Source organism: Polaromonas sp. YR568, from assembly GCF_943369415.1.
Taxonomy (GTDB): domain Bacteria; phylum Pseudomonadota; class Gammaproteobacteria; order Burkholderiales; family Burkholderiaceae_C; genus Polaromonas.
The window spans coordinates 1-57,671 of sequence record NZ_CALRNF020000012.1 but is presented as its reverse complement, the minus strand read 5'-3'; the positions used below and the strand labels follow the sequence as shown (position 1 = coordinate 57,671).

General features: G+C 61.8%; 44 protein-coding genes (1 of these 44 running past the window's edge). 25 read left to right on the top strand and 19 right to left on the bottom strand.

Annotated features, from left to right (window positions below):
* The 4 genes from ACLV74_RS09840 to ACLV74_RS09825 form a co-directional block, all read left to right on the top strand.
* Positions 1–1,269, top strand: partial view of a CHASE2 domain-containing protein gene (locus ACLV74_RS09840; protein ID WP_411879213.1) — the 3' portion only. The gene continues 981 nt to the left of window position 1, outside the view; only the last 1,269 of its 2,250 coding nucleotides appear in the window; the start codon falls outside the window, past its left edge; its stop codon occupies positions 1,267–1,269.
* 36 nt (positions 1,270–1,305) lie between these two features.
* Positions 1,306–2,097, top strand: coding sequence for a 3',5'-cyclic-nucleotide phosphodiesterase (locus ACLV74_RS09835; RefSeq protein ID WP_411879212.1), 792 nt, complete (start codon positions 1,306–1,308; stop codon positions 2,095–2,097).
* Positions 2,094–4,499 (top strand): GspE/PulE family protein, encoded by a 2,406-nt coding sequence (locus ACLV74_RS09830; RefSeq protein WP_411879211.1) that lies wholly within the window; start codon positions 2,094–2,096, stop codon positions 4,497–4,499. The genes ACLV74_RS09835 and ACLV74_RS09830 overlap by 4 nt, the downstream gene beginning before the upstream one ends.
* Positions 4,500–4,579: 80 nt before the next feature.
* Positions 4,580–5,284: a hypothetical protein gene (locus ACLV74_RS09825; protein WP_411879210.1), complete on the top strand. Its 705-nt coding sequence runs from the start codon at positions 4,580–4,582 to the stop codon at positions 5,282–5,284.
* 1 nt (position 5,285) lies between these two features.
* On the opposite strand, the gene ACLV74_RS09820 is transcribed toward ACLV74_RS09825, so the two are convergent.
* Together ACLV74_RS09820 and ACLV74_RS09815 are read right to left on the bottom strand one after the other, a co-directional pair.
* On the bottom strand, positions 5,286–7,784 hold the full coding sequence (locus ACLV74_RS09820) for a tetratricopeptide repeat protein (RefSeq protein ID WP_411879209.1): 2,499 nt from the start codon (positions 7,782–7,784) through the stop codon (positions 5,286–5,288).
* 9 nt (positions 7,785–7,793) lie between these two features.
* Positions 7,794–10,526 carry a tetratricopeptide repeat protein gene (locus ACLV74_RS09815; RefSeq protein WP_411879208.1) on the bottom strand — a complete coding sequence of 911 codons (2,733 nt, stop codon included), beginning with the start codon at positions 10,524–10,526 and terminating at the stop codon, positions 7,794–7,796.
* Positions 10,527–10,667: 141 nt separating this feature from the next.
* On the opposite strand from ACLV74_RS09815, the gene ACLV74_RS09810 reads away from it, so the two are divergent.
* The 8 genes from ACLV74_RS09810 to ACLV74_RS09775 all read left to right on the top strand — a co-directional run bounded on the left by ACLV74_RS09810 (position 10,668) and on the right by ACLV74_RS09775 (position 19,306).
* Positions 10,668–10,967, top strand: coding sequence for a hypothetical protein (locus tag ACLV74_RS09810; protein ID WP_411879207.1), 300 nt, complete (start codon positions 10,668–10,670; stop codon positions 10,965–10,967).
* Between the two features lie 204 nt (positions 10,968–11,171).
* Positions 11,172–11,633, top strand: coding sequence for a pilin (locus ACLV74_RS09805; protein WP_411879206.1), 462 nt, complete (start codon positions 11,172–11,174; stop codon positions 11,631–11,633).
* An 86-nt stretch (positions 11,634–11,719) separates the two neighbouring features.
* Positions 11,720–13,615: a pilus assembly protein PilF gene (locus ACLV74_RS09800; RefSeq protein WP_411879205.1), complete on the top strand. Its 1,896-nt coding sequence runs from the start codon at positions 11,720–11,722 to the stop codon at positions 13,613–13,615.
* Positions 13,616–13,652: 37 nt separating this feature from the next.
* Positions 13,653–14,540: a glycosyltransferase family 2 protein gene (locus ACLV74_RS09795; protein WP_411879204.1), complete on the top strand. Its 888-nt coding sequence runs from the start codon at positions 13,653–13,655 to the stop codon at positions 14,538–14,540.
* Between the two features lie 59 nt (positions 14,541–14,599).
* Entirely contained in the window at positions 14,600–16,156 is a 1,557-nt protein-coding gene (locus ACLV74_RS09790; protein ID WP_411879203.1) for a hypothetical protein, read from the top strand.
* Positions 16,157–16,229: 73 nt separating this feature from the next.
* Positions 16,230–17,441 carry a glycosyltransferase family 4 protein gene (locus ACLV74_RS09785; protein ID WP_411879202.1) on the top strand — a complete coding sequence of 404 codons (1,212 nt, stop codon included), beginning with the start codon at positions 16,230–16,232 and terminating at the stop codon, positions 17,439–17,441.
* 67 nt (positions 17,442–17,508) lie between these two features.
* Positions 17,509–18,255 carry a class I SAM-dependent methyltransferase gene (locus ACLV74_RS09780; protein ID WP_411879201.1) on the top strand — a complete coding sequence of 249 codons (747 nt, stop codon included), beginning with the start codon at positions 17,509–17,511 and terminating at the stop codon, positions 18,253–18,255.
* A gap of 4 nt (positions 18,256–18,259) precedes the next feature.
* On the top strand, positions 18,260–19,306 hold the full coding sequence (locus tag ACLV74_RS09775) for a glycosyltransferase family 2 protein (RefSeq protein WP_411879200.1): 1,047 nt from the start codon (positions 18,260–18,262) through the stop codon (positions 19,304–19,306).
* Between the two features lie 60 nt (positions 19,307–19,366).
* On the opposite strand, the gene ACLV74_RS09770 is transcribed toward ACLV74_RS09775, so the two are convergent.
* From ACLV74_RS09770 to ACLV74_RS09760, 3 genes are read right to left on the bottom strand one after another with little or no spacing between them, the layout of a single operon-like run.
* Positions 19,367–22,516 (bottom strand): glycosyltransferase, encoded by a 3,150-nt coding sequence (locus tag ACLV74_RS09770; protein WP_411879199.1) that lies wholly within the window; start codon positions 22,514–22,516, stop codon positions 19,367–19,369.
* A gap of 1 nt (position 22,517) precedes the next feature.
* Positions 22,518–23,861 carry an ABC transporter ATP-binding protein gene (locus ACLV74_RS09765; RefSeq protein WP_411879198.1) on the bottom strand — a complete coding sequence of 448 codons (1,344 nt, stop codon included), beginning with the start codon at positions 23,859–23,861 and terminating at the stop codon, positions 22,518–22,520.
* Positions 23,851–24,660 (bottom strand): ABC transporter permease, encoded by an 810-nt coding sequence (locus tag ACLV74_RS09760; RefSeq protein WP_411879197.1) that lies wholly within the window; start codon positions 24,658–24,660, stop codon positions 23,851–23,853. Before ACLV74_RS09760 ends, ACLV74_RS09765 begins: the two co-directional genes overlap by 11 nt.
* Before the next feature lie 324 nt (positions 24,661–24,984).
* Between ACLV74_RS09760 and galE the strand changes: the two genes are divergently transcribed.
* Together galE and ACLV74_RS09750 are read left to right on the top strand one after the other, a co-directional pair.
* Positions 24,985–26,040, top strand: coding sequence for a UDP-glucose 4-epimerase GalE (galE, locus tag ACLV74_RS09755; protein ID WP_411879196.1), 1,056 nt, complete (start codon positions 24,985–24,987; stop codon positions 26,038–26,040).
* Positions 26,033–27,589 carry a PglL family O-oligosaccharyltransferase gene (locus ACLV74_RS09750; RefSeq protein WP_411879195.1) on the top strand — a complete coding sequence of 519 codons (1,557 nt, stop codon included), beginning with the start codon at positions 26,033–26,035 and terminating at the stop codon, positions 27,587–27,589. Before galE ends, ACLV74_RS09750 begins: the two co-directional genes overlap by 8 nt.
* A gap of 6 nt (positions 27,590–27,595) precedes the next feature.
* Here the strand turns inward: ACLV74_RS09750 and moaC are convergent, their stop codons facing one another.
* The gene (moaC, locus tag ACLV74_RS09745; protein ID WP_411879194.1) at positions 27,596–28,081 is read right to left on the bottom strand and encodes a cyclic pyranopterin monophosphate synthase MoaC; all 486 of its coding nucleotides are present in this window, start codon (positions 28,079–28,081) and stop codon (positions 27,596–27,598) included.
* A 41-nt stretch (positions 28,082–28,122) separates the two neighbouring features.
* Here moaC and tfpZ point away from each other — a divergent pair, with 41 nt between their 5' ends.
* Positions 28,123–28,902, top strand: a complete 780-nt coding sequence (gene tfpZ / locus ACLV74_RS09740) for a TfpX/TfpZ family type IV pilin accessory protein (RefSeq protein WP_411879193.1) — start codon at positions 28,123–28,125, stop codon at positions 28,900–28,902.
* A gap of 61 nt (positions 28,903–28,963) precedes the next feature.
* Positions 28,964–30,517, top strand: coding sequence for a M48 family metalloprotease (locus ACLV74_RS09735; RefSeq protein WP_411879192.1), 1,554 nt, complete (start codon positions 28,964–28,966; stop codon positions 30,515–30,517).
* Here the strand turns inward: ACLV74_RS09735 and ACLV74_RS09730 are convergent.
* The 3 genes from ACLV74_RS09730 to ACLV74_RS09720 form a co-directional block, all read right to left on the bottom strand.
* A complete protein-coding gene (locus ACLV74_RS09730; RefSeq protein WP_411879191.1) occupies positions 30,473–30,826 on the bottom strand; it encodes a phage holin family protein in 354 nt (117 codons plus the stop codon). The two genes, ACLV74_RS09735 and ACLV74_RS09730, sit on opposite strands and share 45 nt — an antisense overlap.
* A 75-nt stretch (positions 30,827–30,901) precedes the next feature.
* A complete protein-coding gene (locus ACLV74_RS09725) occupies positions 30,902–31,351 on the bottom strand; it encodes a hypothetical protein (RefSeq protein WP_411879190.1) in 450 nt (149 codons plus the stop codon).
* Positions 31,352–31,438: 87 nt separating this feature from the next.
* On the bottom strand, positions 31,439–32,167 hold the full coding sequence (locus tag ACLV74_RS09720; RefSeq protein WP_411879189.1) for a TerC family protein: 729 nt from the start codon (positions 32,165–32,167) through the stop codon (positions 31,439–31,441).
* Positions 32,168–32,670: 503 nt separating this feature from the next.
* On the opposite strand from ACLV74_RS09720, the gene ACLV74_RS09715 reads away from it, so the two are divergent.
* Positions 32,671–33,114, top strand: coding sequence for a DUF3717 domain-containing protein (locus ACLV74_RS09715; RefSeq protein ID WP_411879188.1), 444 nt, complete (start codon positions 32,671–32,673; stop codon positions 33,112–33,114).
* Positions 33,115–33,126: 12 nt separating this feature from the next.
* Positions 33,127–33,450, top strand: coding sequence for a DUF2007 domain-containing protein (locus ACLV74_RS09710; RefSeq protein ID WP_411879187.1), 324 nt, complete (start codon positions 33,127–33,129; stop codon positions 33,448–33,450).
* Here the strand turns inward: ACLV74_RS09710 and purB are convergent.
* Positions 33,447–34,838, bottom strand: a complete 1,392-nt coding sequence (gene purB / locus ACLV74_RS09705) for an adenylosuccinate lyase (RefSeq protein ID WP_411879186.1) — start codon at positions 34,836–34,838, stop codon at positions 33,447–33,449. The two genes, ACLV74_RS09710 and purB, sit on opposite strands and share 4 nt — an antisense overlap.
* 138 nt (positions 34,839–34,976) lie before the next feature.
* Here purB and ACLV74_RS09700 point away from each other — a divergent pair, with 138 nt between their 5' ends.
* On the top strand, positions 34,977–35,594 hold the full coding sequence (locus tag ACLV74_RS09700; RefSeq protein WP_411879185.1) for a glutathione S-transferase N-terminal domain-containing protein: 618 nt from the start codon (positions 34,977–34,979) through the stop codon (positions 35,592–35,594).
* A 429-nt stretch (positions 35,595–36,023) separates the two neighbouring features.
* Here the strand turns inward: ACLV74_RS09700 and ACLV74_RS09695 are convergent, their stop codons facing one another.
* Positions 36,024–36,620 (bottom strand): glutathione peroxidase, encoded by a 597-nt coding sequence (locus ACLV74_RS09695; RefSeq protein ID WP_411879184.1) that lies wholly within the window; start codon positions 36,618–36,620, stop codon positions 36,024–36,026.
* A 327-nt stretch (positions 36,621–36,947) separates the two neighbouring features.
* On the opposite strand from ACLV74_RS09695, the gene ACLV74_RS09690 reads away from it, so the two are divergent.
* From ACLV74_RS09690 to rfaE2, 3 genes are read left to right on the top strand one after another with little or no spacing between them, the layout of a single operon-like run.
* Positions 36,948–37,820 carry a ferritin-like domain-containing protein gene (locus tag ACLV74_RS09690; RefSeq protein ID WP_411879183.1) on the top strand — a complete coding sequence of 291 codons (873 nt, stop codon included), beginning with the start codon at positions 36,948–36,950 and terminating at the stop codon, positions 37,818–37,820.
* Positions 37,820–38,170, top strand: coding sequence for a Rid family hydrolase (locus tag ACLV74_RS09685; RefSeq protein WP_411879182.1), 351 nt, complete (start codon positions 37,820–37,822; stop codon positions 38,168–38,170). The genes ACLV74_RS09690 and ACLV74_RS09685 overlap by 1 nt, the downstream gene beginning before the upstream one ends.
* Before the next feature lie 9 nt (positions 38,171–38,179).
* Positions 38,180–38,686: a D-glycero-beta-D-manno-heptose 1-phosphate adenylyltransferase gene (gene rfaE2, locus ACLV74_RS09680; RefSeq protein WP_411879181.1), complete on the top strand. Its 507-nt coding sequence runs from the start codon at positions 38,180–38,182 to the stop codon at positions 38,684–38,686.
* A gap of 1 nt (position 38,687) precedes the next feature.
* On the opposite strand, the gene ACLV74_RS09675 is transcribed toward rfaE2, so the two are convergent.
* From ACLV74_RS09675 to glnE, 8 genes are all read right to left on the bottom strand, one after another.
* Positions 38,688–39,932 carry a beta-ketoacyl-[acyl-carrier-protein] synthase family protein gene (locus tag ACLV74_RS09675; protein ID WP_411879180.1) on the bottom strand — a complete coding sequence of 415 codons (1,245 nt, stop codon included), beginning with the start codon at positions 39,930–39,932 and terminating at the stop codon, positions 38,688–38,690.
* A 27-nt stretch (positions 39,933–39,959) separates the two neighbouring features.
* A complete protein-coding gene (locus ACLV74_RS09670) occupies positions 39,960–40,199 on the bottom strand; it encodes an acyl carrier protein (RefSeq protein WP_411879179.1) in 240 nt (79 codons plus the stop codon).
* 115 nt (positions 40,200–40,314) lie between these two features.
* Entirely contained in the window at positions 40,315–41,361 is a 1,047-nt protein-coding gene (locus ACLV74_RS09665) for an SDR family oxidoreductase (RefSeq protein WP_411879178.1), read from the bottom strand.
* Positions 41,362–41,502: 141 nt separating this feature from the next.
* Entirely contained in the window at positions 41,503–44,625 is a 3,123-nt protein-coding gene (locus ACLV74_RS09660) for an efflux RND transporter permease subunit (RefSeq protein ID WP_411879177.1), read from the bottom strand.
* Between the two features lie 10 nt (positions 44,626–44,635).
* Positions 44,636–45,790 carry an efflux RND transporter periplasmic adaptor subunit gene (locus ACLV74_RS09655; protein ID WP_411879176.1) on the bottom strand — a complete coding sequence of 385 codons (1,155 nt, stop codon included), beginning with the start codon at positions 45,788–45,790 and terminating at the stop codon, positions 44,636–44,638.
* Between the two features lie 56 nt (positions 45,791–45,846).
* Entirely contained in the window at positions 45,847–47,376 is a 1,530-nt protein-coding gene (locus tag ACLV74_RS09650; RefSeq protein WP_411879175.1) for an efflux transporter outer membrane subunit, read from the bottom strand.
* A complete protein-coding gene (locus ACLV74_RS09645; RefSeq protein WP_411879174.1) occupies positions 47,363–48,121 on the bottom strand; it encodes a CerR family C-terminal domain-containing protein in 759 nt (252 codons plus the stop codon). Before ACLV74_RS09645 ends, ACLV74_RS09650 begins: the two co-directional genes overlap by 14 nt.
* 54 nt (positions 48,122–48,175) lie before the next feature.
* Positions 48,176–50,944 carry a bifunctional [glutamate--ammonia ligase]-adenylyl-L-tyrosine phosphorylase/[glutamate--ammonia-ligase] adenylyltransferase gene (gene glnE / locus ACLV74_RS09640; protein WP_411879173.1) on the bottom strand — a complete coding sequence of 923 codons (2,769 nt, stop codon included), beginning with the start codon at positions 50,942–50,944 and terminating at the stop codon, positions 48,176–48,178.
* Between the two features lie 73 nt (positions 50,945–51,017).
* Between glnE and ACLV74_RS09635 the strand changes: the two genes are divergently transcribed.
* The 3 genes from ACLV74_RS09635 to ACLV74_RS09625 all read left to right on the top strand — a co-directional run.
* Positions 51,018–55,229 (top strand): YhdP family protein, encoded by a 4,212-nt coding sequence (locus tag ACLV74_RS09635; RefSeq protein ID WP_411879172.1) that lies wholly within the window; start codon positions 51,018–51,020, stop codon positions 55,227–55,229.
* Between the two features lie 2 nt (positions 55,230–55,231).
* Positions 55,232–56,038 (top strand): carbon-nitrogen hydrolase family protein, encoded by an 807-nt coding sequence (locus tag ACLV74_RS09630; protein WP_411879171.1) that lies wholly within the window; start codon positions 55,232–55,234, stop codon positions 56,036–56,038.
* Between the two features lie 13 nt (positions 56,039–56,051).
* Positions 56,052–57,671, top strand: a 1,620-nt coding sequence (locus ACLV74_RS09625; RefSeq protein WP_411879170.1) for a PAS domain S-box protein, incomplete at its 3' end; no start/stop codon positions are given.

Here is a 57,671-nt window from a genome sequence, read left to right as displayed (position 1 = left end):
GACAAGATCGTCCTGGTCGGCACCACGGCGCCGGGGTTGCTCGATTTACGGGTCACGCCGGTCGGTGAGACCTATCCCGGCGTGGAAACCCACGCCAACGTGATCTCCGGCTTCCTGGACGGCAAGGTCTTCGTCAAGCCCGATTACGCCGTCGGGTTCGAGATCGTCATCCTGCTGCTGTCCGGTCTCACGCTCGCCTTCGCGTTGCCGCTGTTGTCGGCTTCGCGCGCGGTGCTGGTCAGCCTGGCGGTGATTGCCGCCATTGCCGGGCTCAATTTCTGGCTGTATGCCGGTTACGGCCTGGTGCTGCCGCTGGCCAGCGCCCTGGTCATGGCGCTGACGGCCTTCGCGCTGAACATGAGTTACGGGTATTTTGTTGAAAGCCGTTCCAAGCGCGAGCTGGCCAACCTGTTCGGCACCTATGTGCCGCCCGAGTTGGTGGACGAGATGGTGAAAGACCCCGACAGCTACAGCATGAAGGCGACTACCAAGGAGCTGACCGTCATGTTCTGCGACATGCGCGGCTTCACCAAGATGTCGGAGACCATGGAGCCGACCCAGCTTCAGGCGCTGCTCAACAGCGTCTTCAACCGGCTGACGGACCTGATACGCGGCAACCGCGGCACCATCGACAAATACATGGGCGACTGCGTCATGGCATTCTGGGGCGCACCCGTCGATACGCCCGACCACGCCGCGCTGGCCGTGAAAACGGCGCTTGAGATGTCCAACGCCATCCTCAAGATCAATGAAGAACACAAGGCCAAGGGTTTACCCGAGATCGGCATCGGCATAGGCCTGAACACAGGCACCATGTGCGTAGGGGACATGGGGTCGGACATCCGCCGCAGTTACACCGTGATTGGCGATGCCGTGAACCTGGGCTCGCGCCTGGAGGGCCTGTCCAAGACCTACGGCGTCGACATCGTGGTCAGCGAGTCCACCCGAAAGCTGGCCGGCGACTTTGCATGGCAGGAACTGGACAAAGTCCGCGTGAAGGGCAAAGATCAGGCTGTCGCCATTTTTTGGCCCCTGGCACTGGCGGAGCGGATCGACAAGGACAATGCCCTGGAACTGAAAACCTGGGGCATGGCCCTGAAATCCTACCGTGCCCAGGACTGGGACCAATGCGACGTGCAACTGCTCAATTTACAGCGGGGAAATGGCAAAAAGTTCCTTTACCGGCTGTATGCGGAGCGTGTAGCCTCCATGAGGCTGTTGCCGTTTGATCCGGAGTGGGATGGCGCGACCAATTTTGAGACCAAATAATATAAAAGACCAACCCAGGGCCAACCGGAAAACCTCATGAAAGTACGTGTACTCGGCTGCTCGGGAGCCATCGCCAAGGACTGCCGGACCACGTCTTTTCTGCTCGACCATGATTTGCTGGTCGACGCCGGCACGGGTGTCGGCGACCTCTCGCTCGATGAGATGGCCGGCATCGACCACGTGCTGCTGACGCATTCGCACCTGGACCACGTCGCAGCGCTGCCGCTCATGGTGGACGCCATCGCGGCGCGGCGGACGACGCCGATACAGATTCATGCCCTGCAAGGCACCATCGATGCGCTCAAGGCGCACATCTTCAACAACACCATCTGGCCGGATTTCTCCAGGATTCCCACGCCCGCGGCGCCGTTCATCAGCTTTCATCCGCTTGAGGTAGGGCAGACCTTGCTGCTGGCGGGAAAGCACGTGGAGGTATTGCCGGCCGTGCACACCGTGCCGGCCGTGGGATATGCCGTGGCCACCGGCAAAGGCTGCTGGGTGTTCACCGGCGACACCGAACAGAACCCCGCCCTGTGGGCCCGCATCAACCAGATGAACGTGGCCATGCTGGTCATAGAAACCGCTTTCAGCAACCGCGAGCGCGACCTGGCCAAGCGCAGCCTGCACCTGTCGCCCCACGCCCTTGCCAATGAGCTCGACTGCATAGAGCGCGGAAAGAATTACCCGATTTACATCACACACACCAAGCCTGCCGAGACCGATCTCATCATGGCCGAGATACAGCGTTTTGACCAAACCCGCCCGTTTGGCCCCAACGTTTCGCACGATATCCGGTGGTTGCGGGCGGGCCAGGAGTTTGAACTATGAGCGCCGTATTGCAACGAGATCCCCAGGACGAGTTTTTTGACTCGCAGATGCTGCCGCCGCAGGAGCGCGGCGTTACCTTCGAGGCGCTGTACTTCCGGCAGCTGCAGCTGGTCACCAACCGCATCCATGAAACCGAAAACATCGACCAGATCATGCTGGAGGCGAGCCAGGACATCTGCAAACTCTTCAACGCCGACCGCTTGACCCTGTACGCGGTCAACGAGGACCGCACGTCCATTGTGTCCAAGGTCAAGACGGGCCTGAACACCAGTCGCGACCTGAAGCTGCCGGTCAGCGCGCAAAGCATCGCCGGCTACGTGGCCATGTCCCGCCAGATGGTCAACATCGCCGACGTCTACGACGAAGAGGCCCTCAAGAAAATCCACCCGGCACTGAGCTTCCTCCAGGAGGTCGACAAGCGCTCCGGCTACCGGACCAAGCAGATGCTGGTGGCGCCCGTCATGGACGGAGACACGCTGTACGGCGTCCTGCAGGTCATCAACAACCGAAGCGACCAGCCTTTTGGAAAACTTGAGGAGGACGGCGCGCGCCAGCTGTGCCAGACGCTGGGCATCGCGATACGCCAGCGCATGCAGAGGGCGGAGGACGGCCAGCGCCGCAAGGCCACCAAGTACGACGGGCTGGTCACTGAGGGCGTGCTGTCTCAGGACGAGCTGCGGCAGTGCATCCAGCGCGCGCGCGAGGAAGGCAAGTCGGTCGAGCACATGCTGATGGCCGGCTACCATATCCGCCCCGCCCAGATCGGGCAGTCGCTGGCCAAATTCTTCGGCGTGGGCTACGAGCCCTTCAATGCCGGCCGGATACGCTCCGAGATGCTGCACGGCCCGCTCAAGCGGGAATTCATCGGGCAACAAGGCTGGATACCGCTGGAAGAAACCACCGACGGCCTGGTGATCATGTGCATGGACCCGGAAGCCGTGCGCGGCTCGCGCGTCGTTCCGCAGGTGTTTCCGCGCATCACCAAATTTGCCTACCGCGCCACCACCCAGACCGAGTTCGACGAGACGCTGAGCCAGTTGTTCGGCACCGGCGCCGACAACAGCTCCATCGACCAGCTGCTGGCCGACATGGACTCGCCGCTGGAAGGCGACGCCATCGACGACAGTTCGCTGGAATCCGCGGCCGCCGACAACGAGCTGGTCAAGTTCGTCAACAAGGTCATCATCGACGCCTACAACCAGAAGGTCTCGGACATCCACATAGAGCCCATGCCCGGCAAGGCCAAGACCGGCATCCGCTTTCGCATTGACGGCACCTTGCAGCCCTATATCGAGGTGCCGGCGCAGTTCCGCCAGGCCATGATCACCCGGCTCAAGATCATGTGCGACCTGGATATTTCCGAAAAGCGCAAGCCGCAGGACGGCAAGATCAAGTTCAAGAAATACGGACCGCTGGACATCGAGCTGCGCGTGGCCACGATTCCCTCCGCGGGCGGCGTGGAAGACGTGGTCATGCGTATCCTGGCCGCCGGCGAGCCGATTCCACTCGAAAAGCTCGGCCTCACGGCCAACAACAAGGAGCGGCTGGAAAAAACCATCTCCAAGCCCTACGGCCTCTTCTATGTGTGCGGCCCCACGGGCTCCGGCAAGACCACGACGCTGCACTCCATCCTGAAATTCCTCAACACGCCGGACACCAAAATCTGGACAGCCGAGGATCCGGTCGAAATCACCCAAAAAGGCCTGCGCCAGGTGCAGATCAACCGCAAGGCCGGCATCGACTTCGCGCTGGTCATGCGCGCCTTCCTGCGAGCCGACCCGGACATCATCATGGTCGGCGAGTCGCGCGACAAGGAAACCGTGGCCATGGGCGTCGAGGCCTCGCTCACGGGCCACATGGTGTTTTCAACCCTGCACACCAACTCCGCGCCCGAGTCCATCACCCGTCTGCTGGACATGGGCATGGACCCCTTCAACTTCGCCGACGCGTTGCTGGGCATCCTGGCGCAACGCTTGGCCAAAAAGCTGTGTGACTGCAAGGAAGCTCACATCTTGAGCTCGCAGGAAATCAAGGATTTCATCAAGGAATACTCCGAAGAGCTGCGGCACACCGACGCCTGGAAAGCCGATGAGGGGGGCGAGTCGCAAAAGCTGTTTGAAGACTGGATGGAGCGCTACGGCAAGGACGGCAAGCTCACCGTGTACCGCGCCGTGGGCTGCGACAAATGCGGCAAGACCGGCTACAAGGGCCGGATCGGCCTGCATGAACTCATGATTGCCGACGACGCCGCGAAAAAGCTGATCCAGGAACGCGCCCGCGTGGCCGAGTTGTTTGCCAGCGCGGTCAGCAGCGGCATGCACACGCTGAAGATGGACGGCATGGAGAAGGTGCTGATGGGGCTGACGGACCTGAAGATGGTTCGTTCGGTTTGCATCAAGTGATGGAGATGGGCGCGGCGTTTAAGCCTGTGTTGCCGACGCCCGCCCTGCGGTTATTCAATGAAAACGGAGTTCACTGGTAAATGTTGCTTTTACTCCTCAAAAACATTCTTTCGGCGCCGAAGGCGGATCGGCGCACCGAAATAAGCGCTCTCGACAGCAGTCCCGTGGAACGGAAAGCCGACGTCAAGAGCGTCCTGAACGTGGGGGGCAGCAAACAAATACCGATTCCGAGCCACTTCGTGGGCTGGAAGCACGACCTGCTGGACATCGATCCCCGGGGTGGACCAGAGCTTGTTTGTGACGCACGCGAATTAAGAACGTTAACGGGAGGCGTCTACGATGCCGTGTACTGTTCGCATAACCTCGAGCATTATTACCGTCATGAAGGCTTGAATGTCGTCCGCGGCTTTCATCACATGTTGAACGAAACGGGATTTGCCGAAATTCGCGTTCCGGATATTGCACAGGTCATGAAGGCCTTGCGCGAGCGGGAACTGGATTTGGACGATATTTTGTATCAAAGCCCCGCGGGACCCATTTCGGCGCATGACGTGGTCTATGGTCTGCAAACTGAAATACAGGAGAGCGGCCAGGATTTTTTCGCGCATAAAACCGGGTTCACTCCCCAATCGTTGCGGAAAATCCTGATGGATGGCGGATTTCCGGTGGTGTATGTCAGCACGAGTCAGAGTGTCCTCGCCGTTCACGCGCTGGCGTTTAAGGTCTCGCCTACCGTCGAGCAGTACGCCTTGCTTGAGTACACCTGGAACCTGAAGTCGGCGTAGTTCAAATCAGCGGCTGTGCGGGCGGGTTCTGGGAAGGCCGGCGCGCCTGCGCAGCACACCAGGTGCGCCACATATCACGCAAGGCAGTTTCGAAGTGGCTTGCGAAGCGTGAGGCGTCAAAGATCGCTGAGGCCAACACTTGCTGGCGCAGGCCGCTTCGTAACGCCGCCAAGGCCTGCAAATCATTGGCATGCGCTACCGCGCGAGCAACATAGTCCTGCAGATCAGCGGCCACCCATTCGGACAAACCGGCATTCATCAACAGGCCGACGCCCTGGCGTGCCAGGAAGCGTTCGCCGGCCAGCGTTAAAGCCGGAACACCCATCCATAAGCCCTCCACTGTGGTGGTCCCGCCCGGGAAGGGGAACGGGTCGAGGGCGATATCCACCCGCTGGTAAGCCGACAGATAACTTGCCCTGGGAACGTATCCTTCAAACATCAGCCGGTCGGGAGCGACGCCGTAGGCGGCGAAGCGCTCACAGGTGCTTTGCTGCACCGACGCTTCCCCGAACTGCTGGTACTTCAGAAACAGGCGGCTACCCGGAACCGCATGGAGCACGCGTGACCATAGCGCAACCACGGCGTCGTTCATTTTGCTGAGGTTGTTGAAACTTCCGAAAGTCACATACCCATTTGCGAGCGCCGGCAGAGGGCCAACGTCCACATCGGAGGCCGGCGGCGTAAAGCACAGCCGGGTTTCGGGCAGGCGCCAGATTTTCTCGCTGAAGTGGGCTTCCTGGTCGGGTGCAAGGGTCCAGGGGTCGGCGATGAGGTAATCGATGGCGGTAACCCCCGTCGTGGCGAAATACCCCAGCCAGGTCGCCTGCACGGGAGCCGGTTTGCGGGCAAACACCGGCAAGCGGTTGTACGCTGTGTGTCCGGAAAGGTCAATCAGGATATCGATGCCATCATCCCGGATGCGCCGGGCGAAGGCATCGTCCGAGAGTTGCTGTACGGCAAGCCAGCCCTTGCAAAGGGCCTGCAGGCGCCGGCTTGTTGCGTCGTCGTCGCTGTGATTGGAATAAGCGAACAGCTCGATCCGCCCGGAGGCCTGAGAAGAGAGGGCCGCCATCACGCCCTCCAGGAAATAGCCCACCGGATGGTCGCGCAGATCGCCGGAAACAAAACCTACACGCAGGCGCCGTTCGGCGTCGGGCGGATTCAGCCACTCCGTACAGCAGGGCGCCAGCCGCGCGGCCATCTCGCCAAAGCGCCGGGCGTCCGCAAGCGACACTGCGGCAGGCTGGTCCGCCAAATAGTTATGAATGAACAGCAGGTTATTGTGCGCCAGGGCACAGTCCGGATCCAGTTCAAGCGCACGTCGCACGCTGGTGAGCGCCGATTCAAATTGGCCCAGATCCTTCAATGCGTTGGTCAAGCCGACATGGGTGTCCGCATTGTCCGGCCGTATGCTGAGCGCGCGCCGGAAGCTCGCGATGGCGGCCTGGGGCTGGTCCATCATTGCCAGTGTGATGCCAACGTTAAGGTGCCCATCCGCGTTGCCCGGCTCACTTTTTATCGCCCGCTGGAAATGTTCCAGCGCCTTCTCATACTGTCCAAGTTGACCCAATACGGAACCCAGGCTGTTATGCGCCGGCGCATAGCCGGCCCGGATATCCAGGGCCCTCTGATGACACGCTGTTGCCTGCTCAAGTTGCCCCCGCTCCTGAAAAACCAGGCCGAGGTTGTGATGCGTTTCAACCGAAGCAGGGTTGATCTTGAGTGCGTGGCTATAGCAGGCGATGGCCTCGTCAAGATCGCCGAGTTCTTTGAGCGTACTTCCGAGGTTGCTGTACGCTTCCATCAAGCCGGGATCGATCCCCACCGCGCGCCGATAGCTGGAAATGGCCTCGTCGAAACGCCCCAAACCGTGCAGGGCAATCCCCCGGCTGTGATGAGCCTGCGCGTCATCGGGGTTGAGGGCCAGAGCGGTATCAATGCTGGCGATTGCCTCCTCGGTCTGTCCTGATTCCATCATCACGCGGCCCAGCGTGCGATGCAGATCCGCGGAGTCTGGCCTGCTTTCCGCGGCGCGCTTATAGCTGTTGGTCGCCTCGCGAGACTCTCCCAGCTGACTGAGTGCCATGCCGAGGCTGACGTGCGCGTCGGTGAAGTCGGGTTTCAAGGCAATGGCCCTTCGGCAGGCGGCCATTGCTTCGCGGGGGTTTCCCAATTGCAGGTGGGCACTACCTATGTTGTAGTGCGCTGCGGCTGAATCTGGTTTGTATTTCACAGCCTGCTCATAGGCGGCCAGTGCGCCCGCCGCGTCGCCCTTGTCCAACAATATGTTGCCTCGGTTGAAGTGAGCGCGCGCGAGTTCAGGCTTCAAGTGAATAGCTTCCTCATAACGCGTCAAGGCTTCTTCCTGTTGCCCTCTGTCCTCAAGCGTCATTCCTTCCTCAAGAAGGCGCTCTGCCTCGCTCGTGTCTGCCGCTGCCGCACTTTCGATGGGTCTGGCGGGCCCGGCTGGTGCTTTCAGAAAACGATCAAACAGTCCCATCTGTTTTTTCTAACCCGGCGATGGAGTGCGGTGATGCCGGGCACACCATTTTTGCCACATTTCATGCAGGGCGGTCTCGAAACGCCGTGCAAAGCGAGATGCATCAAAGACAGGCGAATCCAGCACCTGCTGTCGCAAACCGCGCCGTAGCGAAGCCAGACGCTGCAGATCCCCGGCATGCGATACCGCGCGCGCCAGGTAATCGCGAGTGTCGGTAGCGATCCATTCGGGCAGGCCTGCATTCATCAGCAGGCCGAAGCCCTGACGCGACAGAAAACGCTCACCGGCCAAGGTCAACACAGGAATGCCCATCCACAAAGCCTCCGCAGTGGTAGTTCCGCCTGGAAACGGGAAAGGATCAAGGGCGATATCTACACGCTGATACGTCGCTAGATAGCTTGACCTGGAAGCGTAACTTTCAAAAATCAGTCGCTCAGGCTTGATGCCGTGGGCCGCGAAGCGATCACGCGTGTTTTGCCGTACGGACGCTTCCCCGAGTTGCTGGTATTTGAGGAACAGGCGGCTGTCCGGCACCGCATTCAAAACCTGCGCCCACAACGTCACCACGGCATCATTCATTTTGCTCAGGTTGTTGAAGCTGCCAAACGTCACGTAGCCGTTGGCCAGCGCCGGCAAAGGACCGACCGCCACATCTTCGGCAGGCGCCGTAAAACAAAGACGGGTTTCAGGCAGGCGCCATATCTGCTCGCTGAAATTGACTTCCTGATCCGGTGGAAGCGTCCAAGGGTCGGCGATGAAGTAGTCGATGGCGGCCACGCCGGTCGTGGCGAAATAGCCAAGCCAGCTTACCTGGATGGGCGCCGGTTTCCAGGCAAACATCGTCAGCCGGTTGTGCGCCGTATGCCCGGACAGGTCTATCAGGATGTCAATGCCATCTTCCGTGATGCGCTGCGCCAAAGCCTCGTCGGAAAGCCCGACCACCGAATGCCAGCTTTTACAGCAAGCGCGCAGCCGCGCGCTTGTCTCATCGTCACAGGTAAAAGTGGGATAAGCAAACAACTCAAGCCTGCCCCCAGGGCGGGATGCCAGTGCCTTCAGCACGCCCTCCAGAAAAAAACCGACCGGATGGCCGCTGAGGTCGCCTGACACAAAGCCCACCCGCAGCACCCGCTCGGGATCGGGTGGGTTTTGCCATTTTGTACGAGGCTGCGCCAGCCGCTCGGCGACTTCACCAAACCGCTTCGCGTCCGCCAGCAACTGCCCGGCGGGCAGGTCGGCCACGTAGTTATGGATGAACAGCAGGTTGTTGTGCGCCAGAACACTATCCGGGTCGATTGTCAGTGCCTGATGCAGGGTTTTCGATGCCTCGGCAAGGCGACCGATATCTTTCAGAACGCCGCCAAGGTTCGAGTAAGCGTTGGCGTAATCCCCTTTGGTCCTGATGGCGCGCTCAAAGCTTTCGATGGATTCGGTGAGCCTGTTGGTGCGACTGAAAATTACGCCGAGATTGTTATGGGCCTCCGCAAGCTGTGGATCGATCTCCAGCGCACGGCGACAACTTGCCTCGGCTTGGTCGAGTTTGCCGAGACTCTTCAACACGCTGCCGTGGTTGGAGTGGGCGATTGCGGAGTCGGGATTAATGTCCAGGGCCCGTTGATAGCTTTGTGCGGCGGCTTCGTCTTGCCCAAGGGCCTGCAATACACTGCCTATGTTGATGTGGGCAGCCGCAAACCCTGGTCGAAGGGACAAAGCCTTTTGAAAGTAGAGTAGCGCAGCGTCCATTTGATGACGCTTTCTCATAGTGAGGCCCAGGCTGTTGTGGGCTTCCGCTGAGCCGGGTTCAATCTCAAGCGTGCGGCGCAGGCACTGTTCGGCCGGGTCAAGTTGTCCAAGCTCCAGCAGGGCAACGCCCTGGTTCAGGCTGGCCTCCGGGTTGTCGGGCTCGATGTCCAATGCGCGGCGATAGCTGGCGACGGCATCGCTGTGCTGGCCCTGGTCTCCTTGGCTGTTGCCGAGTTGAACCCAGGTCGCCGCATTGTCTGGCGCGATTTGCGCCGCCCGGCGGTAGTGGGTGATCGCCTCCTCCATCTTCCCAAGAGCCTGCAAAGCGCTGCCCAGGTTCGTATGGGTGGCTGCATTGTTGGGATCCGCCTCCAGGGCGCGCTGAAAATAGGATGCTGCCTGGTCAGCCTGCTTTTCTGCAAGCAATATGACGCCAAGGTTGTTGCAAGCCGCTATGTGATCGGGCTTTATCGCGAGGGCTTGACGGTAGAACTCCTTTGCTCGATCAGGCTGTTCGAGATCCTGCTCGGCAAGGCCTTGGTTAAAACGGGTCTCGGCATAACCGGACTCAACCTCAAGCGCCACTTCAAGTGCGGCATGGGCATCCGCAAAATCCGGCTTCAGTGCGACCGCCTGCCGGTAGGCCACAACGGCGGCCTCTGGCGCCCCGAGGCGCAGACAGGCATTGCCCATGTTGAAATGCGCTGCGGCCGAATCCGGTTTGTACAGGATAGCCTCCTCGTAAGCCTCGAGCGCGCTCTGCGCATCGCCGCGGTCCAGCAAGATGTTGCCGCGGTTGAAGTGGGCCCGTGCGAGCGTCGGCATCAAATCAATGGCCGATTGATAACAACTCAAGGCTTCGTCCAGCTCACCCTGCTGTTCAAGCTGCAACCCTTTTTCCAGCCAGTGTTCGGCATTCCGGCCAGCATCCAATGCCACGTCACCGGCAAGGCTCACGGCACCACTTTTGCGCTGTGTCAATCGATCAAAAAGTCCCATTGCTCATTTACTCTGTAAGGCCGCTGAAGCCGGCTGGGGATGAGATGCATCAAGCGCCAACTGTGCGGCCCCTTTGATTGATGGGAACAAAACCTTGCTGATTCTATAATCGCCGCACGAGCAACACTATCAGGGATCTATATGGCACTGGCTTGGTTTGACGCCGGCGAGGCGAAAAAATTTGGCGTATCTCTTGCGCAATTTTTCCTAGAAAGAATCCCAAAGGCATCGCAAAAAGGGGACAAGGAATTTGCCAAAAAAGTGGACTACATCCTCGAAAAGATGGTAGTGCAGATTGTTCAATTCAAAGCGCAACATACACTGAATACCTATAAGAAAGCCCAGCTTGGAAACGTTTTCAAATGGGCGCTTCTTGATGCCGGAATTTCGGCGGATTACGCCGACGAGATGACAACCTGGCTGATGCAGAAAATTGGATAAGCCGCCGGCAACCCTTCACACGAGACGGTGCGACAAAAATGTCAGATCAACCCCCGGTCTTGACAAAAATCGGCGTTGGTAATCGCAATTTTTGCCTTTTTTCGGTAAAAAGCAAAGATCCAGAGGCTCGCGCAGCGCTGGCATGAAAACTGCAGAACTCTGATGCCTTTTCAGTTTTATTGTTCTTCATTAAGGAGTTTTTTCATGAAGCGTTCTATCCAGCAGGGTTTCACCCTGATCGAATTGATGATCGTTGTCGCGATCATCGGTATTTTGGCTGCCGTGGCTTTGCCCGCTTATCAGGACTACATGGTTCGCGCCAAAATGTCCGAAGTCATCTTGGCTGGTTCCGCCGGCCGTACGGCTGTCTCGGAAACCTATTCACAGAAAAACACCATGTCGTTGTCGCGCGACTCGATGGGCATACAGGACCAAGTCACCAAGTATGTGGCTTCCGTTACCTACTCCGGCACCGACACCAGCGGTGACATCATTGTGACCACCAAGACTGATGCCGGCTTGCCAGCGCTTGCTTCGGGCAAGACCGTTATCTTGCGCGGTGAAGCGCAAACGGGTACCGGCCAAGTGCTGTGGAAGTGCGGCAAGGGCACCTCAACCGCCGGCGTGGACACCAAGTACCTGCCAAGCTCTTGCAAAGATTTCTGATCGATTGAGCTGTCAAAAAAGCCCCTTGGCCTTTCGCCAAGGGGCTTTTTCTTTTTCCTCTCATCCTTCCCTTCATTCTTCTGCTTATGCGGATATCGCACCTCTTCACGCTGGCTGGATTTTTTGCCAGTGCCGTTCTCCTTGCCGTCTATTGGCCGGGCTTGCATGGAGGCTTTTTTTTCGACGATGGGCCCAGCATCCTTCTCGCGCAAGGCGTTCGCCTGGAAAACCTGTCGCTCGAATCGATTCATCAAGCGCTCGTGAGTGGCGGTGCCGGCCCTTCCGGGCGGCCGGTGGCCCAGCTGAGCTTTGCGCTCAATTATTATTTCAGCGGTTTTGACCCTTTTGCCTTCAAGGCGACCAATCTCGCGATTCACTTTGCTTGTGGCGTCATCGTGTTTGCCCTGGCGCTTCGTTTGCTCATGGCGACTGCGCCCGCCGCGAAGCGTCAAGATGCCTTGATCGCCTCCAGCGCAGTGGCTGCGTTGTGGTTGTTGCAGCCCATACAGCTTCTGCCGGTTCTGCACGTTGTGCAACGCATGACGAGTTTGTCGGCGTTCTTTCTTCTTGCCGCGCTGTTGCTTCATGTTTTCGGGCGGGAACGCGGCGACCGGACAGGCGTTGCCTGGATTCTGATGGCCTGGGGAATCTTGTGGCCTTTGTCTTTTTTCAGCAAGGAGACGGGGGTACTTTTCCCCCTCTTCGCACTTGCCTGGGAAGTGATCTTGCACAGAGCCTCGATTGGCAAGCTGGACCGCTTTGCCCGCGGCCTTGTTGCTTTGGTGAGCCTAGTTCTGATTGCGGGTGCCGTATATGTGCTTCTTGGCGGCGCTCGATGGTTGTGGGCGGGCTACGATCTTCGCGCGTTCTCGCTTATGGAACGCGTACTGTCGGAGGCTCGAATACTCTGGTTCTATCTCGGCCTGATGATTGCGCCGCGCATTGCCGCGTTTGGGCTGTATCACGACGACATTGCTATTTCCACCGGCCTGCTCTCTCCGTGGACAACCTTGCCCGCGTTGCTCGGGCTCGCCGGCCTGGTCTGGCTTGCCTGGCGGCTGAGAAAAAGCGCGCCGCTCGCGGCCTTCGGCATCGCCTGGTTCCTGATCGGCCACGCCCTGGAGTCCACCGTGTTGCCGCTGGAACTCGCCCACGAGCACCGGAACTACCTTCCCCTTCTTGGCGTCTTGCTGGCAGCAGGTTGGGCGCTGGCGCGCGCGCTGGAGGACGGGCGGTACCGGCCGGTGGGGATTGCACTTGCGGGCACTGTCCTGGTCTATACCTGTTTTGTCACCGGACTGCGCGCCAACCAGTTTGGCGAGGATTTGCGGCGCACCCAGATCGAGGCGCAACATCATCCGGCATCGGCGCAGGCTCGGCACGAGGCGGGGATTGCACTGGCGAACCTGCCGCAGGCGGCCGCCCCGGACTCGCGAATTTACGCCCTTGCCCGCAATCACTATGAAGCGGCCGGTGAAGTCGACCCGGATTTCAAAATGAGCCTGCTCGGATTGATCCAGCTGGACTGCAAGGCAAAAAAGACACTGGACCGAGCCGCATTCGACGAGTTGTCTCGTCGTTTGCATCAAGCACGCTTCGCGCCGGGCGACAGAAGCGTGCTGTACAGTCTCAAGTTAATGGCCATTGAAGGAACGGCATGCATGAGCAGGCCGGAAGTGGACGGTTTGTTCACCTCCGCTATTGCCAACCCCGGTGTCTCCCCTTATGTGCAGGCTATCCTGCATTCTTGGCATGCCGACTATTTGTGGCTGCACGAACGCGATCTGGCGGCCGCCCGGCGCGCGCTGGAACAATCGCTCGCGCTGAGCCCAGGCAATCCCAGCAATCGCCTCAAGTGGGCACAACTGGTATTGATTTCAGGGGAGCGAGAGCAGGCGATGCGTTTGCTGCGTGACCTGCAAGGCGAGAATCTTTCGGCGGACGAACGCCAGACGCTCAACGAATTGCTCGCTGCAAAATAACATAATGCGGCACTGACGCGAATTGCCAAAGGGTTCCATGATCCACACAGCCAAAGTTTCTATCGTGATTCCCGCCAGGAACGAGGCGGAAAACCTGCGCGGCGTCCTGCCTCGTCTCGTGACCCTTCTGCCTGAAGCGGAGATACTGGTTGTCGACGATGGCTCCAGCGACGACACGGCTGCCATGTGTACCGAATCAAAGGTCAAGCACCTGAGGCATCCCTATCCCAAAGGCAATGGCGCGGCCATCAAGACCGGGGCCCGCGCCGCGCAAGGCGAAGTGATCGTTTTTATGGATGGCGACGGCCAGCACAAACCCGAAGATGTTCCGGTCCTGCTTGAGAAATTCCACGAGGGCTACGATATGGTTGTGGGCGCGCGTCAGAGGGGCTCGCAGGCAGGTCTTCACCGCGCTGCGGCCAACGACATCTTCAGCCGTTTCGCCAGTTGGATGGTGATGCAGCCGATTGCCGATCTGACTTCCGGGTTCAGGGTGGTTCGCGCTTCCAAGTTCAGGCAGTTCCTTTACCTGCTGCCAAACGGGTTTTCGTATCCGACAACGATCACCATGAGTTTTTTCCGCGCCGGGTATAGCGTGGCTTATGTGCCTATTCACTCACCCCGCAGGGCTAACGGCGCCAGCCATATTCATCCCTTGCGCGACGGTGTGCGCTTTCTGTTGATCATCATCAAGATAGGCACACTCTTTTCGCCGCAAAAGCTTTTCCTGCCCATCAGTGGAGGGTTTTTCCTGACGGGCCTTGCCTACTATCTGTATACCTACCTGACCGCTGGTCGATTCACCAATATGAGCGCGTTGTTATTCATCTCCGCGGTGTTCACTTTTTTGATCGGTATCGTTTCCGAGCAGATCTCGGCCTTGCATTACAAGAACATTGATACCAGCGACCGCTCAGACGAATAGCGTGGCGCAAGACAAAAGGCTTCCTGCCGTCCGCATATTGAGGAAAGCCCATCTCCATCATGATTTTTAACTCCATGCGTTTCTCCAATTTTCGCAACATGTTGCCGATGGGGCTGGCAATGCTCGCGGTGGGAATGGCATTGGGGTTGATGCAGTACGCAACGGGTGGGCGGGTCGCTTACACGATGGATTCTTTGACGTACCGGGACGCGGCGCACCACTTCGTGGCCGGCCACCCGATGCAGGCGACCAACGTGCTAGCTCAGACGCCAGAATTGCAACCCCTGCTGAACTGGCCGCCCGCTTATCCGGCGCTGTGGGCGTCCGGCCTGAGTCTTACAGGTGGCGTGATCGACGAGGTGCCTTCCCTGTTGAACCCGGCGCTCCTGGTGATCACCACCCTGGCCATGTTCTGGATCTGCTGGAAGGCGACCGGCAATCCCGTGGTCGCCGCTGCCATTGCAGCCGTGAACGCTTTCACCCCGACTCACATGATTGTCTACGGCCATGCGTGGAGCGAGACGCTGTTCATTCCCTTGCTGCTGCTGGCGTATGCCTCCTTCTGGAAATACCGGATATCCGGGGAAAAATTCATCTGGCTTGCGATCGCGGCCCTCCTGACGGGAAGCGCCAACTGGGTGCGGTACGTGGGCGCGGTCTTTCTGCCCATACTCGGCTTTTCGGTCCTTGCTGCGTCGAACTCGGCCTTGGGCAAGAGAATTTCCCATGCAACCGGGGCGATGCTGCTGGGCGCGGCGTTGGTCCTTCCCTTGTGGCTTCGCAACTGGCAACTGGCCGGGAACATATCAGGATCGGCTCGCGGGGGTGCCCCGAAGGTTGACCGGTGGTTTGAAGACCTGACGGCTATCGTTGATCTGTTCGAGCACTGCTTTTTCGCTTTCAGCATGGTGCTGAGGGCAAACCTTGAAATCCCGATACTCGTCGCGGTTGCCTTTGTGGCCTATCGGGCATTTCGCAGCAACGGCGTGCAATGGCGGCGCCTTCCGCAAGCCTGGCTGCCAATGGTCTGGATGGCGGGGTATCTGCTATTCCTCCTTTACGCCAGGAAAATCCAGACAACGGTCGACCTGGATTTGCGCATGGTGGCCGTGGTGTTTCCCTTTTTGCTTGTCGCGATGGCTCCCGCGATCAACGCCGCATTTTCGGATCGCTTCCTGGACACCCGAAAAATACTGGCTGTTTTGCTGTTGGCTCTGCTGGTCTATTCCGGCCTTGACCAGGCGTACGTGATCCGCAACAACTATGCATCGGACGGGATACCTCGCTGGCGGACCAACTTCGGCCTTGGTTACCGCGATTTGCGAGACACTTCACCGACAAGCCGTGCGCTGGTGGAAAATCTTCAGGGCGTAGATTCGTCCACGTTGATATTGACGGACTACAGGGCAATTCATCTGCGATACCTTACAGGGAAAAAAGTCTATGCGCCTAACGGAAATAATTGTGGCGCCTGGGCGGACGTTCCGGCTGGCGGCGTATTGTTCATTGGCGCCACTGAACCTCCGCTCTGGGCAATCGACTGTCTGAAGGGCTCATCACAATGGCGGCTGCAACGCGCCACCGGGCGGGCCGCACCGTCGACGCATGTGGATTGACGGTTCTGGCTCGCGTGACGTCGAGATAAACCAGACGGCACAATGCTGCGCGTCAGAAAGAATTGCGAAAACAATGGCCATTAAGAAGCGTGTATTGGTTTTAACCTCTACCTTTCCGCGCTGGCAAGGTGACAGCGAGCCGCCATTCGTTTTTGAGTTATGCCGCAGGCTCGCAGATAAGTTCGATATCCTTGTTCTTGCGCCTCATGCTGAGGGCGCGAAACGAGCCGAAAAAATGGCCGGCATTGAGGTTCTCCGTTTTCGCTATTTTTTTTCGCGCTGGGAGAAACTGGCTTATCAGGGGGGCATTCTGGCGAATTTGAAGCAGAGTCGCTGGCGCCTTTGTTTGCTGCCCTTCCTTTTTGTCGCGCAAATTGCCGCCCTGTGCCGGATTCTTCATCGCCAGCGGATTGATTTGATTCATGTGCATTGGTTGATCCCGCAAGGGCTCAGCGTGGCGATTGCCGGCCTGGTGACGGCGAACGTGCCGCCCATGGTCTGCACGTCGCACGGCGGTGACCTGCTGGGCTTGAACGGCTGGCTGCTGACGGCAATAAAGCGTTGGGTCATTCGCCGCTCTTCGCGGCTCACCGTTGTTAGCAATGCCATGACGGCTTGTGCGCTGTCGCTGGGCGCAAGGCCTGGGCAATTGCAGACAATTTCCATGGGCGTTGATGCACAAACGCTGTTTGTGCCGGATCCCGCCATGGTGCGCGCGGACAACGAGTTGTTGTTTGTGGGGCGCCTGGTCGAAAAAAAAGGAATCGCATTCTTGCTGGATGCAATGCCGGAAATCATTCGCCGGCACCCCGGTGCATGCCTTCGCATTGTCGGTAACGGACCTCTGAGCGATGTGCTCAAGCAACAGGTTCACCGTCTCGGCATCGGGCATGCCGTCACTTTCATGCCCGCCTTGCCAAACAAGGACCTTCCCGCGCTCTATCAGCGAGCGACGGTTTTTGTGGCGCCCTCCATCGTCACGGACCAGGGTGACCAAGAGGGGCTGGGCCTGGTGTTGGTTGAAGCCTTGGCCTGTGAGTGCCCGGTGGTGGCGTCTGACCTGCCGGCGATACGGGATGTCGTCATTCATGGCGAGACCGGCATGACGGCCGCCCAGAAGAATCCGATTGCCATCGCCGAAGCCGTGGTCGGGATATTGGCGGATGCCGGTTTGCGACGGCGAACGGCGCATAGTGGCAGGCAACACGTCTTGCGGCATTTCGACTGGGAAAGTGTTGCCGCCCGCTATGGCCGTCTTTTTGATACGCTGGACAATACCGCATGACAATGGCTTGCAACCGTGCCTTGAAAAAGCCTCGTCTCTCCACGCCTTGTTCCTCACGCTATCACTCATGAAAACAACCCTTCAAACAGCCATTGGAAAATTCAGGCAAGACCCGATCGGGTTTCTTCGTCGGGCTTTCTACAAGACATTGGTGGCGCCTATGAAATACCGCACAAAGGATGGCTACGACGCCGCACGCTACTGGGGCGACAGGTTTGCACGGTACGGTACGTCCTTGAAAGGTGTTGGAGACGAGGGCTTGTCTGAGCAGAATAACCGCGCCATGTATGAAAAGGCGTCGACCGCTTTTCTCGACTTGTGCCGGCAGGAAGGTATCAATATTGCAGGTGCTCGAGTGTTGGAAATCGGCTGTGGCAACGGCTTTTATACCGGGCTGCTCAAGGAGCAAGGTGCCAGCAACTACCTGGGCCTTGATATCACCGACGCCTTGTTTCCCACGCTGGCCGAGCGCTTTCCCGACTTCCGTTTCATTCGCCGGGATATCACGGCCGACACGTTGGAGGGAGAGTTCGACCTGATTCTGATGATCGACGTGATCGAACACATTGTCAGCGAAGAGAAGCTGGATTTCGCCATACACAATGTGCAGCGCTGCCTTGCTGCTAACGGTCGGTTCATAGTGGCGCCGGTTACCGCTCAAGGGCGGCACTCACTCTTTTATGTGAGATTCTGGACGGTTGAAGATATCAAGAAGCGGCTTTCAGTGTGTCAGTTCGGCGAGCCGAAGCCGTTCAGGGACGATAGTCTTTTGATAGCAAGAAAACCGCCAGGGCAACTTTCGAACGCAGGCTAGGGCAATGGCGTCCGAAAAAAAAGGATCAAGCTTGGAAGTGGATATACCCATTTGTTCGATCTGCATCGCCAACTACAACGGCATGGAAGTGATCGACGACTGCCTACGGTCAGTAGTTGAGCAGCATGGCCATCTTTCCCTGGAGATATTGGTTCATGACGATGCCTCCAACGACGGTTCGGCGGACCATATTCGCCGCCACTATCCGCAGGTGAAACTGATTGTCAGTGATAGCAACGTCGGATTCTGTATTGCCAACAATCGGATGGCAGCCGCCGCAAAGGGAGAATACCTGTTGCTGCTTAACAACGATGCGGTGCTATACGCAGACGCGTTGATAAGCTTGACAGCCGAAGCCAAAAGGCTGGGACAAGCGGCTGTTCTCAGTCTTCCTCAACATGACGCCAAGAGTCTGAATCTGGTTGATCGGGGGTGCTTGCTAGATCCCTTTTTTAACCCAGTTCCTAACTTAGACCCGATGCGTACCGATGTGGCAATGGTGATTGGTGCTTGTCTTTGGATTCCAAAAGGATTGTGGAATGAGCTCGGAGGCTTCCCGGAATGGTTTGGTTCTGTGGCTGAGGATATGCATTTGTGTTGCCAGGCACGACTGGCAGGCTACCCGGTCCGAGTCCTGGCGAGTTCTGGCTATCGACACCACCAAGGAAAAAGTTTTGGAGGAAATCGCCTGCAAGAAGGGCAAATGCTCACGACGTACAGGCGACGCGCTTTCTCCGAGAGGAATAAAACTTACGCACTTGTAATGGTGTCCCCTCCTCTTCAGTTGGCTCTTGTGCTGCCCATTCATCTCCTGTTGATTTCGCTTGAGGGGGCGGTAGTTGCTCTTTTGAAAACCGACATGAATATTTGGCGGCTGATCTATGGGCCAATTTTCCCGTCGCTATGGCGAGAACGCCGAAAGATCATTGGTTGCCGAGCTGAAATTCAACGAAGACGTGTCATTACGTTAAGAGATTGGTGCCGTGGCTTTGTCGCTTTCCCGCGAAAGCTGACAATGCTTGTGAAGTACGGTATTCCACAAATTCGATAAGAAGACCCCCGACAAAGCCCGAGTGGGCTTCTCTTTGCAGACTTAACTGAAATACCGGCCTTATTTTCCAGGTGAAGCCTTGATCGCCAGACAGGCCGCATAGACGGCCTCGTATTTTTCCACCATTCTTCCGGCGTCGAATTTTCTGGCCCCGACGGGCACCCGTTGCTTCAATGAGTTCCAATATTGATCTGGTGCATTAGCCAACCGTACGATGGTCTCCCCCAGTTTTTCGATGGAAATATTCCAGTCGTCCAGTTCGAATAGTTCACCAGCTAAACCCTCTTTTGTCCACAGCATCTCCGATACCTCGCCAATGTTGCTGGCCAGAACAGGTCTTCCCGAATGCAGGCAGTCGATAACAACTAGTGGGTAACTTTCACCTCTGAAACGCGATGGTAAGAATCCCATATCAGCTGAGGCGAAGTAGTCGCGCGTATTGCTTCGGAATCCGAGGAAATGGATGAAGTCATGTTTGGCGTATGGCCTCAAACGCTCGAGTTCTGGCCCATCTCCAACCAAAAGAAGATGGACCGGCCGTGCCGATCGCTCATTCGCCAACACTACTGATTGAATGGCCTCTTCCCAGCCTTTTTCGCGAATTGCACGCGATACCAAGCAAAGTAAGAAATCATTTTCGCCTACACAAAGACTATCGCGGGAAACGGGTTTGACGGGGCCCGAAGGTAAAGCATTATCGATTCTTTGGAAGTGTTTTCTCTCGCGAAACTGCGGAGGGAATGAGGACGCATTTTTCTCGGCGGTATAGACGAAGCCGTCGATACGTGCCTCGAGCTTCGGAAGTACCTTTGCAAACTGCGCAGGGGGCATAAGTTCGTACATCCCATGCATTGAAATCACATGGCGAATGTCGGGAAACTTGCTTAGTTGAGTTGCCAGCATTAAATCAATAGACGCGTGATGTGAGTGCACGAGTTCGATGCCCATATCAAAAAAGAAGGCGCCTGCCAAATCGACTCGATCTGCTTCAAGCAGCGGAATCGAAGTCGAAATCATGTTTCGGATTCCGACTTCGGTTTTTTCGAAGTTGCCGTTGAAAAAAGTCACGCCATAACCTGCGGCTGTCAGCAGGTTCGCGAGGCTAATAGGGAAGGTCTCCCCTCCTCCGGCGATTAAGGCATAGGCCGCCATTACGATATTGGGTTTTCGTGTTTTTGCGCAGGCCAAAATCGACTCGGACGCGTAGAGCGAGGCAAAATCGCGGGGGCGAAAGTCGCCACGTTTGTTACGCCAGTGTTGATAAAGTTGGTTTTCCTGCCTCTTGAAATCCGCTGGCTCCAACTTAAACAGCTGGGCTAAATGTTTTCCCACTGCTTCGTGTTCGCGGTAATAGCCATCTTCGGCCTGAAAGTTTGTGGACGTGTTCAGAGGATGTTGGCGGTAGTGGTTGGTGGCCTTTGGGCTGTATGCCACCAATCCTCCTCGTATGACGGAGAGATAAAACATCCAATCCCCGCAGACACGCATTTTCAGCCAGTTTGGGTCGGCCAGCAGCGCTAGGCTTCCCGGATGGCGAAACAATGCACCACTTGCATTCGGCACTATATTCTTCACTACCCATGCGGAGTTCACGATTGCATGGGCCGAAGTGATAAAGGGACGTTTCCAGATATCCAACCCCAAATCTGACAGGTATTCCTCGGACGTCCAGACGGTAGTCGGCGGATCGTTCTGCACAAAATCCACGCGCGTAAATGCCAACTTCACGGCGGGGTTTGCAAAGCTGGGGATCAGTTCCTCGAGAAAATTCAACGAGCAGTAGTCATCACTTTCTGCGATCCAGATTACTTCTCCGGTCGCGGCTTCCAGCCCCTTTGCCCATTGATTGAAAACGCCGCCAGAATTGATTTTGTTAAACAGCGATACCGTTTTATCCGGATACAGGTTCGCGTAGCTGCGCAAAACAACCAAACTGTCATCCGTAGAACAATCGTCCATTAGTATGACTTCAAAGTTCGTATAGGACTGATTGAAGATTGAATCCAGCCTCCCGCGTAGATACTTCGAATGATTGAAATTCGGCACGATGACAGATACTTTCGGCGAGTATGCCGGTCCAGGATTAGGGAAACCGCCGTATAGCCGAGTTGAGGGAAGATCTGTCCGATCGAAAGACCCATGGAAAGCGTCAAGCATTCTCACGCGCTGAACGATTCCCTTTATCCCATCCCGGCGCAAGACAATAATCGATCGGCGAACGGCCTGCCGCACCGATCCGTCGTAAAACGGCAAGACCTTTCGCAAGGCCCCGAAAAGCACGGCGGCTCCCAAGATGTACTTGTGCATGACACGCGAGATTGCAGATATGGCCGAAAGTCCTGCCTGTATTTTTTTTTCTGCAAATCGCAGCGGTTTTGTCAGTCGCCACGACAGCGAGGTCCTGATTTTCTCAATCTGGGCATCCCGTATCAATACGGCGTCATTCAGCGATTGAGCCCATTTTCCAATATCAATATATTCCCTGACTACGTCGACTTTTGTTGACAGAAGCACAGAGGCGGGCAGAGGGGCGCTCGAGCTTTTTTGCCTAGTGCATAGAGCGAGAAAATAGACCGGATTTTCCAGGTGGCCAGAGTCAGGATGGATTTCCGATCCATCCTCGTGCCAGGCGTAAAACGAATCTTGCTTTTCCAGCAGGGGTTGAATGGCGGATACCATCAGCATCTTTTGGCCCAGATACTGTATGTGGCCGAATCGGGAATTCAACAGTTCGTCAAACTCGCGAAAATCTAGTTCTTTGACGTGGAAGTGGTTGTCCTCATTGGATTCCTCGCGGAAGACGGGTCGATTCGGGGAGGAAATGATCAACATTCCATCCGGGCGGAGTACTCGCTCAATTTCATTGAGCATCCCATCCTGCTCGAGTAAATGCTCAATGGTTTCAAAAGACACGACGAGATCAAACGAGGCGGCTTCAAAAGGAAGCTGAGTCGCAGAGCTGTGATGGAACTTCAAGTTTCCGCTCTGGTAAGACGTTCTTGCGTGTGCTACAGCTTCCTCTGAAACATCAACGCCGCAAACGCTCAATGCAGTCTCCGCCAGAAATGCGGACCCGTACCCCTCGCCACATGCGACGTCAAGTACATCCTTGCCGCGAGCTAGCTGCTGAGCGATAGCATAGCGGTGGTAGTGTTCGAGCCGAATCTTCCCGTTGACGGTGGGAATAAATCGCTCTCCGGTAAATTCCATCCTATCGCTCCTGTGTTCGGGTGGCCAGAATTTCCAGAGGCTGCATGGAAATGTGTTGCATCGGCAAGCCCAGGAGGACGCCTGTTGCGTGGCCTTTTGTAGATTGGAAAGTCACTGCATCGTGGACCCAGTGCAGCATCGTATGCGCCACCTGGGTGCCTTCGGCGACAGCGACGGAGACGGAGTAGTCGCCTGCGGGCAATTGCGGCATCCGAAACTGGAATGTCGCTTCGAGTTGTCCGCCTGCTTTCAAGCTTTGGGGTTGGTCAACATAGGTGAGATAGGTGTTATCACCAAAAATTGCCTGCCCAATTTGATTTTTAACAGTGAAGCCGACGATGACCGAATCCAGATCGATTGAGGCGGATATCGTAATTGAGAGAGTAACGATTTCACCGCCGACCACCCACGAGCATTGCTCCCCGTTGGAGGTGACGAATCTGGCGTTCAAAACCCTAGCCTGATTATTTCCAAATGAAGCGGATTTGATATTGAACTCGAAGAGTTCGAGATCATTACGTAAGTTGCTGCAATTCAAGAAGGGAAGACGTTGGTCAACGATATCTTCATTGTGCTTTTCCGCCACGTTGTTGATAGCGCTTTGTACGTTTCCCCCATGTACGGAGGAAAAATAGCTTTCGCAAACGGTTTTTGTGTCCCCTGCTTGAATCACTGTGCCGCTATCGATCCAGATCGCGCTATCACAAAGGGCTGTAATGGTCCCGACATCGTGGCTGACCACTATCAAAGTTCCGCGCTTTCTGAATTCATTCAGGAAGCGAAAACATTTTCGGGCGAAAGCGGCGTCCCCTACGCCGAGTGCCTCGTCTACTATGAGAATGTCAGGACTTACATGGATAGCAACGGAAAATGCCAGTCGTACGTACATGCCGCTTGAATAGGTTCGCACTGGTTGGTCGATGAATTCACCGATATCCGCAAAAGCGACTATATCGTCGAAACGAGCGTCCATTTCGATTTTGGTGCAGCCTGTTACCGCGCCTTGAAAGTACACGTTTTCCCGGCCGGTAAATTCAGGATTGAACCCGGCGCCAAGTTCAAGCAAGGCGCAAACCCGGCCATACACCTGCACGCGTCCGGCAGTGGGTTTAAGAATCCCGCAGATGAGCTGCAGCAAGGTGCTTTTTCCGGAGCCGTTGCGTCCGATGATGCCGATTGTTTCGCCTTTTTTTATCTCGAACGAGATGTCTTTCAATGCAGTAAATCCGCGATGAAAGCGAATCCGGCCGAAAGTAAATGCTTGTTTTATCCGATCACCGGGGTGGTCGAAGATGCGGTAAGTTTTCGTGAGATTTTTGACGGAAACTGCAATGTCAGAGTGCATCGGCGAACTCCTCCCGACTGTGCTGGAAGAAGGCGTAGCCCAGCACACATAGGCCCAGGCACACGCCGAATGCCAAGGCCCACGCACCCCAGTCGATCGATTGCCCCGTGATTGCCGCGCGAGAGGCTTCGATCACAACTCCAAGCGGGTTGTATAGGTAGGCTGGGCGCAAAGCAGTCGGAACCGCGCTCATCGGATAAAAAACCGGCGACAGGAACATCAGCATTTGCACGAACACGGGAATAATCTGGGTCATATCCTTGATAAACACTCCCCACGCCGCCACAAACCACGAGACGCCAAGACCCAGTAACAGAACGGGAAGCAGCAGAAACGGGAAAAGCAAAACCTGGCCATGGAGGCGGCCACCGCACGCCAGCGCGGCCACGAGGATAAGGAAGTTGAACGTGCCATGAACCAGGGCCGCGCCTAGGGGGACAACGGGCAGAATGTGCACGGGGAAGACGATCTTCTTCACAAAGCTGGGGTAGCCGCGAACGGAAGCTGGCGCACGCGAAACCGTTTCGGCAAAGATATTGAAGGTAATCAGGCCGCTATAAAGCAGCAGCCAGAACGGCAGGCCGCCGTTTTGCTGGGGCCAACGTGTTTGAAAGACCTGCCCGAAGATGAACGCAAAAATGGCCAGCATCAGCAATGGGCTGAGAAAAATCCACAGCACGCCAAACATCGCACCCCTGTACCGCAGCAACACGTCCCTTTTGATCAGTTGACCCAGCACGTAGCGGTGCCGCCAGATTTCAGAACAGATTCGCACAGGATTTAAAACAGGGGCGATCATAATTTGAGAGGTGCTTCGTATACATGCACGCGCGCAAGCAAGGGTGGGCGATTTTTATCATGAGCACCGGCATCAACAGGAGCTTTGCGTCTAGTGGTTCCGCCCGATGCAAACGGCGACGCGCAGGCCGAGGCATCCCAGCCCGACAATTGCCCCCACTTCCATGACTTTCCCATGACTTTCGTTTTCTATTGATGAATCTGGGTTTGTGCGTAAACGTCCGGACAGATGGACGTGATGCTAACCCGTCTTTTCTGGCTTGCTGTTGCTTTCCCGAGAATTTAGGAGGGATGCTGAAAGTAACACCCCCACTAGAATCAAGCAATGAATGCTTGGAGCCAAACTACTCTGGATCACCGTACCGTTTTGGTTACCGGTGCGGCTGGTTACATCGGTTCCCATACCGTCACCGAACTTCTGCGTCAGGGTTGCCGGGTAGTGGCACTCGATAATTACTGTAATAGTTCACCTGAGGTCTATCGCCGCATCGAAGGCTTGGCGGGCACAACTTTCGCTCACGTGGAGGCCGACGTGCGTGACGGTGCTGCGTTGGAAAAGGTGCTGTCAAATCATGACATCGATGCGTGTATTCATTTCGCCGCGCTTAAGTCGGTGAGTGACTCGATCATTCACCCGCTGCGCTATCTGGATAATAACGTGAGAGGCCTCTTGGTGCTTTTACGTGTGCTGCAAAGGTACCATGTGCACCGGTTTGTCTTCAGCTCTTCCGCAACGGTCTACGGCGACCCGGTCCGGGTGCCGGTAGCTGAGTCGGCGGTGCTCAACGCAACATCGGTTTATGGTGCCACCAAGTTGATGGGAGAGGATATTTTGCGGCGGTTAGCAGCGGCCCCGGCGGAACTGGAGGAGACATGGCGGGTGGCGGCCTTGCGTTATTTCAACCCGGTGGGGGCCCATCCAAGTGGTCAGATCGGTGAGGAGCCGCTGGGTATACCTAATAATCTGATGCCCTATGTGATGCAAGTCGCTGCCGGTCTCAGGCCCAAACTCAGCATTTTCGGCGGCGACTACCCCACTCCTGATGGCACTTGTGTGCGCGACTACATCCACATTCAGGACCTGGTGGAGGGGCACCTGGCAGCACTAAAGCATCTTCTTGACGGCGGGGCCAGTCTCACCGTGAACTTGGGGACCGGTCGGGGCACGAGCGTCAGGCAGTTAGTGGAGACTTTTGTGCAGGTGAACGGCGTTACCGTTCCCTACGAGTTTGCCGCCCGCCGGCCGGGTGATGTCGCCCAATATTTTGCCGATCCTTCGCGGGCGCGCGAACTATTGGGATGGCAAGCTCGTCATGATCTGGCCGACATGTGTCGTGATGCATGGCGCTGGCAATGCTCTCAGCCGCAGAACCATGCCTGAAATCCACCATTCCCAGGCCGGTTCGCGAGATGCGACTGCAGGTCTGGTGGCGTTGCTCTTAGCGCTACCCTGGCTCAATCCGATTTCGCTTGGCCCCTCTCCCGGTGTTGTGCCCTGGTTGGTGGCGCTTGCCGCGACGGCGGCCCTCGTTTTGTCGACCTCGTTTCGTACCACCCCGAGCCAATCGCATTGCGATGCGTCTTTTGCCCAGCGCTGGGCAAAGCCCGCGGCCTGGGCCTGGTTGCTGGCCGGCCTGATCAGCAGCCTGATCGCCCTGCTCCAATACTTCGGTGCCGCGGCGGCCTTGGGCGCGTGGGTGAGCCAGACGGCGCCCGGGGAGGCGTTCGCCAACCTTCGCCAGCGCAACCAGTTCGCCAGCCTGACCAATATCGCCCTGGCGGCTTTGGTCTGGGTCTCCCACCAAGGTTTTGCTGCGGGAAGGCGCCAATGGGTGGTGTATCTGGGGGCCGTTCTGCTTGCCACCGGTAACGCCGCTTCTTCTTCCCGTACGGGCCTTGTGGAGCTGGTGATGCTTTGCGGGCTGCTCGGCGTATGGGGCGCATGGCGCCAGCCTCGTGTTTTGCGCGTGCTGCTGGTGGCTGTGGTGGCCTATGGGGCGGCAACGTTGCTATTGCCCTGGTTGCTGGGGCTTGACCCGGCGGCGCACGGCATGGTGGCCCGCCTGCGCGGCGGCGAGCTGGCATGCGCGAGCCGTGTCGCGCTGTGGTCCAACGTGCTGAACCTGATCGGGCAGAAGCCCCTGCTGGGCTGGGGCTGGGGGGAACTGGACTATGCCCACTACATTACCCTGTATGGCGGTACGCGGTTTTGCGACATTCTGGACAACGCGCACAACCTTCCTTTGCACCTGGCGGTTGAACTGGGCATCCCGGTCGCGCTGTTGATCTGCGGCGCCAGTGTTTGGTGGGTGCTACGGCGGCGCCCCTGGCGCGAGGCGGATACCGTGCGCCAGCTGGCCTGGAGCGTGCTGGCGGTGATCCTGTTGCACAGCATGCTGGAATACCCCTTGTGGTACGGGCCGTTTCAGGTTGCCTTTGGCCTTTGTATCGGGCTGCTGTGGCATGCCGGCGGCGCGCCGGCCGGGGTTGCCGCGCCGCGGGCGGCGGTTTTCAGGGGGGTGTTTGCGGCGGTCTTGGCCGCGTGCTGCGCTTATGCGGCCTGGGACTACTACCGCATCAGCCAGATCTACAAGCCGCCCCAGGAACGTGATGCCGCCTACCGTGACGCGACCTTGTCCAAGATTCGCGATTCGTGGCTGTTCCGCAGGCAGGTCAGCTTTGCCGAGTTGAGCCTGACAGCCCTGACGCGGGACAACGCCCAATGGACTTTCGACACGGCGACGGCTCTGCTGCATTACTCGCCCGAACCGGTTGTGATTGAAAAAGTGATTGAAAGCGCCGTCATGCTGGGGCGTGACGACGAAGCCCTGGCGCATCTGGCGCGTTACCGGGCGGCTTTCCCGAGGGAGTATGCGCGCTGGGCCGCCGTCAATTCCCGCCTCCCCGCAGGCGGCGAGCGCCTGCCCTGAGCCGGCTCAGGGGTTGGTGAAGCTGCCGGATTTGCCGCCGTGCTTTTCAAGAAGCTTCACGTCCGTGATGACCATGGCGCGGTCGACCGCCTTGCACATGTCGTAAATCGTCAACAAGGCCACCTGCACGCCTGTGAGGGCCTCCATTTCCACCCCCGTCGGGCCGATGGTTTCCACGGTGGCCCGGCAGGTGATGCTGGAGTCGCTCTCCTGCGGCAGGAAGTCGATCGCCACGCGGGTCAGCGCGAGCGGGTGGCACAGGGGAATCAGGTCGCTGGTCTTTTTGGCGGCCATGATGCCGGCGATGCGGGCGATGCCCAGCACGTCGCCTTTTTTGGCATTGCCCCCCAGAATGATGGACAGCGTCGCCGGATTCATTACGATACGGCCCTGCGCAAGGGCGATGCGATGTGTCGCCGCCTTTCCCGCCACGTCAACCATATGGGCCTGGCCTTGGCCGTCAAAATGGGTGAGTGCGGAAGGGGTTGCCATGCTTTTACGAAACCTTTACAACAAGCCTTCATCATAAGACCATGTTTGTGAATCAAAGTCCTCTGAAGAGCCGCTTGCTGGCGGCAGGTGTGCATTTTGGTATCAGTGTGGCTATCGCGGCGCTCGCCGCATGGCTGGTTTTTGAGATTTGGTATCCCTACCCCTACCGGGAAATCTCCGGCGGCCGCGAGCTGTTTTTTATCGTGGTGACGGTCGACGTGATCCTGGGTCCGCTATTGACGCTGGCGGTATTCGACGTCAAAAAATCCGTCAAAACCCTCAGGCTGGACCTCGCGGTGATTGGCTGCTTCCAGCTTGCGGCGCTCTTATACGGGTTATGGACGGTGATGGTGGTCCGCCCGGTGCACTTGGCCTATGAGATGGATCGTTTCAGGGTCATCCACGCCATTGAAATTCCCGAAGACGAGTTGAAGCAGGCGCCGCCGGAATTTCAGCGTTTGCCGCTCACGGGGCCGACGCTGCTCTCCTTGCGCGATTTCAAGGACGCCAAGGAGCGTTCCGATGCGACCCTGACGGCGCTGGGCGGCGTGCCACTTGGTGCGCGCCCCGGCCTCTGGCAATCCTACGCCCAGGCGCAGTCCCAAGTGTTGGCCCACGCGCGCCCGTTGGCGGAGTTGAAAACGCGATTCCCGGATCGTCTTGCGGAAATTGATGGTGCATTGAAATCGGCCTCGCGCGGAAGCGATGCACTGGCGTTCACCGGCTACATTCCCATGATAGGGCGCAAGGATTTCTGGACCGCCCTGGTTGATACCCGTACCGCCGAGGTAATCGCTTTTGTCCCCATTGATTCGTTCTAGGCGCGCTTTGTCCGGCCGGCACCCCGTCTTGAGCCGGTTGGCGCTAGGCGTCCTGGTCTTCATGGCCTCCGCCCATTTCTCGCTTGCCCAGGCGCCTGCCGCCGTGCCGGGTACCAGCGCGGGCTCCTTGCCGTCGCTCGGCGAAACCTCCGAGCTGTCGGCCGCTGCGGAGCGCCGTATCGGCGACCGTATTGCCGCCAGCATTTACCGGGATCCGGACTACATCGACGACCCGGTGCTGGACGACTACCTGCAAAGCGTCTGGCTGCCTCTGGTGGCCGCCGCGCGAACCCGCGGTGAATTGCATGCGGAGCTCGACGAGCGCTTTGCCTGGCAGGTGTTCCTGATCCGGGACCGGAGCATCAATGCCTTTGCCTTGCCGGGTGGTTATTTCGGCGTGCACCTGGGCCTGATCGGTGCGGTCGGCAGCGTGGACGAAATGGCCGCCGTGCTCGGGCACGAACTGAGCCACGTCACGCAGCGCCACATTTCGCGCATGCTGACACAGCAATCGCGCCAGACCCCCTGGATGATCGCCGCGATGATTCTGGGTGCGCTGGCTGCCGGAAAAAGCGGCGACATGGCCAGCGCCGCCATCGTCGGCGGGCAGGCGGTTGCCGCGCAGAACCAGCTCAATTTTTCCCGGGACATGGAACGCGAGGCCGACCGCGTCGGTTTCGGTGTCATGACCGATGCCGGCTTTGAAAGCCGTGGCGTGTCGGCCATGTTCGAAAAGCTGCAGCAGGCTTCGCGCCTGAACGACAACGGCTCCTTTCCCTATTTGCGTTCCCATCCCCTGAACACCGAACGTATCGCCGAGGCGCAGGCACGGGTGCAACTGGCCTCCCTGGAGGCCGCAAAGCCCTCGCGCGACAAGGAAATCGGGACCGGCAAGGCTCTGGTGCTGCACGCCATCATGGCCGCGCGCGCGCGCATCCTGGCCGCTCCTGGCGTGGACGCGCTGCGCTCCATGGTGGCGCAGGCCCAGCGCCGCGGCACTCCCGCCCCGCTGCAATCGCCCGCGTCGGCCGACAACGTGCGTGATGCCGGCACCCTGTATGCGGGTGCCTATGCCGCAGCGCAACTGCGTGATTTTCCGGGCGCCAAAAGCCTGCTGGAAAAGCTCAGGCCGCTGATCGCGGCCGACATGCCGCAAGCCGCCAGCACGGTAGACCTGCTGGCTGTCGAAATCGACCTGATCGCCGGCGTCGTTCCCTCGACGGCGGCGTCCGTCGACATCGCCAAGGCGACATCCCGCGCGGAGGTGTTGACTCAAGCCCGGTCATTAATGGCCGCACACCGCGCCCAGGACGTGTCAAATCGCCTGCAGACCTGGGTGGCCGCGCATCCCAAGGACGCGATGGCCTGGCAGTTGCTCGCCGTGGCCTACGGCAACCAGAACCAGAACGTGCGGGCGATTCGCGCCGATGCGGAAAGCCGGGCGGCGCAACTGGACTACCCGGCGGCGCTGGACCGTTTCAAGGCGGCACAGGGCCTCATGCGCAGCAACCCCGGCAGCGCCGATTACGTGGAGGGTTCCATCCTCGATACGCGCACGCGCCAGACCGAGTCACTTATCAAGGAACAGGCGCTCCAGGACAAACTCGATCGCTAGCTGCAGCACCGAGTAAATCAGCGAACCGATCAGCGCGGCGCCGAAGCCGGCGACGTTCAGGCTGCTGGTCAGGCTGGCCGCGGCCCAGAACATGAGCGCGTTGACCACGAAAAGGAAGAGCCCCAGCGTCACCAGCGTCACCGGCAGCGTCAGCAACACCAGGATGGGGCGCACCACCATATTGAGCGCGCCCAGCACGGCCGCCGCGATCAGCGCGCCGGTGAAGCTGCTGACCGTCACGCCCGAATACAGGTAAGCCACCGCCAGCAGCGCGGCCGCACTGAAAAGCCATTTGAGGATGAGTTTCATGGCCGAAGAATACCACCGGCCGCCCAAAGAAAAATGCGCCCCTGAGGGCGCATTGGCGGCTTGCGGCAAGCCGCGTCAGTCGGTGGCCACCAGCAGACCGGCGCTCGCCAGCGCGGTGGCATAACCCAGCACCCCATGGCTTTCCTGGGCTTGAGATGCCGTCACCGGCTGCATGTCCTGGCCGAACTTCGGCCGGCGGGCATCCAGCACGCGCGCGGCGCCGTGCTGCTTGATCAGGGTCTCGGTCTGTGTGATCAAGGTCGTCTGTGCCAGCTGGGTCAGTACGGCGTCACCTTCCCGCTGCAATACGGGCATCAGCTGCGCGAAGACCTTTTCCGCCCACTTGCCGCGCCAGCTTTCCCGTGCGCTGTGCGTCACCCATTTGCTGACGCGGTGCGTCACTCGGGGTGCGCAGCCGACCACGATCCAGCGGGTCGGGTTGCGGGGGCCGCCGGCCGGCAGCATGGGCTGCAGCATCTGCAGGGCATAGGTGGCGTCGTCAACGTACACGATGATGTTGTCCATGAAGTTCTCTCCTTGAGTTGTCGTCGTTTTAGAAAGCTTGCAGGTTGCTAAAAAGAGGGGGCACGGGCCCCCCGGGGATTGCGGGTTTCAGTGCGGCACCAGTTTTGCGTCGTTGTTCGAGCGGTTGCGCCGCGTCGCCCACCAGCCCGCGCCGAGCACGCCCGCCACCGCGACCGCGTAGGTGATCCACTGGGCGGCCGTGTGCAGGTTTTCGGCCGAAGGCAGCGTGTTCGGGCCGCCGTAGATCGGGTCGAGCAACTGCTCGCTCACAACCATCTTGGCGGCGGTGAAAGCCAGCACCGCAGCGCCCACGTTGATGATGATGGGGAAGCGCTCCACCAGCTTGAGCACCATGGTGCTGCCGAACACCACGATGGGGATGCTCACCAGCAGGCCGATGACGACCAGATCGAACGCGCCGTGCGCCGCGCCGGCCACGCCCAGCACGTTGTCGACGCCCATCAGGGCATCGGCCACCACAATGGTTTTCATGGCGCCCCAGAAGGTGCTGGCGATGGGCCCGTCGTGTTCCTTGTCGCCCTGGTCTGCCAGCAGCTTGTAGGCGATCCACAGCAGCCCCAGGCCGCCTATGAGCATCAGCCCGGGAATCTTCAGTAGCCACACCACGCCGACTGTCATGGCGGAGCGGACCACGATGGCGCCGACCGTGCCCCAGACGATGGCTTTTTTCTGCAGTTGCGGAGGCAGGTTGCGGGCGGCCAGCGCGATCACGATGGCGTTGTCGCCTGCGAGCACGAGGTCAATGAGGATGATCGCCAGCAGGGCGGACCACCAGGGGGCGGTAAATAGTTCCAAGTTCACACTCCAAATCAAGTTTCGACTTGGAAATCCGCAGGAACGGATTTCCGGATTCGCGAAACCGGAAAAGGCTTGTGAGTGGTTCGGGTCAGGGAATTGGTGCCGCGAACGCCTCGATCAAACCTGTTCAGGTTTCAATCGAAGGTCTGGCTCGACATGCAGTGTCGCTGCATGCCCAACAAGCCGGAAGTGTGAACTTCGTAATGACGACTTGCTGTTAGCGATTTTGCTGTGGTGTCTGTTATCGAATATTGCAGCAAAACGAGGGAGTTACTCCCCTTCGTCTGCACATTTGACAATAAAAATGGATTTTTTGCAAATCCCGGCTATTCCAGCAGGCCTGATTCTGCATGGACGCCATGGACGACCGCTGTGCCCTACCTAAACCCGCTTCGTGGGAGCGATATTGCGGTCTGCCCGATAATGAACGGCCCGGCTCTGCGGCTTCGCGCATCCTCTTCCCTGGCGCGGCCAGCTCCCCATTTGGTATCTTATTTCCCATGCCCGGCATCCACATCACCGACATTGAAGCCGCCATCAATTACTGGCGCGACAAAAAGCCCTCACCCGACGGCGTGACGCTGGCGCCGGAGTTGCGCGCCTTGGCCGAGGTCTATGCGCTCATGGTTTTCTACCATGAGGACGAGGCCGACGAAAAATCCTTTCCCGCCAAGGCGCTCGCGGCCTGGCGCACCTGGTACGACACTACGGCCGACACGCCTTGCATCGCCATCTGCTCGACCAGCCAGGGCGACGCCCTGTGCAAGGGTTGTGGCCGCACGTTTGACGAAGTGCAGCACTGGCCCGAAATGACACCCGGCGAAAAACGCGCCACCTGGCGGCGCATCACGCAGGAAGCCACCGCCTGGCGCTTTGGCCGCTACTCAGACCGGGCGCTGGAAAATAAAACGCCGACTCCTTCCGACGAAAAGGGTCCGGCCTGACACGGCTATGCCATGCTCAGACTGGCCCGCGCTCCCAATATCGCCATTGCCGCGCTGTGGGTGGACGCCCTGCAGCAGGCCGGTTTTTCGGCCAGCGTGCAGCGCTATTTCCTGGGCAGCGTGGCCGGTGAATTGCCGCCCGACCAGTGCCTTCCCGAAGTCTGGCTCACGCACGACCACGAAGAGGCCGGTGCGAAAGAGTTGCTGTACGGGTTGCAGAACATTCCGCAGCGACGCTGGCTGTGCGCTGCCTGCGGCGAAACTGTCGAAGGCGGTTTCGAGCAATGCTGGCAGTGCGGCGCGGACATGCCGACGCCGCCTGCGGCTTCCGCCTAAACGCGCTTGGCTAGCTCTGCCGCCAGGCCGACGTAGCTCCCCGGCGTCATGGCCAGCAAGCGGATTTTCTCCGCTTCGGGAATTTCCAGCGAGCGGATCAGCGTGTGCAGGTCTTCGGCCTTCACGGTTTTTCCGCGCGTGACTTCCTTGAGTTTTTCATATGCGCCCTGCACGCCGTAGCGGCGCATCACGGTCTGTATCGGCTCGGCCAGCACTTCCCAGGAGCTGTTGAGGTCGTCGCTGAGCGCCTCGCGGTTGAGTTCGAGCTTGTTCAGGCCCACGCTCAGGGAGTTGTAGGCCAGCACGGCATAGCCCAGCGCCACGCCCATGTTGCGTAGCACGGTCGAGTCGGTCAGGTCGCGCTGCCAGCGGGAAATCGGCAGCTTTTCGCTCATGTGTCGCAGCAGCGCATTGGCCAGGCCCAGGTTGCCTTCGGCGTTTTCAAAGTCGATGGGATTGACCTTGTGCGGCATGGTGGACGAGCCGATTTCGCCCTCCTTCAAGCGCTGCTTGAAGTAACCCACGCTCACGTAGCCCCAGATGTCGCGGGCCAGGTCGACCAGGATGGTGTTGGCGCGGGCGACGGCGTCGAACAGCTCGGCCATGTAGTCGTGCGGCTCGATCTGGATGCTGTAGGGCTGGAAGGTCAGGCCCAGGCCCAGCGGCTCGGGTGTTTCAATCACGCCGCGGCTGAAAGCCTCCCAGTCAAAGTCGGGCCAGGCCGAGAGGTGCGCGTTGTAGTTGCCCACGGCGCCGTTCATCTTGCCCATCAGCTTGACGGCGGCGATTTTTTCGCGCGCACTGGCCAGGCGCACCACGACGTTGGCGATTTCCTTGCCGACCGTGGTCGGGCTGGCGGTCTGGCCGTGCGTGCGGCTGAGCATGGGTTCGTCGGCAAACAGGTGGGCCATGTCGCGCAGCTGGCCGATGACCTTGTCGAGCGCCGGCAGCACCACCAGGTCGCGGCCGCTTTTGAGCTGCAGCGCGTGGCTGGTGTTGTTGATGTCCTCGCTGGTGCAGGCGAAGTGCACGAACTCGCTGGCGCCCTTGAGTTCAGGCCTGGCCTCGAATTTGGACTTGATCCAGTATTCGACGGCTTTCACGTCGTGGTTGGTGGTTTTTTCGATGTCCTTGATGGCTGCGGCGTCGGTTTCCGAGAAATTCTTGACCAGGCCCAGCAAATAGGTTCGGGCACCCGGGCTCAGCGGCTTGAATTCAGCGAATTTGGCGTCGGACAGTGCGATGAACCAGGCCACTTCGACCTGGACGCGGCGGTGCATATAGCCCTGCTCGGACATCAGGGGGCGTAATTGGGCGAGTTTGCCGGCGTAGCGGCCGTCCAGGGGGGACAGGGCGTTGATGGTGGAAAACGGGTTGGAAGAGCTCATCCTCCAATTGTAGGCGGGGCGCCTCCAGTGACCCGGCCGGCGACTGTCGCGATTTGCGACGCTTTGGGCGCCCGGTCAGCCGGTGGCCGGGCTAAGTCGATAGAATGCACTTCCCTCGGACCACGATCTCACACCACCATGAAACTCATCGGATCCGCCACCAGCCCCTACGTGCGCAAAGTGCGCATCGTAATGGCCGAGAAAAAGCTCGACTTCCAGTTCATCCTGGAAGATGTCTGGGCGGCGAACACCACCATCACCGCGTCCAATCCCCTGGGCAAGGTGCCTTGCCTGGTTATGGAAGGCGGCGAAGCCGTGTTCGACTCCCGCGTGATCGTCGAATACCTGGACACCCTCTCGCCTGTCGGCAAACTGATTCCGGTCCAGGGCCGCGAACGCGCAGAAGTCAAAACCTGGGAAGCGCTGGCCGACGGCCTGGTCGACGCCGCCATCCTGGCGCGCCTGGAGGCCACGTGGAGCGGCCGCGGCGCCAAGCAGCGCAGCGACGCCTGGATCGACCGTCAGATGGGCAAGATAGACGCGACCCTCAAGGCCATGAGCACCGGCCTGGGCGACAAGGCCTTTTGCAGCGGCATCCACTTCAGCCTGTCGGACGTGGCTGTCGGTTGCGCGCTGGGCTACCTCGATTTGCGCTTCACGCAGGTCAACTGGCGTGAGCTGTACCCCAATCTCACCAAGTTGCAGGACAAGCTGATGCAGCGCCCGAGCTTCGCGGAAACGATTCCGCCGGGTTGAAGGGTCACTGCGCGCGGTGTCGTGCCGCGCCCACCTGGGCGCAGTCCGCCAAGCCGGCTCTCATGAACACGGCTTGAGCTTGCAATCCATCGAGATGTATCCCGTAGCCAGCCCGGCAATGCCGGAACTGAAGGCCAATGTGCGCAAAGCGCGCCGCCCGTGGGGCGGGGCCTTGCCGGCTGGAATATAAAAATGCTGCGAAGCGCCCCGGCGCGAACGAGGGAGGGAGGGAGGAGGAGGAGCGCCCCGGGATTGCAGCTGGGCCTGGACGGCTCAGAAGGCTTCGCAACAATGAAACTGTTTTATGCCAGCGCTGCTTGTGACAGCAAATTGCGCTTGCGTAAGTATGAGCGCACCAGCACCCGGTAGTTCCCGGAGAGATGAAGGTGACAGGTAAATTTTTGTAATGAAAGCGGTCCCTGCTGCCCGTTATGGGACCGCAAGCTGTTTTTCGATTTCCTGAATGAAGGCGCGGCTGGCCGGGTCGGCCGTGGAGTTGAAGCTCGCAACGCTGACGCCGTCCCGCGCGATCACGTATTTGTAGAAATTCCAGCGCGGCGTGGTGCCGGTCTTGGCCGCCAGCTGCTTGAAAAGCGGATTGGCGTCTTTGCCGGCCACGCTGGTTTTGGTGAACATGGGGAATTTCACCCCGAAGGTGTTTTCGCAGAAGTCCGCAATCTCCTTGTTGCTGCCGGTTTCCTGGGAGAAATCGTTGGAAGGAAAGCCCAGCACCACCAGGCCCTTGTCCTTGTACTTCGCGTAGAGCGCTTCCAGCCCCTGGTACTGCGGTGTGAAGCCGCAGAAGCTGGCGGTGTTAACCACGACCACCACTTTTCCGCTGTACTGGCAAAGCGATTGCGGCTTTTCGTCCTGCAGGCGCAAAAAGTTCTGCTGCAAAAGGCCGGTACAAGCTGTGGGCGCCGGGGTGGCCTGCCCGGCAGGGGCTGCCGTGGCTGGATAGGCTGCCAGCAAGGTGCCGTAAGAGAGTGCGCTCAGTGCAAGGATTCGAAACGTAGAGGCAGGCATGGTTAAACTCACGGCAGTTATCAGGTAGGGTGCGATTCATTCTGGCATTTTTCGTTCACGGTAAAGGGTTCAGGGGTAACTCTGTTGAACTTACGCGGCGTGGTGGATGCTGGATTCAGGTCGCGTTTTGAATGAAATTCAGCTGAAATTGGCGCCCAAGTAGGCGAACGTGCCGGAATGGGCCTCGAAATTTCCTGATTTGCTGGTAAATTGCCGGCAAATCGCAAGTTGTCACATTCCCCGCCTAAAATCACCCTAGTACCCAGGATGCGCCGGCAGGGCATCCAAGGCAGATTTATCTGCGTATCCGATTGCGAAGGAGCTCACATGCTTTACCCCGAACTGTTCAAACAACTTGAATCCGTCCGCTGGGACATGGACAAAGACATTCCATGGGCCAGTTTTGACCCGGCCAAGCTGACCGACGAGCAGGCGCAGACCATCAAGATGAATGCCATCACCGAATGGTCAGCGTTGCCGGCCACCGAGATGTTCCTGCGCGACAACAAGGACGACAGCGATTTCTCCGCTTTCATGTCGATCTGGTTTTTCGAGGAACAAAAGCACTCGCTGGTGCTGATGGAATACCTCAAGCGTTTTCGCCCGGAGCTGGCCCCTACGGAAAAAGAATTGCACGAAGTGCGTTTCGAGTTCGAACCCGCGCCCGCGCTGGAAACCCTGATGCTGCATTTTTGCGGTGAAATCCGGCTGAACCACTGGTACCGCCGCGCCAGCGAGTGGCATACCGAGCCCGTCATCAAGCAGATCTACACCCAGCTGAGCCAGGATGAAGCACGCCACGGCGGCGCCTACCTGCGTTACATGAAGCGCGCCATCAACAACTTCGGCAATGAGGCAAGGACCGCCTTCACCAAGGTCGGCGTGCTGATGGCCAGCGCCCGCCGCACGGCGCAGGCCCTGCACCCCACCAACCTGCACGTGAACAAAAGCCTGTTTCCGCGCGACACCATCCAGAGCCGCCTGCCCAATCCCGAATGGCTGGAGCACTGGCTGGACACGCAGATCAAGTTTGATGCGGTGTGGGAGGGCAAGGTGGTCGAACGCATCCTGCACAACCTCAGCCTTCTGATGAACCAGAGCTTCAAGACCGTGCAGGAACTGAACCGCTACCGCAAGGAAATCGGCAAGGAGCTTGCCGATTCCATCGCCGCCGCCAAGCCGGCGCCCGCCGGCGCCTGATGCAGGACCTGCGCTGGCCGAGCACCGCCGGCGGCAGGAGCCGGGTAGTCGCCCGCGGCGCGCAGGTATTCGCGGTAGCCAACGCCAGCGACGCCGCGCTGGATTTCGCCGGGCAGCTTGCGCAAACCCTGGCGATGCTGGACAGCCATCTGGACCATGTCGGCGCCACGCGCGCCGCCTTGCTCAGCGTTCAGATTTTCCTGGCCGACATGCAAGACAAGAAACAACTCGATGCTGCCTGGCGCGAGTGGATAGGCGATGACGGCGCCGCCTGGCCGCAGCGCGCCGTGGTGGGGGCGCAATTGGATGGCGGCTTGCGGGTTGAGATCGTGGCCCAGGCCTTCCGTTAAAGTCGCGGGATGCCCAGCGAGCTCCAACCTCCCCGTTTCCTGACAAAAATTGCTTCCCGCGAGGATGCGCCGCAGCGCCTGGCCGCGCTGCCCCGTCCCATCGTTTTCACCAACGGTGTGTTTGACGTGCTGCACCGCGGCCATGTCACTTACCTGGCCCATGCGCGCGCGCTGGGCGGCAGCCTGGTGGTGGCTCTCAATACCGATGCGTCGGCCCGGCGGCTGGGCAAGGGGCCCGACCGGCCGCTCAACAATGAAGAAGATCGCGCCATCATGATGGCGGCGCTGGAATCGGTGAGCCTGGTGACCTGGTTCGATGAGGACACGCCGCTGGAACTGATCACCGAACTGCGGCCCGACCTGCTGGTCAAGGGCGGTGACTACGACATGGATACGCTGGCCGAAACGGCAGTGGTCAAAGCCTATGGCGGCAAGGCCCGGGCCATTCCGTTCGTGGACGGGTATTCGACCACCGCGCTGGTGAAAAAGATCAGGGCCGCGCCGGGCGGCGCCTAGATCAGGCTTTCTTGGCGATCAGCACGGCATTGGAGCCGCCGAACGCAAAGGAATTGGACATCACCGCGCGCAGGCCTCTGGCATCGCGTGGCGCCAGCGGGACATAGTCCAGGTCGCAACGCGGGTCGGGCTTGTGCAGAAAGGCCGTGGGCGGCAGTGTCCCGGCGCGCAAGGCCATCACGCTCGCAATGAATTCCATGGCACCCGCCGCGCCCATCGCGTGCCCGTGCACGCCCTTGCTGGAGCTGATGGGCAGGCGCGCGGCCAGGTCCTGGAAGGCCAGCTTGATGGCGCTGGTTTCCACCACGTCGCCCACGTCGGTCGCGGTGCCGTGGGCATTGAGGTAGCCGATGTCGGAAGTTTGCAACCCCGCGTCCGCCAGCGCCAGCGTCATGGCGCGCGCCTGGCCTTGGGCGTCGGGTTGCGTGAGGTGGTGGGCGTCGGTGGTGGAGGCGTAGCCGCAGAGCTCGGCCAGGATGGCAGCGCCGCGCCGTTTGGCGCTTTCCCAATCCTCCAGCACCAGCATGGCGGCGCCTTCGGCCAGCACCAGACCGCTGCGGTCGGCGGAAAACGGGCGGCAGGATGTTTCGGCGCCATCGATATGGGGCTTGGCCAGGGTGTGCATGGCTTGCCAGGCCTTGATGGTGCCGCGGTTGAGCAGCGCTTCCGAGCCGCCCGCCAGCATGGCGTCGGCATAGCCGTGACGGATCTGCCGGAAGGCCTCGCCGATAGACGTGGCAGACGAAGCGCAGGCGTTGGAGATGGTACTGCTGGGTCCCTTCAGGCCGAATTCCATGGACACGTGGGCGGCAATGGCGTTGTTCATCGCCAGCACGACGGTCATGGGGCGCAGGCGCGCGACTTTTTGCTCCAGCAGGGCCGTGTAAGCCACGTCGGTGGAGTTGGCGCCGCCGCTGCCCGTGCCCAGGGACACGCCAAAGCGCTCCGGCGCGAAGCTGTTTTGCAGGGATGCGGGATCGCCCAGTCCGGCTTGGGCCATGGCTTCGCGGCCCGCCACCAGCGCAAACTGGCTGACGCGGTCCATGGTCAGGAGGCGGGCGCGGGAAAAGTGGGGGTCTGGATCGAAATCGATCGCACCGGCCAGCACGCTTTCGGTGCCTGTGGGAAAGGGAATGTCTATGGCCCGAATACCCGAGCGGGCGGACAGCAGGGCGTCAAAAAAATTCTTTGAGCCTGTCCCTACGGCGGAGATGACGCCCAGACCCGTGATGGCAACGCGACGCATGGTTGTCCTGGAGCGCCCGCCAAGGGCTCAAGCGGCGGGCTTGCCCGCTGGCAGCAAAGGCTCGATCAGCTGGACCATCTCGGTCAGGGTCCGTGGCGGATTGGCCTGGTCGGGGATCTGGATGCCGAACTGGTCTTCGATCTGGAACAGGAATTCGATGACCGCGAGGGAGTCCAATCCGAGGCTCTCCAGCGTGGCATCGGGCAGCAATTTTTCTTCGCTGATGCCAAATGTCTCGGCAAAAAGATTGATCAAATCAGAATTCATCACCCAACCAGTACGTAAGTATGCAAAGCTTGATTGTCCCACCATCGCCATGACAGCTGACTGTTGTTCAAACCTCAAGGTTATTTTACAAAAGCGGTGGCCTTGTTTTTGTGCTTCAGGGCGTGTACATCTGACGGACGGCATCCGACAGGCTGAACGTTCCCAGGAGCTCCCCTAAATAACTGACCGGCGCCGGCGCAATGGCCGCCGCACCGATTTCGGCGCGCAAACGCGCATTGCTGAACACCGCATCAGCCGTCAAAAAAGGCAGGTAGGGTTGCAGTGCGTCGAACATCCAGCGCTGGCGGGCGAATTTGGGTGTCGGCACGTAATCGCGCCCCCGCATCACCAGCTTGCCGATGCCCGGCATGGTGGCCGTCAATTCATCGGCCAGAGCTTTGAACGTCATGGAGTCTTCGCCGGTTGACACGTGATAGCAATCATGGGCCAGTTCGCCCTTGAGCAGCATCTCGGCAAAGGCGCTGGCGATGAAGTCCACGGGCGCGAAATCGAGCTTGGCCAAAGGATCCAGGGGAACGTCCCCGAGTTCGGCCATCACGGGAATCGACCACAGCATGTTGCGCGAGAGCTTGGCGTCGTCGATGCCGCGCGACAGCACGATGCCGGGGCGCAGGCTGACAAAGGGGCTGCCGCTGGCGCGCAGCAGGGTCTCGGCGTCGCGCTTGGACCTGATGTAGTCGTTGGCGTAGCCCGCGAAAGGCATGTCTTCGGTGATCACGCCGCGCGGCTCGGTGGTGACCGCCGCCGTGCCGACAAAAAACCCGCGTTGCGAAGGGCTCAGGTTCTTGAGGATGCCGGAGAACTGCTCGGCGGCCTTGATGTTGATGGGATATACCCCCGCGCCGGGCTTGAACGAAGTGCTGGCCGCCGAGTGCAGGATCACGTCCGCGGATTGCAGCACGGCCGTGCTCATGCCGAAATTGGGTTCAATGACGTCACCGGCCTCGGCGGACACCATTTCGGCGAATTCGGGTTTCCACAGAGCGCTCTTTTTCAGGCGCTCCATGAGGCGGTCACGGGCTTGGTTCGAATCGGCGGCGCGCACCACAGCAGTGCTGTAGACGCCGCGCGCGGCCAGAAGAAGCATTAACTCGCCGCCAATCAGGCCGGTTGCGCCCGAAAGCAGTACGCGTTTTGACATGTGAAGAAATGTAAAGCAGAGCCCATGAGTATAAGCCAGCCCATATGACAGGCGCGCCAAACCCAGGTGGCTGACGCCGTCTAAACCTTCAGTTCCAGCACAATCTCACGCTCGGGTGGTTTTTAGGGGTAAACCCGTGCTTTATTTTCCTGCCTGCTCCGCAGCCGGTGCTTCCGCCTGGCCGGGGCTGCCGTGCTGGCCGCGCAATCGCCTCACGGTGCGCGCGATGAAGTGCTCCAGGTCGTCGATATAGGTGAACACGGCCGGCACCACCAGCAGGCTGAGCACGGTGGAGGTGATCAGCCCGCCTATCACGGCAATCGACATCGGCGAGCGAAAGCTCGGGTCGGCCGCGCCCAAGCCCAGTGCGATCGGCATCATGCCGGCACCCATGGCCAGCGTGGTCATGATGATGGGCCGCGCGCGCTTGTGGCAGGCGTCCAGCAGCGCGTCCCAGCGCGACAGATTGTGGTCGCGCCGTGCCACGATGGCGTATTCCACCAGCAGGATGGAGTTCTTGGTGGCGATGCCCATCAGCATGATCAGGCCGATCAGCGAGGGCATGGAAAAGCTCTTCTGCGCGATCAGCAGGCCGACGAAGGCCCCGCCCAGCGATAGGGGCAGGGCCGCCAGGATGGTCACCGGGTGCAGGAAATCCTTGAACAGCAGCACCAGCACGATGTAGATGCACAGCACGCCGGTCAGCATGGCCAGGCCGAAGCTGGCAAACAACTCGCCCATGACTTCGGCATCGCCGATTTCCACCACCTTCACGCCGGCCGGCAGGTTCTTGATGGCCGGCAGCAGCTTCACGGCCTCGGTGATGTCGCCCAGGGCGCGGCCCGAGAGTTCGATCTCGAACTTGACGTTGCGCGAGCGGTCGTAGCGGTCGATGATCGCCGGCCCGCCGGTGACTTCCAGCGTGGCCACCTGCCCCAGCATGACCGGGCCGACGCCGGGCTTGACGCTGGGCACCGCCAGGCGCTCGAGCACGCTGAGGTCCTTGCGCGCCGCGTCGTCGAGCTTGACGACGATGGGCACCTGGCGCTGCGAGAGGTTCAGCTTGGGCAGAGATTCCTCGTAATCGCCCACTGTGGCGATGCGCAACGTCTCGCCCATCGCGGCGCTGGTTACGCCCAGGTCGGCCGCGCGCGCGAAGTCCGGCTTGATGGCGATTTCAGGCCGCACCAGGCTGGCGCTCGATGAGATATTGCCCAGGCCGGGGATGGTGCGCAGGTCTTTTTCCACCGCCATGGCGGCGGTCTGCAGGGCATTGGCGTCCTCGGCCGTCAGCACCAGCATGTAGGCTTCACCCGAGCCGCCCAGGCCGACCTTGCTGCGCACGCCGGGCAGGGATTCCAGCGCCGTGCGCATCTTGCTTTCGATACCCTGTTTGCGCGGGCGCTCGCTGCGCTCGTCCAGCAGCACCGTCAGGGTGGCCTTGCGGGTTTCCGCCGCGCCCTGCATGGCGAAGGGGTCCCCGCCGGCGGTGCCGCCGCCTATGGTGGTGTAGACGTTCTTGACGTGCTCGACCTTGCCGATGAGCTGGCGCGCATGCTCGGCCGAGGCCTTGGTCTGCGCCAGCGTGGCGCCGGGCGGCAGCTCCAGGTAGACCTGGGTTTGCGAGTTGTCGTCGGGCGGGATGAAGCCTGTGGGCAGCAGCGGCACCAGCGCCACCGAGCCGAAGAAGAACAGCGTGGCCATGGCCATGGTTTTGACGCGGTGCTTCATGCACCAGGTGGCCGCGCGCATGTACCAGTTCATCCACGCCGGGTCGGTGTGCGTACCCACCACGGGCTTGAGGATGTAGGCCGCCATCATGGGCGTGAGCACCCGCGCCACCACCAGCGAGGCGAACACGGCCAGCGAGGCCGTCCAGCCGAACTGCTTGAAGAACTTGCCGGCCACGCCGCTCATGAAGGCGGTCGGCAGGAACACTGCGATCAGGGTGAAGGTGGTGGCGACCACCGCCAGGCCGATCTCGTCCGCCGCCTCCATGGCGGCTTCGTAAGGCGTTTTCCCCATGCGCAGGTGGCGCACGATGTTTTCCACCTCGACGATCGCGTCGTCCACCAGGATGCCGATCACCAGCGAGAGCGCCAGCAACGTGATCACGTTGATGGAAAAGCCCAGAAAATGCATGCCGATGAAGGCCGGGATGACCGACAGCGGCAGCGCCACGGCGGACACAAACGTGGCGCGCCAGTCGCGCAGGAACAGCCACACCACCAGCACGGCCAGGATGCCGCCTTCGTAGAGCAGGTGCATGGAGCCGTCGTATTCCTCCTGCACCGGCTTGACGAAGTTGAAGGCCTCCACCAGTTCCACGTCGGGATGCTGCTGTTTGAGTTCGGCCAGCGCCGCCTGCACGGCCGCGCCCACCGCCACTTCGCTTTCGCCGCGGCTGCGCGCGACTTCAAAGCCCACGACGGGCTTGCCGTCCAGCAGCGCGGCCGCGCGCGGCTCGGCGGTGGTGTCGGTCACGGTGGCGACCTGGTCCAGGCGTATGCGCCGGCCGTCGCTCAGAGCCAGCTCGATGCGGCCCAGTTCCTCGGCCGACTTCACCGTCGCCAGCGTGCGCATGGGCTGCTCGCTGCCGCCCAGGTCGGCGCGCCCGCCGGCGCTTTCGGTCTGCACCTGGCGCAGCTGGCGCGAGATGTCGGAGGCGGTGGCGCCCAGCGCCTGCAGGCGCGAGGGATCCAGCGCCACGCGCACTTCGCGCGAGACGCCGCCCACGCGGTTGACCGCGCCCACGCCGCGCACGGCCAGCAGCTTGCGCGAGATGTCGTTGTCGACAAACCAAGACAGCGCTTCCTCGTCCATGCGCGGCGAGCGGATGGTGAAGGCCAGCACCGGCTGGCCGGCAATATCGATCTTGGAGACGACCGGGTCGCGCACGTCGGCCGGCAGTTCGCCGCGCACTTTGGACACCGCGGCGCGCACGTCGTCCACGGCTTCCTGCACGGGTTTTTCAAGGCGGAATTCGGCGGTGATGGTGACCCCGCCGTCCTGCACCTTGGTGTAGAGGTGCTTGAGGCCCTGCACCGTGGCGATGGAGTTTTCAAGCTTGCGCGCGACTTCGGTTTCAAGCTGCGCCGGCGCAGCGCCCGGCAGCGAGGCCGCCACGCTCACCGTCGGCAGGTCGATGTCGGGAAAGTTCTGCACTTTCATCGCCTTGAAAGACAGCATGCCGGCAAAGGTCAGCAGCACAAACAGCATGACGGCCGGAATCGGGTTCTTGATCGACCAGGAGGAAACATTCATGGCTTGCTCCTTACTTGCTGGCTGACGGCGCCGGGGCGGCAGCCGCGCTGTCGCTCACCCGGACCAGGTCGCCGTCGTTCAGGAAACCCGCGCCGCTGACGATGACGGGCGCATCCGCCGCCAGGCCCGAGGTGATCTCGATCCGGTCGCCCGCCAGCCGGCCGGTTTGCACCTTGACCTGGGTGATGCGGTTGTCCGGGTTGAGGCGGAAGACGTAGTTGAAGCCGTCGCGCACCACCAGGGCCGGCTGCGGAACGGTCAGCGCGGGCGTTGCGCCCAGTTCAAACTCCCCGCGCGCAAACATGCCGGCCTTGGCCGGCGAAGCCATGCCGGCCGACACCGGCAGGTCCACGTAGACCAGCGCGGCGCGGGTCTGCGGGTCCACGCTGGGGGCGATCATGCGCACCCGGCCCTTGAGTTCGGCGCCGCTGGCGGCGACCACGGTGGCCACCGTGCCGGCCTTGATGCGGCCCAGCTCGGCCGAAGTAACTTCGGCGCGCCATTCCAGCCGGCCGCCGCGTATCAGGCGGAACAGCTCGGTGCCCTGGGGCACCACCGACCCGACGGTCGCTGTGCGGGCGGAAATCACGCCGCTGTCGGGCGCCAGCACCTGGGTGTTCCTGCCGCGCAGTTGCTGGGCGTCGAGCACGGCCCTGGCCGCCTCGACGCGCGCCTTGGCGGTCTGCTCGGCGGTGTTGTACTGGTTGATCTGCTGGTCGCTCAGCGCGCCTGAGCTGGCCAGCGTGCGCGCGCGCGCCGCGTTGTCGGCCGCGTCGGCCGCATTGGCCTGCGCCTCGATCAGGCTGGCGCGCGCCTGTGCGGTGTCGGCCTGCACGCTGTCGCCCGAAAACACCGCCAGCACCTGCCCGGCCTTGACCTGGTCGCCCACGTTGGCCTGCACCTGCACCAGCCGCAGGCCGTTGGATTCGGAGCCGATCACGGCTTCCTGCCAGGCCGTGATGTTGCCGTTGGCGCTGAGCTTGACCGGAAGGGTCATTTGCCGCGGCAGCGCGGTGGCGACAGTCAGGGCCGGCTTGGATGTGGCGGGTTTGGCATCATTCTTGGCCTCCGATTTCGAGAACAAGAAGAAGGCGGCGCCCCCCGCAACCAGCACGGCAGCAGCGATCAAGGCGATGGTGACGGGTTTGAGTTTGAATGTTGGCATGGTGTGCAAGGGTCTGTCGTGAAAGGGGGTATGAGGGTGCGGCGTGTCAGGGCGCGTCAAGGCGCCGTGATGGCGGCAGGCGTGAAGGGGGCGGAGACCTCCGACACCAGGGGCGGCACCGGCGGCTCGGCGGGGGTCCAGCCGCCGCCCATCGCGCGGTACAGCGCCACCCAGGCGCTGCGGCGGTCGCGCTGCAGCAGGATCACGTTGCTTTGCGCGGCCAGCAACGTGCGGCGCGCGTCTTCCAGCTCCACCAGGCTGGCCAGCCCGCTTTTGTAGCGTGCCTCGGTGCCGGTGAAAGAGGCGCGGTAGCCCTGCGCGGCGACCAGCGCGTCTTCGTTGCGCTCGGCGGTGCTTTGCAGCTTGACCAGCGCTTCTTCCACCTCCTGCACGGCCTTGCGCACGGCGGCGCGGTACTGGGCAGCGGCATCCTCGTAGCGCGCCTTGGCCGCTTCCACGTTGGCTTCGCTGGCGCCGCCGTCAAACAGCGGGACCGTCAGCTGCAGCGGCCCGACCGTCCAGGTGTCAAAACGCTGCGTCGCGGCGCTGGTGCGCGACTTGGTGGTGAAGATGGAGCCGCTCAGGCTCAGCCGGGGAAAACGCTGCGCGCGGGCGCTGCCCACTTCAAGGTGGGCGGCGTCCACCTCGCGCGCCGCGTTGAAGATGTCGGGCCGCTGGGCCAGCACTTCGGCGGGCACGCCGAGCACGGGCGCCATGGACTCCTGCGTCAGGTCGGCCGGCGTGGTTGCCAGCTTTTGCCGCAGCGCAGGCTCGTCGATGGCGGTCAGCGCCACCAGTGCCTTGATGTCCAGGTCGCACAGCGTGCGCTGCTGGATGGCGTTGCCATGTCCTTCGGCGGCGCTGGCCCGGGCCAGCGCCGCGGTGGCGGGAGCCTGGAAACCGGCCTTGGTGCTCAGGTCCGCCAGCCGCGCGGTTTCGGCCCGGGACGTGGCGTCGGAGCGCGCGACGTCCAGCAGCTTTTCGCAGGCGCGCAGGCTGTAGTACTGCGTCGCGACTTCGGCGGCCATCGATACGCGCGCGGCATGCCAGGTCGCCTGGGAGCCTTCCAGGCGCTGCTGGTCGGCGTCGCGGCTGGCTGCGTACTGGCCGAATACGTCGATTTCCCAGGAGGCCTGCAGGCCCGCGTCAAGCGTGGTGGCGATAGGCGGCACCGCCCGGTTCACCGGCGCCGAGCGCCCGCGGCTGGCGCTGGCGACGGCGTCCACCGTGGGCAGCAGCGCCGCGCCGGAAGCCACGCGCGAAGCCCGCGCCTGTTCGATGTTGGCGCGCGCCGTCGAGACGGTGGGGCTGACCGCCTCCGCCGCCATGATCAGCTCGACCAGCAAGGGGTCGTTCTGCTGCTGCCACCACTGCGACAGCCCGGCCAGCTTGCCCTCGTGCGGCAGCGCCGCGGTGGTGCCTGCCGCCGGCGCCGGCAACGGGGCTTGCCACTGCGTGGGAATCGGCGCGGCGGGCGTGTTGTGGGGCAGGTCCGTGGCGCAGCCGGCCAGCATCAGCGCGCAGGCGGCAAGAACCCCCGGTATCGGCAGGCGGGACGGCTTGCGCCGGAAATCAGTTTTTGTCATGGCTTGCGCTTTTCTGGCGCGGCGTGCCGGCCGCGGGATGATCGGGAAGGTGTTTGCGGCGCGCCACTTCGACGGCGACCATGGCTTCGGCATACGCCACCAGGCTGCTGGCCCAATGCTCCACGGCGTCCGGCGCGCTGAACAGCTGGGGCCGGATCGCGTCCACCACCTCGCGGCTGATGAACATCTGGATCGCCAGGCCGGTGATGGAAAACGCCAGCCGGTGCACCTCGTCGTCGGCCTTGGTGATGCCGAGGTGGCGGCACAGCACCTTCACCAGCGCCGCATGCGCAGGCTTGATGCCCTTGTCGATTTCCTCGGCCCAGAGGCCCGTGGGCTCCAGCATCTCGCGAAAATGCAGCTTGGTCGACAGCTGCACCAGTTCGCCTTGGCGCAAGGGTTCCAGGAAGCCCGAGAAAAATCCCTCCAGGGACTGGCGAAGCGTGAAGTGCGGCTGGTTGTACAGCGCGATGTCGTCGCGCGCGCTGCCCAGCGGCTCGGTGAACACGGCGCGGTACAGGCCGGCCTTGTCGCCGAAGTAATAACTGATCGCCGCCACGTTGGCGCAGGCGGCCTGGGCGATGTCGCGGATCGAGGTCTTGGCAAAGCCCTTTTCGGAAAACAGGCGCAGCGCGGTGTGCAGCAGGTGCACCCGGGCGTGGGCGCCGTCGGAGCGCTGCTTGCGGGCTTCGCCTTCAGGACCTGCCGCGCGCGAAGGAGTTTTGGGGCGAGGGTCGGCATTCATGTGCCCGCATTAAAGCACACGAATCAAACAAGTGATTGAATTAAATCAATTGTTTCAAATGGGCTTGAAAGTGGCGGTCCACAGTTGCCGGATGGCGTCGCACTCCGCCTGCAGCGCCGGCGGGCTGACCTGCGTCGGCTCTTCATTGAGGCGCGCGCGGTGCTGCACGCGCCGCAGTTCGCGGTAGGCGCCGGCAGCGCGCTGGCCCACGCCGGGCGGCAGCAGGCCGGCGGTCTCGGCGCGCTGCAGCAGCGAAATATTGCCCACGTTGGCGACCAGTTCAGGGTGTTGCGCGGATTCGGACAGCACCAGGAACTGCACGGCGAACTCGGCGTCCACCATGCCGCCGGGGCTGTGCTTCACGTCGAACTTGTCGCCTTTGACCGGCCGCGCGTTGCGCACCTTCTCGCGCATCGCGACGATTTCACTGCGCAGCGCCGCCTTGTCGCGCGGAGCGGTGATGACGGTTTCCCGCACCTGGTCGAAGCGCTTGCGCAGCGCGTCGTCGCCGAGCACGCAGCGCGCGCGCGTCATGGCCTGGTGTTCCCAGGTCCAGGCGGTGTTGCTGCCGCGCTGCTGCTGGTAGCGGGTGTAGGCCTCGAAACTCGTGACCAGCAGGCCCGAGTTGCCGTTGGGGCGCAGGGCGGTGTCGATCTCGAACAGGTCGCCTTCGCCGGTCTTGATGGTCAGCCAGTTGATCAGCTTGCGCACAAAGGCCGCGTAGACCTCGGGCGCGCGCTCGTCATCGTCCTCATAGACGAACACGATGTCCAGGTCGCTGCCGTAGCCCAGTTCCTTGCCGCCCAGCTTGCCGTAGGCAATGATGGCGAACTGCGGCGTTTCGCGGTGCCGGTTTTTCAGGCGCTGCCAGCACCAGCGGGTGGTGATGTCCAGGATCGTTTCGGCCAGCGCGCTCAGGTCGTCGGCCACCTGCTCGACCGTGAGCACGCCTTCGAGGTCGCGCGCCAGCGTGCGGAAGACTTCCGCGTGGTGCGCACGGCGCAGCAGGTTCAGGCAGGTTTCCTCGTCATCCTCGCCGGTGCTGCGCAGGGCGGCCAGACGCTGCTCTGCATCGCGCGCGAAGGCCGCGCCGTCAAAGCGCTCCTTGAGCAACTCGTCGCTGGCCAGCTCGTCGATCACGCCGGGATGCTGCAACAGGTAGCGCGCCGGCCACTTCGCCGCGCCCAGCAGGCGCAGCAGGCGTTCATGCACGGCCGGCCGCTCCAGCAGCAGCGCCAGGTAGCTTTCGCGCCTGAGCAGCGGCTCTATCCAGTCGATGATGCGCACGGCCGCTTCTTCGGTCACCGTGCCTTCGGCCAGCCAGGCGGCGGTGCGCTGCACCAGCCGCGTCAGGCGCGCGCGCGAGTCCTCGCGCAGGGCCAGCACGCGGGGGTGCTCGCGCCACAGCGCCAGGCGGGCGCGGAACTGGTCGGGCCATTGCTCCGACAGCTGGTCCAGCAGCTCGTCGAGTTGCTGGGGCGGGGCCTTGGCCTTGCCGCCGCAGCCCTTGCAGTCGGGCTTGCCGCCCAGCAGCTTGTCGAACTCGCCGGCCACCAGTTCGCGGTGCGCGTCGAGCTCACTGAGGAAGGGGCAGCAGTTGCCGTAACCCAGCGTCTCGGCGATCCAGGCCAGGTCGTCGTCGCGTGTGGGCAGCACATGGGTCTGCTGGTCGTCCAGGTACTGGATGCGGTGCTCCACCTTGCGCAGGAAATCGTAGGCCCGCGCCAGCGCATCGGCCGTGTCCTGGGGCATCAGGCCGGCGCGCGCCACGCGCTGCAGTGCATCGACCGTGGGGCGGGTGCGCAGTTCCGGGAATTGCCCGCCGCGCACCACCTGCAGCAGCTGCACGGTGAATTCGATCTCGCGTATGCCGCCGCGCGACATCTTCACGTCGTTGGCGCGCTCGGGGTGGCCGGCGCAGCGTTTGGCCGCATGCTCGCGGATCTGCCGGTGCAGCGTGCGCAGCGCGTCGAACACGTTGTAGTCGAGGTAGCGCCTGAACACGAACGGCAGCACCGAGCCGCGCAGCGCCTGGGCGGAGCCGCTCTGGATGCACTCCAGCGGCGACACCACGCGGCTCTTGAGCCAGGCAAAACGCTCCCATTCGCGGCCCTGCGCCTGGAAATACTCTTCGAGCGCGCTGAGCGAGACGGCGGCCGGGCCGGAATTGCCGTTGGGCCTGAGCGCCAGGTCCACCCGGAAGACGAAGCCGTGCTCGGTCGAGTCGCCGATCAGGCTGAAGACGGCCTTGACCTGGTGCGCGAAGTATTCGTGGTTCGAAATCTGCCCGCGCCCGTCGCCGCGCCCGGCGGTCTCGCCGTCGTGGTCGTAGACGTAGATCAGGTCGATGTCGCTGGAGACGTTGAGTTCGCGCGCGCCCAGCTTGCCCATGCCCACGACCCACATGTGGGCGCGCTCCCCGCCCGGGCCTTGCGGCGCGCCGTGCTGGGCGTCGAGCATCCTGGCCGATTCCCGCATCGCGACATCGAGGGCGAGTTCGGCCAGTTCGGTCATGGCGCGCGTCACGACCGCCAGCGGCGCCTGGTGTTCGCAGGCGCCGTCGCAGTCGAGCACCACCAGGCGTTCCATGACCAGCTGGCGCAGCACGCGCAGCGCGGCGCCGGTTTCCATCCCCTGCGCCAGCAACGCGTCCAGGGCAGTCTGCATGGCCGCGCGCACGGGCGCGCCGGGGGGCAGAAGGGGAAGCAACTCGGCATAGCGGCGGCGAACGCGCTGGACGAACCGGGAATAGCCCGACGCGCCCGACGCAGCCGGTCCGGCGGCGGAGGGAGAGTCGGGGCTGGCAGTCAGGGCAACGGTCATCACACTACTTCACAAAACTTCATGGTCACCCGCCGGGCGCATACCGGCCCCGGCGGTCATAATTCTCAAGTCAATGGAGCCAACGATTCCCAGCCTGTCCACCCTGCCGCCGCGCCGCCTGCACTGGCTTGCCGTCATCCTGCGCGTCCTGGTGTGGCTTGTCGCCGCGGCCTGGCTGCTCTTCGGCCTGAGCTGGTTCGTGCTGCATGGCTGGATTGTGCCGCGAATCGGCGAATTCCGTCCGCGCCTGGAAATAGAGGCCAGCAAGGCACTAGGGGTGCCCGTGCGCATCGGCGAAATCACCGCGACGTCCCAGGGCATGATCCCGTCCTTCGAGCTGCGCGACGTCACCCTGCTGGACGCCCAGGGCCGAGAAGCCCTGCGCCTGCCGCGCGTGCTCGGCGCCCTGTCGCCGTCTTCCATCTGGGGCTTGGGCTTCGAGCAGATCTCCATCGACAAACCCGAACTCGACATCCGCCGTGCCGCCGACGGGAAAATCTACGTCGGCGGGCTGGACGTTTCGCAGGACCGCGCGGCCGGCCAGAGCGCGGCGGCCGACTGGTTTTTTTCGCAGACCGAGTTCGTCATGCGCGGCGGCACGGTGCGCTGGACCGACGAACTGCAGCGCGCGCCGCCGCTGGCGCTGACGGACGTGGACTGGGTCATGCGAAATGCGCGCCGCCGGCACCTTCTGCGCCTGGACGCCACGCCGCCCGCGGAGTGGGGTGACCGCTTCACCGTCAGGGGCATATTCCGCCAGTCCCTGCTGTCCGGCAGCGCCGGCGACTTCGACGCCTGGACGGGGCAGCTGTTCGCCGAGTTCGCCCGCGTTGATGCGTCGCGCGTGCGGCAGTACGTCAACATGGACACGCTGGGCGTGGAGCTGGCGCGCGGCAACGGCGCGCTGCGCGCCTGGGCGGACGTCGACAAGGGCCGGATCACCGGCGGCACGGCCGACGTGGCGCTGCAGGACGTGGACGCGCGCTTCGGCGCCAAGCTCCAGCCGCTGGCCTTTGAATCCGTCGCCGGGCGCATAGGCGGCGGGCAGCGCGCCAACGGCTTTGACTTCAACACCGAGGGCCTGCGCTTTCGCACCCGCGACGGCCTGCAATGGCCGGGCGGCAACGTCGCCCTGGTGCATACCGGCGACGAGCCCGGCGCGCCGCAGCACACCGAACTCAAGGCCGACAAGCTCGACCTGGCCGCGCTCGCGCAGATCGCCAACCGCCTGCCGCTGGATGCCGCCACGCACGGCCTCATCGCATCCTTCGCGCCCAGGGGCCTGGTGGAAGCCGTCGAGGCGCGTTGGCAAGGGCCCATCGATGCACCCCGCACCTATGCCGCGAAGGGCCGTGTCGCCGGCCTCGCGGTTGCCTCCCTGCCGGCGGCAACGGTGGTGCCCGCACCGCCGCACCCCAGGCCCGGCAGGCCGGGCATCAGCGGCGCGGCGATTGACTTTGACTTCACCCAGGACGGCGGGCAGGCCAAGGTCAGGATCGCCAACGGCGCGCTCGACCTGCCCGGTGTTTTTGAGGACTCGCTGGTGCCCTTCGACCAGCTGTCGGTCGATGCCCAATGGAAATTCACGGGCCGCAAGATCGAGGCGCAGCTGCGCAACCTGCAATTCGCCAACGCCGACGCCCAGGGCGAGGCGCAGGCCACCTGGCGCACGGAAGACGTGGCCGGCACGGCGCCCCCTGCGGCGGGCGCGCCCGACCTCCGCTTTCCCGGCGTGCTGGACCTGCAGGGCAGCCTGAGCCGCGGCGACGGCACGCGGGTGCACCGCTACCTGCCGCTGGTGCTGCCCGACCCGGTGCGGCATTACGTGCGCGATGCGGTGGTGCAGGGCCAGGTCGGGGATGTGAAGTTCAAGGTCAAGGGCCCGCTGGAGCACCTGCCCTTCGCCAACCCGGCGCAAGGGGAGTTCCGGGTGTCGGCCAAGATCCGCAACGGCCACTTCGCCTACGTGCCCAAAACGATACAACCCGCGGGCGCCGCGCCGTGGCCGGCCCTGACCGAGCTGGGCGGCGAGCTGGTGTTCAACCGCGCGTCGCTGGAGATCAACGGCGCCACCGGCAAGGTCGCCGGCCTGCCCGGCCTGCAGCTGGTCAAGGCCGATGCGCGCATTCCCGACCTGACCCATGATTCGACGGTCAACGTGAACATCGACCTCAAGGGCGCGCTGGCCGACGCGCTGGGCTTCGTCAACCAGTCGCCGGTGGGCGGCATGACCAGCCATGCGCTGGCCAAAGCCACGGCGACCGGCACGGGCGAGTACCGCTTCAAGTTGGAGCTGCCCATCCATTCAATCGATAAATCGCGCGTCGAAGGCAGCATCACGCTGCCCGGCAACGACGTGCAGTTCGCGGCCGCCACGCCCCTGCTGGCCAAATTGAAAGGCGTGGTGAACGTGACCGAGCGGGGCTTTTCCGTCGCCGGCGGCCAGGCCAGACTGCTGGGCGGCGACGTGCGGTTTGACGGGGGCCTGCGTTCGCAGCCGCGCGCCCCGGGCAGCGCCGAGACCGAGACCATCGCCACCTTCAAGGCGCAAGGCAATGTCACCGCCGAAGGGCTGCGCCAGGCAAAGGAACTGGGGCCGCTGGCGGGCATGGCCCAGAACGCCACCGGCGGCACGGCCTACACCGCGACGCTGGGCTTTCGCCGCGGCATGCCGGAATTTTCCATCTCCAGCAGCCTGCAGGGCATGGCGCTGAGCCTGCCCGCGCCGCTGGCTAAAACCGCCGAGGCGGCCTTGCCGCTGCGCGTCGAAAGCGCCCTCCTGCCGGCCTCCCTGGCCCCCGGGCAAAAGCTGGAAGACCAGCTGTCGATCGCCATCGGGCGCGTAGCCTCCGTCGTTTATGTGCGCGACCTGAGCGGTGCTGAGCCGCGTGTAATTCGCGGCGGCATCGCCGCGGGCCTGGAACCCGGCGAGACGGTGCCGATGCAGGAAACCGGCGTGGCCGCCAACATCAACCTGGCGCATGTGGACCTCGACGCCTGGCAGAAGCTGCTGGGCGATTCCACGGTCGGCGGCACGCTCCAGGCGCCCCCGTCGGCGGCTTCTTCCGTCGCACTCAACCGTGCCGCCGCGAACGCTGCCATGAGCTACCTGCCGACCACGATGGCCATACGCGCCAAAGAGCTGGTGGTCGAAGGGCGCAAGCTCAACAACGTGGTGGTCGGCGGCTCGCGCGAGGGGCTGACCTGGCGCGCCAACATCGACGCCACGGAGCTCAACGGGTATGTCGAGTTCCGCCAGCCCGGCGGCATAGGCGCCGGGCGCGTCTACGCGCGGCTCTCGCGCCTGAGCCTGGAACCCGGCACGGCCAGCGAGGTGGAAGCCATCCTCAATGAGCAGCCCGCCAGCATCCCGGCCCTGGACGTCGTGGTGGAAGACCTGGAGTTGCGCGGCAAGAAGCTGGGGCGCGTCGAGATCGACGCCGTCAACCGCGGCGCCTCCAGCGCGGCGCGCGAGGGCGTTCGCGAATGGCGGCTGAACAAGTTCAACGTGATCCTCCCCGAGGCCGTGCTCACGGCCACCGGCAACTGGGTGGCCCTGAATGCGCAGGTCGCCGCAGGCGGCAACCGCGTCCGCGCGCCCGCCGAGCGCCGCCGCACCGTGATGAATTTCAAGCTGGACATCGCCGACTCGGGCGCCTTGCTCAAGCGCTTCGGCATGGGCGAGGTGATACGCCGCGGCAAGGGCAAGCTCGAAGGCCAGGTGGGCTGGGTGGGCTCGCCCCTGAGTTTCGACTATCCGTCCATGAGCGGGCAATTCAACGTCAACGTGGAGTCCGGTCAATTCGTCAAGGCCGATCCGGGCATCGCCAAGCTGCTGGGCGTGCTGAGCCTGCAGTCCCTGCCCCGGCGGCTGGCGCTGGATTTCCGCGACGTGTTCTCCGAAGGCTTCGCGTTCGACTTCGTGCGCGGCGACGTCAACATCAACCAGGGCGTGGCCTATACCAACAACCTGCAGATGCGGGGCGTCAACGCCGCCGTGCTGATGGAAGGCTCGGCCGACATCGCCAAGGAAACGCAGGACATCAAGGTCGTGGTGGTGCCCGAAATCAATGCCGGCACGGCCTCGCTGATCGCCACCGCCATCAACCCCGCCATCGGGCTGGGCAGCTTCCTGGCGCAGATGTTTTTGCGCCGGCCCCTGATGCAGGCGGCCACCCAGGAGTTCCACATCGACGGCACCTGGTCCGACCCCCGGGTCACCAAGCTGGACCGCAAGGCCCAGGCCGACAGCAAACCCAGCCAGGCTTCCACGGAGACACGCTGACCATGAAAATAGCCGCTATTCAAATGGTGTCGGGCACCCGCATCGAGGACAACCTGCAGGTGGCCCACCAACTGCTCGGCCAGGCCGCGGCGCAGGGCGCCGAGCTGGCCGTGCTGCCCGAGTACTTCTGCATCATGGGCCGCAAGGACACCGACAAGCTGCAGTTCCAGGAAACACCGGGGCAGGGGCTGATCCAGGACTTCCTGGGCCGCTCGGCGCGAGAGCTGGGGCTGTGGATCGTCGGCGGCACGCTGCCGATGGCCACGGCCGACGCCGGCCGCGCCCGCAATTCCTCGCTGGCTTACGCGCCTTCCGGCGAATGCGTGGCCCGCTACGACAAGATCCATCTCTTTCGCTTCGCGCAGGGCCGGGAAGACTACGACGAAAGGCGCGTGCTGGAGCCCGGCACGCAGCCGGTACGCTTTGAGCTGGCTTCGCGCGACGGCCATGTCTATACCGTCGGCATGAGCATCTGCTATGACCTGCGCTTTCCCGAGCTCTACCGCGCCCTGAAGGCCGACCTGCTGCTGGTGCCCAGCGCCTTTACCTACACCACCGGCCAGGCGCACTGGGAAGTGCTGCTGCGCGCGCGGGCCATTGAAAACCAGGCCTACGTGCTGGCGGCGGCCCAGGGCGGCACGCATGAAAACGGGCGCCATACCTGGGGCCACAGCATGGTGGTCGACCCCTGGGGCCAGGTGCTGGCCGAGCGCGCCGAAGAGGCGGGGGTGGTGATGGCCGAAATCCTGGCCGCCAACCTGCAAGGCGTGCGCGAGCGCCTGCCGGCCCTGACCCACTGCGTCCTGTGAGGGAATACGGGGCGTGAAGTTTCCGCGTATCAAGGTGAGCCGGGCCAGCCGGCGCTGGACGCTGTGGGCCTTGCTCGTGATGCTGGTGGTGGCTTTGCTGGGCCTGCTGGTCTGGCTGTCGGGGCGCTACGAGTCCAGCATGGTGCAAAGCCGGCTTGAGCACGACGCCGCCGAAACCGTCACCGACATCCGCTCGGGCCTGACGCGCAACATCCAGTCCTTCCAGGCCCTGCAGCCCGGCGAGCGCACGCCTGAAACCTGGAATGCGCCGGCCGCAGAGCTGATGCGCGAGCACCGCGAGATCATGCGGCTCGAATGGCGCAACGAGGCGCTGGACGTGCAAGCCTTTGTCGAAACGCCTTACCGCGGTTCGGTGTTCGAGCGGCTCGGGCGCTCCGGCATGCAGGCCGACGTGAGCCTGACCTGCACCACGGCCCGGCGGCTGAGCGGTTCGGCCTATTCCACCAGCTATTTCATGCCGCAGTCCGACGGCCTGGGCCTGGAAGTGATCGACATGTGCCTGCCCATCGTGGTGGCCGGCCGCCTGACCGGCTACACCGTCGCCACCTATTCGCTGCAGGACATCCTCGGCGAGCTGGTGGGCCGGCAACTGGCGCGCGGCGTGGGCCTGTCCTTCACCGAGGCCGACGGCACGCGGCTGGCGCTGCACGGCGTGCCCTCGCGCGGCAACCGCATCTACATCGCGCAGCAGTTGCTGGACCTGCCGGGCAACACGCTGGTCGTGCGCATGGAAAGCCGCCTGGGCACGCCGGCGCTCTTTCCCAACGTGCTCACCGCGCTGGTGACCGCCATGTCGCTGGCGTTAATGGCGGTGCTTTTCCTGCTGGCCAGGGACATGCGGCGCCGGCTCAAGGTCGAGCACGACCTGGGCGAGGCGCTGGCCTTTCGCAAGGCCATGGAGGATTCGGTGCTGACCGGCCTGCGCGCGCGCGACCTGCAGGGGCGCATCACCTACGTCAACCCGGCTTTCTGCAAGATGGTGGGCGTGGAAGCCAAGGACTTGCTGAACCAGAGTTTCCCTTCGCCCTACTGGCCGCCGGAACTGGCCGGCGTCTACCAGCAGCGCCAGGAGATCCGGCTGGCGGGCAGCAACCTGCCGCGCGAAGGCCATGAGTCGGTGTTCATGCGCCAGGACGGCACGCGCTTTCCGGTGCTGATCATGGAGGCGCCGCTGATCAACGCGGTGGGCAAGCACACCGGCTGGATGAGCGCCATCCTGGATGTGAGCGAGCAGCGCCGCGTCGAGGAACTCTCGCGCGCCAGCCAGGACCGCCTGCAAGCCACGGCCAGGCTAGCCATGGTGGGCGAGATGGCCTCGTTGCTGAGCCACGAACTGAACCAGCCGCTGGCGGCGATTTCCAGCTACGCCACCGGTTCGCTCAACCTGCTGCAGGAAGAGACGGTCGGTGACCGGGCCCATGCGACCGCCCCGACGCCCGCGCCCTTGTCGGAAGACCTGCAACTGGCCATGCGCCGCATCGCCGAGCAGGCCGAGCGCGCGGGCAAGGTCATCAAAAGCGTGCACGACTTCGTGCGCCGGCGCGACAAGGTACGGGAGGCGGTGGAGCCGCGCGCGCTGCTCGACGCCATCATGCCGCTGGTCAGCCTGCAG

Bases quoted from the DNA above. Each gene is read 5' to 3' on its own strand.
- ACLV74_RS09695 (WP_411879184.1), bottom strand. From the start codon at position 36,620: ATGCCTGCCTCTACGTTTCGAATCCTTGCACTGAGCGCACTCTCTTAC.
- ACLV74_RS09815 (WP_411879208.1), bottom strand. From the start codon at position 10,526: ATGGGACTTTTTGATCGATTGACACAGCGCAAAAGTGGTGCCGTGAGC.
- ACLV74_RS09800 (WP_411879205.1), top strand. From the start codon at position 11,720: ATGCGGATATCGCACCTCTTCACGCTGGCTGGATTTTTTGCCAGTGCC.
- ACLV74_RS09715 (WP_411879188.1), top strand. From the start codon at position 32,671: ATGCCCGGCATCCACATCACCGACATTGAAGCCGCCATCAATTACTGG.
- ACLV74_RS09795 (WP_411879204.1), top strand. From the start codon at position 13,653: ATGATCCACACAGCCAAAGTTTCTATCGTGATTCCCGCCAGGAACGAG.
- ACLV74_RS09730 (WP_411879191.1), bottom strand. From the start codon at position 30,826: ATGAAACTCATCCTCAAATGGCTTTTCAGTGCGGCCGCGCTGCTGGCG.
- ACLV74_RS09665 (WP_411879178.1), bottom strand. From the start codon at position 41,361: ATGTCAAAACGCGTACTGCTTTCGGGCGCAACCGGCCTGATTGGCGGC.
- ACLV74_RS09805 (WP_411879206.1), top strand. From the start codon at position 11,172: ATGAAGCGTTCTATCCAGCAGGGTTTCACCCTGATCGAATTGATGATC.
- ACLV74_RS09785 (WP_411879202.1), top strand. From the start codon at position 16,230: ATGGCCATTAAGAAGCGTGTATTGGTTTTAACCTCTACCTTTCCGCGC.
- ACLV74_RS09820 (WP_411879209.1), bottom strand. From the start codon at position 7,784: ATGGGACTGTTTGATCGTTTTCTGAAAGCACCAGCCGGGCCCGCCAGA.
- ACLV74_RS09830 (WP_411879211.1), top strand. From the start codon at position 2,094: ATGAGCGCCGTATTGCAACGAGATCCCCAGGACGAGTTTTTTGACTCG.
- tfpZ (WP_411879193.1), top strand. From the start codon at position 28,123: ATGTTTGTGAATCAAAGTCCTCTGAAGAGCCGCTTGCTGGCGGCAGGT.
- purB (WP_411879186.1), bottom strand. From the start codon at position 34,838: ATGAGCTCTTCCAACCCGTTTTCCACCATCAACGCCCTGTCCCCCCTG.
- ACLV74_RS09650 (WP_411879175.1), bottom strand. From the start codon at position 47,376: ATGACAAAAACTGATTTCCGGCGCAAGCCGTCCCGCCTGCCGATACCG.
- ACLV74_RS09675 (WP_411879180.1), bottom strand. From the start codon at position 39,932: ATGCGTCGCGTTGCCATCACGGGTCTGGGCGTCATCTCCGCCGTAGGG.
- ACLV74_RS09765 (WP_411879198.1), bottom strand. From the start codon at position 23,861: ATGCACTCTGACATTGCAGTTTCCGTCAAAAATCTCACGAAAACTTAC.
- ACLV74_RS09630 (WP_411879171.1), top strand. From the start codon at position 55,232: ATGAAAATAGCCGCTATTCAAATGGTGTCGGGCACCCGCATCGAGGAC.
- ACLV74_RS09825 (WP_411879210.1), top strand. From the start codon at position 4,580: ATGTTGCTTTTACTCCTCAAAAACATTCTTTCGGCGCCGAAGGCGGAT.
- ACLV74_RS09735 (WP_411879192.1), top strand. From the start codon at position 28,964: ATGGCCTCCGCCCATTTCTCGCTTGCCCAGGCGCCTGCCGCCGTGCCG.
- ACLV74_RS09835 (WP_411879212.1), top strand. From the start codon at position 1,306: ATGAAAGTACGTGTACTCGGCTGCTCGGGAGCCATCGCCAAGGACTGC.
- ACLV74_RS09760 (WP_411879197.1), bottom strand. From the start codon at position 24,660: ATGATCGCCCCTGTTTTAAATCCTGTGCGAATCTGTTCTGAAATCTGG.
- ACLV74_RS09710 (WP_411879187.1), top strand. From the start codon at position 33,127: ATGCTCAGACTGGCCCGCGCTCCCAATATCGCCATTGCCGCGCTGTGG.
- ACLV74_RS09750 (WP_411879195.1), top strand. From the start codon at position 26,033: ATGCCTGAAATCCACCATTCCCAGGCCGGTTCGCGAGATGCGACTGCA.
- ACLV74_RS09790 (WP_411879203.1), top strand. From the start codon at position 14,600: ATGATTTTTAACTCCATGCGTTTCTCCAATTTTCGCAACATGTTGCCG.
- rfaE2 (WP_411879181.1), top strand. From the start codon at position 38,180: ATGCCCAGCGAGCTCCAACCTCCCCGTTTCCTGACAAAAATTGCTTCC.
- ACLV74_RS09690 (WP_411879183.1), top strand. From the start codon at position 36,948: ATGCTTTACCCCGAACTGTTCAAACAACTTGAATCCGTCCGCTGGGAC.
- ACLV74_RS09660 (WP_411879177.1), bottom strand. From the start codon at position 44,625: ATGAATGTTTCCTCCTGGTCGATCAAGAACCCGATTCCGGCCGTCATG.
- ACLV74_RS09635 (WP_411879172.1), top strand. From the start codon at position 51,018: ATGGAGCCAACGATTCCCAGCCTGTCCACCCTGCCGCCGCGCCGCCTG.
- ACLV74_RS09685 (WP_411879182.1), top strand. From the start codon at position 37,820: ATGCAGGACCTGCGCTGGCCGAGCACCGCCGGCGGCAGGAGCCGGGTA.
- ACLV74_RS09775 (WP_411879200.1), top strand. From the start codon at position 18,260: ATGGCGTCCGAAAAAAAAGGATCAAGCTTGGAAGTGGATATACCCATT.
- glnE (WP_411879173.1), bottom strand. From the start codon at position 50,944: ATGACCGTTGCCCTGACTGCCAGCCCCGACTCTCCCTCCGCCGCCGGA.
- ACLV74_RS09770 (WP_411879199.1), bottom strand. From the start codon at position 22,516: ATGGAATTTACCGGAGAGCGATTTATTCCCACCGTCAACGGGAAGATT.
- ACLV74_RS09645 (WP_411879174.1), bottom strand. From the start codon at position 48,121: ATGAATGCCGACCCTCGCCCCAAAACTCCTTCGCGCGCGGCAGGTCCT.
- ACLV74_RS09670 (WP_411879179.1), bottom strand. From the start codon at position 40,199: ATGAATTCTGATTTGATCAATCTTTTTGCCGAGACATTTGGCATCAGC.
- ACLV74_RS09725 (WP_411879190.1), bottom strand. From the start codon at position 31,351: ATGGACAACATCATCGTGTACGTTGACGACGCCACCTATGCCCTGCAG.
- ACLV74_RS09700 (WP_411879185.1), top strand. From the start codon at position 34,977: ATGAAACTCATCGGATCCGCCACCAGCCCCTACGTGCGCAAAGTGCGC.
- ACLV74_RS09780 (WP_411879201.1), top strand. From the start codon at position 17,509: ATGAAAACAACCCTTCAAACAGCCATTGGAAAATTCAGGCAAGACCCG.
- galE (WP_411879196.1), top strand. From the start codon at position 24,985: ATGAATGCTTGGAGCCAAACTACTCTGGATCACCGTACCGTTTTGGTT.
- ACLV74_RS09655 (WP_411879176.1), bottom strand. From the start codon at position 45,790: ATGCCAACATTCAAACTCAAACCCGTCACCATCGCCTTGATCGCTGCT.
- moaC (WP_411879194.1), bottom strand. From the start codon at position 28,081: ATGGCAACCCCTTCCGCACTCACCCATTTTGACGGCCAAGGCCAGGCC.
- ACLV74_RS09810 (WP_411879207.1), top strand. From the start codon at position 10,668: ATGGCACTGGCTTGGTTTGACGCCGGCGAGGCGAAAAAATTTGGCGTA.